This window comes from Erwinia sp. QL-Z3 (assembly GCF_004551645.1).
In the GTDB taxonomy this organism is placed as follows: Bacteria; Pseudomonadota; Gammaproteobacteria; order Enterobacterales; family Enterobacteriaceae; genus Erwinia; species Erwinia billingiae.
This window is the reverse complement of sequence record NZ_CP037950.1, coordinates 979,214-1,036,884: the sequence shown is the minus strand read 5'-3', so window position 1 is coordinate 1,036,884 and position 57,671 is coordinate 979,214. Positions and strand designations below refer to the sequence as shown.

Here is a 57,671-nt window from a genome sequence, read left to right as displayed (position 1 = left end):
AGAGCAGAGCATTCGTTGCCTTTTCGCGGTAACAAGAGATTGCCTGCCAACCATCAAGGGAAGAAAGTCATGTCCGAGCTTACGGATCGTCGGCTTATTAATGAATTAATTTCCGGCCACTATGCAGACCCATTTTCGTTCCTTGGTATGCATCAGACCGAGAGCGGCCTCGAAGTACGGGCAATGCTGCCTGATGCAACCGAAGTCTGGGTGATTGAAACCAATACCGGGCGCAAATGCGCTCAGCTTGAATGTCTGGACTCCCGTGGTTTCTTCCACGGTGTGGTTCCGCGACGTAAAAACCCCTTCCGCTACCAGCTGGCAGTCACCTGGCATGGTCAGCAAAACCTGATTGATGATGCCTACCGCTTTGGCCCCTTGCTGGCGGAGATGGATAGCTGGCTGTTGGCCGAAGGCACGCACCTTCGCCCGTACGAAACCATGGGCGCCCATGCGGACGTGATTGATGGCGTTATCGGCACGCGCTTCTCCGTCTGGGCGCCGAATGCCCAGCGCGTCTCGGTAGTGGGTGATTTCAACTTCTGGGATGGCCGTCGCCATCCGATGCGTTTTCGCCAGGAGATTGGCGTCTGGGAGCTGTTTGTTCCCGGTGCGATCCACGGGCAGCTGTATAAATTCGAAATTATCGATCTGCACGGTCAGCTGCGGCTGAAGGCCGATCCCTATGCATTTGAAGCGCAGATGCGGCCGGACAGTGCCTCGATGATTTGCGGGATACCCCCGAAAACCGAGATGCCGGAGGCCCGTCGTCGCGCCAATGATTTTGACCAACCGATCTCGATTTATGAGGTGCATCTGGGGTCATGGCGTCGGCACACCGATAACAATTTCTGGCTGAGCTACAAAGAGCTGGCCGAACAGCTGGTGCCCTATGCCAAAGAGATGGGCTTCACCCACCTTGAGCTGATGCCGATTAACGAACATCCGTTCGATGGCAGTTGGGGCTATCAGCCGACCGGCATGTACGCGCCAACCCGGCGTTTTGGTACCCGTGATGACTTCCGCAACTTCGTTGCCGCAGCGCATGAAGCCGGACTTAACGTGCTGCTCGACTGGGTGCCGGGCCATTTCCCTTCCGATGACTTTGCCCTGGCCAAGTTTGATGGCACCGAGCTGTACGAGCACGGCGATCCGCGCGAAGGCTACCATCAGGACTGGAACACGCTGATTTACAACTTCGGCCGCCGCGAGGTCAGCAATTATCTGGCGGGCAACGCCCTGTACTGGATTGAGCGCTTCGGCATTGACGGGCTGCGCGTCGATGCGGTGGCGTCAATGATCTACCGCGATTACAGCCGTGCCGAAGGGGAATGGGTGCCTAACCACCTGGGCGGCAGAGAGAATCTGGAAGCTATCGCCTTCCTGCGCTACACCAACCGCACGCTGGGCTCCGCCGCACCGGGTTCGGTGACGGTGGCCGAAGAGTCGACCGATTTCCCTGGCGTCTCACGTCCGCCGGAAATGGGCGGTCTGGGCTTCTGGTACAAGTGGAATCTGGGCTGGATGCACGACACGCTGGATTATATGAAGCTGGATCCGGTGCATCGCAAGCATCACCACAACAACCTGACCTTTGGCATGCTCTATAACTCCACCGAAAACTTTGTGCTGCCGCTGTCGCACGATGAGGTGGTTCACGGCAAGAAATCGATTCTGGACCGCATGCCGGGCGATGCCTGGCAAAAATTCGCCAACCTGCGTGCTTACTACGGCTGGATGTTCGGCTTCCCCGGCAAAAAGCTGCTGTTTATGGGCAACGAGTTTGCACAGGGCAAAGAGTGGAACCATGACGTCAGCCTCGACTGGCATCTGCTGGAAGGGCACGACAACTGGCATAACGGCGTGCAGCGGCTGGTACGCGATTTAAACCACACTTATCGCGCGCATCCCGCGCTCTATCAGCTCGACTTCGACCCGATGGGCTTCGAATGGCTGGTGGTGGATGATTTCGAAAACTCGGTGTTTGTCTTTGTGCGCCGCGATCGCGAGGGCAACGAGCTGATGGTTGTCAGCAACTTTACGCCGGTCACCCGTGAGAACTACCGCTTTGGCGTCACCGGCGCGGGCAGTTGGCGGGAAGTGCTCAACACCGACTCCAGCCATTATCACGGCAGCAATGCCGGTAATCAGGGCGCAATCCACAGCGATCCGCAGCCCAGCCACAATCGTGAACACTCGGTGAGCATGACCTTGCCGCCGCTGTCCACCGTCTGGCTGGCGAGGGAGGCGTGATGAGCCCCGTGCTTCCTGGCAAAGCCACGCCTTCCGGCGCTGATTACGACGGCAAAGGCGTGAACTTTACGCTGTTCTCACAGCATGCAGAGCGCGTGGTGCTCTGTCTGTTTGACGAGCAGGGCCAGGAAACACGCGTGGATTTACCGGGACATACCGGCGATATCTGGCATGGCTATCTGCCGGCGATAAAACCCGGCCAGCGCTATGGCTACCGGGTGTATGGCCCCTGGCAGCCCGACGCCGGACACCGCTTCAATCCCAACAAATTACTGGTCGATCCCTGTGCCCGCGAAGTGGAAGGCGAAGTCACCGACGACCCGCGTTTCCAGTGCGGTGAAACGGAGATGAATTGCGAAGACAGCGCGGCAGTGGCGCCAAAAAGCGTGGTGTTGGCCAATGATTTTGACTGGGAAGATGACCAGCCACCGCGCGTGCCCTGGGGCTCGACCGTCATTTATGAAGCACACGTTCGTGGGCTGACCAAGCGCCATCCGGATATTCCTGCGGAGATCCAGGGTACCTATGCGGCGCTGGGCCATCCGGTGATGATCAGCTATTTCAAGCGCCTCGGCATCACCAGCCTGGAGCTGTTACCGGTGGCGTATTTTGCTCACGAGCCGCGTTTGCTGCGCCTTGGGCTGACCAATTATTGGGGCTACAACCCGCTGGCGCCTTATGCACTGGATGCGCGTTATGCCTCCGGCGTTAACGGGGTGCATCCGCGCGATGAGTTCCAGCAGGCGGTGAAGGCGCTGCATGCGGCGGGCATCGAAGTGATCCTCGACGTGGTGTTTAACCACACCGCCGAGCTGGAAGAGACCGGCCCGACGCTGTCCAAACGCGGTGTCGATAATAAAAGCTATTACTGGCTCGACGATCAGGGTGGCTACCAGAACTGGACCGGCTGTGGCAACACGCTGAACATCAGCCATCCGAAAGTGATGAACTGGACGCTGGACTGCCTGCGTTACTGGGTGGAGGAGTGCCACGTCGATGGCTTCCGCTTCGATCTCGCCACCATCTTAGGCCGTACGCCGGAATACCAGCGCGATGCGGAGATGTTCCAGGCGATCCAGGCCGATCCCCTGTTATCGGCCTGCAAGCTGATTGCTGAGCCCTGGGATATCGGGCCTGGCGGTTACCAGGTGGGGAACTTCCCGCCGCCGTTTGCCGAATGGAATGACCATTTCCGCGACGTTGTGCGCCGTTACTGGCTGTATGGCGACATCTCCAATGGCGAGTTGGTGAAGCGTTTTGCTGCGTCCAGCGACGTGTTCCAACAGCCTGGGCGATTGCCGTCGGCCAGCATCAATCTGATCACCGCCCATGACGGTTTCACCCTGTGCGATGTGGTTTGCTACAACGACAAACATAACGAAGCCAACGGTGAAGATAACCGCGATGGCAACAACAGCAATTTCAGCCACAACCACGGTGTGGAAGGGCTGAACGCGCCGTTGCTGGTGGCTGAACATCGCCGCCGCAGCGTGCACGCCATGCTGACCACGCTGTTACTGGCGCAAGGCACACCGATGCTGTTAGCGGGTGACGAGCACAGCCACAGCCAGCACGGCAACAATAACGCCTACTGTCAGGATAACGAGTTGACCTGGCTTAACTGGGAAAACAATGACAGCGGGCTGTTTAACTTCACTGCCGCCTTAATCCATCTGCGCAGCAAGATCCCTGCGCTGCAGAGCGATAGCTGGTGGCAGGAAGGGGATGGAAACGTTGAGTGGCTGGGACCCACGGGTCAGCCGTTGAGCGTTGAGGAGTGGCGAAACGGGGCGCATCGTCTGCAAATTCGCCTGTCTCAGAACTGGTTAATTACGTTTAACGCCACCGAAGAAGTGTGCGATTTACAACTGCCTCAAGGGGAATGGCATGCCATACCACCCTTCGCCGGGGATGATAACCCGATCCTTATAACTGTCTGGCATGGACCAACCCACGGTGTGTGCGTGTTCCAAAAGCAATCATAACAGGAGTCAGACATGATCAAATTAGAGAAGAACGATCCCCTGATGCTGGCAAGACAATTGCCGACACAAACTGTAGCCCTCATCCTTGCCGGTGGACGCGGTACCCGGTTGAAAGATCTCACCGCGAAACGTGCAAAACCTGCTGTCCACTTCGGCGGCAAATTTCGCATTATCGACTTTGCGCTGTCGAACTGCCTGAACTCCGGGATCCGGCGGATCGCGGTGATCACCCAGTATCAATCCCACACGCTGGTGCAGCATATCCAGCGTGGCTGGTCTTTCCTCAACGAGGAGATGAACGAGTTTGTCGACCTGCTGCCTGCGCAGCAACGTCAGGCCACGGAACACTGGTATCGCGGGACGGCGGATGCGGTCACGCAGAACCTCGATATCATTCGCCGTTATCAGGCGAAGTACATCGTGATCCTCGCGGGTGATCATATCTACAAAATGGATTATTCGCGGATGCTGCTGGACCATGTGGAAAATGATGCCAAATGCACCATTGCCTGTCTGCCTGTGCCGATCGAAGAAGCCAGCGCGTTCGGCGTCATGGCGGTTAACGATGAAAGCCGGGTAGTGGAATTCCTCGAAAAACCGGCCGATCCGCCGCATATGCCGGGCGATAAAACGCAGGCGCTGGCCAGCATGGGGATCTATGCGTTTACCGCAGACTATCTCTATGAGTTGCTGGAAGAAGACCTTAAAAATCCCGAATCCAATCATGACTTTGGTAAAGACATTCTGCCGCAGATTGTCTCCACCGGTGAGGCGCTGGCGCACTCCTTCAGCATCTCCTGCGTGCAAAGTGATGAGACCGCGCCGCCTTACTGGCGCGATGTGGGAACTCTGGAAGCTTACTGGAAAGCCAACCTCGATCTGGCCTCGGTGACGCCAGAGTTAGATATGTATGACCGCGACTGGCCGATCCGCACCCATATGGAGCCGCTTCCCCCGGCGAAATTTGTGCAGGATCGCTCAGGCAGTCACGGTATGACCATGAATTCGCTGGTGTCGGGCGGGTGCATTATTTCCGGCTCGGTGGTGGTGAATTCGGTGCTGTTCTCCCGCGTTCGAATCAACTCTTTCTGCAATATCGAATCCTCAGTTCTCTCGCCGGATGTGGTCGTGGGGCGATCCTGTCGCCTGCGCCGCTGTGTGATTGACCGAGCCTGCGAGCTGCCGGAGGGTACGGTAATCGGTGAAAATCCCGATGACGATGCGCGGCGTTTTTACCGTTCCGAAGAGGGGATCGTACTGGTGACGCGATCCATGCTGGCCAAATTGGGCTGGCGCAGTTAACTAAGAAGCAGTTCAGTCTGGGCAAGGTTTTTGATGCGGAGGACCGCGTCAGCACACCGTAAAGGAGCCGATAATGCAGGTTTTACATGTCTGTTCAGAAATTTTCCCGCTGCTTAAAACCGGCGGGCTTGCTGATGTTGTTGGGGCATTACCGGCGGCGCAAATTGCAGAAGGCATTGATACCAGAGTCCTGCTTCCAGGCTTCCCTGATTTAAAGAAAGGGATCCCGGACACAGAGGTCGTGGCAAGGCTGCAAACGTTCGCGGGCTACGTGGAGCTGCTCTATGGGCAGTTTGATGGCGTAGGGATTTACCTGATAGATGCGCCGGGTTTGTATGACAGACCCGGCAGCCCTTATCACGACGAGTCACAGTTCGCGTATACGGATAACTATCTCCGCTTTGCGCTGCTGGGCTGGATTGGCTGTGAACTGGCCTGTGGGCTGGATCCTTACTGGCGACCTGAGGTGGTCCATGCGCATGACTGGCATGCCGGGCTAACCTGCGCCTATCTGGCGGCTCGTGGCCGTCCAGCAAAATCGGTATTTACTGTCCATAATCTGGCGTATCAGGGATTGTTTGCCGCCAAGCATATGGATGACATCCAGCTACCCTGGTCATTCTTTAACATGTTCGGGCTGGAGTTCTTCGGGCAGATTTCTTACCTGAAGGCCGGCCTGTTTTATGCTGACCATATTACCGCCGTCAGTCCTACGTACGCCCGGGAGATCACCCTGCCGGAGTATGGTTACGGCATGGAAGATCTGCTGAAGCAGCGACAGCTTGAGGGCCGGCTGACCGGGATCCTCAACGGGGTCGATCCGGCCATCTGGGACCCGGCGCAAGACCTGCTGCTCAACGCGCGCTATAACCGCGATGTGCTGGATGCCAAGGTCGAGAACAAACGCCAGCTGCAGATCACCATGGGCCTGAAGATTGATGACAAGGTCCCGGTCTTTGCGGTGGTCAGCCGGCTGACCAAACAGAAAGGATTGGATCTGGTGCTGGAAGCCTTGCCTGGCCTGCTGGAGCAGGGCGGACAGCTGGTATTACTGGGCGCCGGAGATGCCGTACTGCAACAAGGATTTCTTGCGGCGGCGGCCGAATATCCGGGCCAGGTGGGTGTACAGATTGGCTATCATGAAGCATTCTCCCACCGCATTATGGGCGGTGCCGACGTGATTATGGTCCCGAGCCGTTTTGAACCCTGTGGACTGACCCAGCTGTACGGCCTGAAATACGGCACCTTACCGCTGGTCCGGCGCACCGGTGGACTGGCGGATACGGTCAATGACAGTTCGCTGGAAAACCTCGCCGATGGCATGGCCAGCGGATTTGTTTTTGAGGACAGCAATGCCTGGTCTTTACTGAGGGCTATCCGCCGTGCTTTTGTACTGTGGTCCCGTCCTTCACTTTGGCGCTACGTGCAGCGTCAGGCGATGGGGATGGATTTTAGCTGGCAGGTGGCCGCTGTGGCCTACCGCGATCTCTATCAACGACTGTTGTAATGGCTATGGGAATTTTGATATGAACGCACCTTTCACCTATACCGCTCCCACGCTCAGCGTCGATGCGCTGAAGCACTCGATTGCCTATAAATTGATGTTTACCATCGGTAAAGATCCCTCGATTGCCAACAAGCATGAATGGCTGAATGCCACGCTGCTGGCGGTCAGGGATCGGATGGTTGAGCGTTGGCTGCGTTCCAACCGTGCGCAGCTTTCCCAGGATGTGCGGCAGGTGTATTACCTGTCGATGGAGTTTCTGGTAGGCAGAACCCTTTCCAACGCGCTGCTGGCGATGGGCATGTACGATGATGCTCAGGCCGCGCTGGAGGAGATGGGCTTCAATCTGGAAGACCTGATTGAAGAAGAGAGCGATCCGGGTTTGGGGAACGGTGGTTTAGGCCGACTGGCTGCGTGCTTCCTGGATTCCCTTGCCACGTTAGGATTGCCTGGCCGCGGCTATGGCATTCGCTACGACTACGGCATGTTCAAGCAAAATATCATTGATGGTCGCCAGGCCGAGTCCCCGGACTACTGGCTGGAATACGGTAATCCCTGGGAGTTCCAGCGCTTTAACACCCGCTACAAAGTGCGCTTCGGCGGACGTATCCAGCTGGAAGGCAGCCGATCGCGCTGGCTGGAAACCGAAGAAGTGCAGGCGATGGCCTACGACCAGATTATCCCGGGCTATGACACCGATGCCACTAACACCCTGCGCCTGTGGTCAGCGCAGGCCAGTAATGAAATCAATCTGGGGAAATTCAACCAGGGCGATTACTTTGCGGCGGTCGAAGATAAGAACCATTCGGAAAACGTGTCCCGCGTGCTCTATCCCGATGACTCGACCTATTCTGGCCGGGAACTGCGGCTGCGTCAGGAGTATTTCCTTGTCTCGGCCACGGTGCAGGATATCCTCAGCCGCCACTGGCGGATGCATCAAACCTTCGATAACCTCGCCGACAAGATTGCCATTCACCTGAATGACACTCACCCGGTGCTGGCGATCCCGGAACTGATGCGCCTGCTGATCGATGAGCATAAGTTCAGCTGGGATGATGCGTTTGAAGTCACCTGTCAGGTGTTCTCCTATACCAACCACACGCTGATGACCGAAGCGCTGGAGACCTGGCCGGTCGATATGATCGGCAAGATCCTGCCGCGCCATCTGCAAATCATCTTTGATATTAACGATTATTTCCTGAAAACCATTCAGGATTACTACCCGGACGACTGGGATCTGCAGTCACGCATTTCGATCATTGATGAGAACAACGGCCGAAAAATTCGTATGGCCTGGCTGGCGGTCGTGGTCAGCCACAAGGTGAACGGCGTTTCTGAGCTGCACTCCAATCTGATGGTGCAGTCGCTGTTTGCGGATTTTGCCGCGCTGTTCCCTGGCCGTTTCTGCAATAAAACCAACGGCGTGACCCCGCGTCGCTGGCTGGCGCTGGCGAATCCTGAACTTTCCGGGGTGCTGGATGAGGCGATTGGCCGCACCTGGCGTACCGAGCTGAGCCAGCTGGATGAGCTGAAGCAGCATATCGATTACCCCAGCTTCCTGGCGCAGATCAGCGATGCCAAGCTGCACAACAAAAAGCGGCTGGCCGACTATATTGCGCAGAAAATGGGGGTGGTTATCGATCCGCACGCGCTGTTTGACGTGCAGATCAAGCGCATCCACGAATATAAGCGTCAGCTGCTGAACGTACTGCATGTGATCACCCGCTATAACCGCATCAAAGAGGATCCTGATGCTGACTGGGTGCCGCGCGTTAATATCTTTGCCGGTAAGGCTGCCTCGGCTTACTACACCGCGAAGCATATCATCCACCTGATCAACGATGTGGCGAAGGTCATTAACAACGATCCGCTGGTGAGAAACCGGCTGAAGGTGGTTTTTGTGCCTAACTACAGCGTCAGTCTGGCGCAGATCATCATTCCGGCGGCAGATCTCTCGGAACAGATTTCACTGGCGGGGACCGAAGCGTCCGGCACCAGTAATATGAAATTTGCGCTGAACGGCGCGCTGACCATCGGCACGCTGGATGGTGCCAATGTCGAGATGCTGGAGCACGTGGGCGAGGAGAATATGTTTATCTTCGGTAACACTACGCCGCAGGTCGAAGCGCTGCGCAAGAATGGCTATAGCGCGCACAAGATTTACGAGCAGGATGCGGAACTGCATCAGGCGCTGACGCAAATCGCCACCGGCACCTTCAGTCCTCAGGAACCGGGCCGCTACCGTAATCTGTTCGATTCGCTGGTCAATCTGGGCGACCATTACCAGCTGCTGGCCGACTATCGCAGCTATGTTGATACCCAGGATAAGGTGGATGCGCTTTATCGTCACCCGGATGAGTGGACCCGCAAGGCGCTGCTGAACATCGCCAATATGGGCTACTTCTCTTCGGACCGGACGATCCAGGAATACGCTGACGAGATTTGGGGGATCAAACCGGTACGGTTATAATCCCGCGCGTTAAAAGCAGAAATGCAAAAGGGGCAGAATAATCATTCTGCCCCTTTTCTTTACGTCGACGGGATGAATCAGGAAGCCAGTGACAGCGCCGGTTTCTTCGCGTGCTGAGCCAGCCATTCGCCAACGCGGGCGCGTTGCTCATCGTTCAGCCACATACCGATTTTGGTCCTGCGCCACAGGGCATCATCCTGCTCACGCACCCACTCATTTTCCACCAGATAACGCAGTTCGGCTTCATAGAAGTGGTGACCAAACAGCTCGCCCAACTCTTCCAGGCTGGTCGCGCCGCTTAACAGCTTCTCGGTATTGCTACCGTAAGTCCGGGCGTAGTGACGGGCCATCCCTTCAGTAATGAACGGATAACGGCGACGCAGGCTGGCGGCGTAATCTTCACGCGTACCGGCAATATCTCCGCCTGGTAGCACGCAGGTTTTGGTCCAGGCTGGACCCGCTTTCGGATAGTACTTCGACAATTTCTCCATCGCGTGCTCAGCCAGCTTACGGTAAGTGGTGAGCTTGCCACCAAAGACAGAGAGCAACGGTGCCTGGCCGTTATCATCGCGCACGTCGAGCGTGTAATCGCGGGTGATCGCCTGCGGTGAATCAGATTCGTCATCGCACAGTGGACGCACGCCGGAGTAAGACCAGACGATATCCTCTTTGCTCAGCGACTTCTTAAAGTGGCCGTTGAACACTTTCAGCAGGTATTCGGTCTCGTTGTCGTCGATATGGACGTTTTTCGGATCGCCTTTGTATTCCACGTCGGTGGTGCCGATGATCGAGAATTCGTCCCTCCACGGGATCACAAACACGATACGGTTATCTTCGTTCTGCAGAATGTAAGCCTGTTTCTGCGTATGCACGCGTGGCACCACGATGTGGCTGCCCTTGATCAGGCGAATACCGTATGGCGATTTCAGCTTCAGGCCATCATCAAACAGCTGCTTAACCCATGGGCCAGCGGCATTGACCAGACCTTTGGCACGCCAGGTGAAGGTTTTGCCGCTGTCGATATCTTCGGCTTCAACCCTCCACAGGCCATTTTCACGCCATGCGCGGGTCACTTTGGTGCGGGTGCGGACTTCGCCACCGCGCTTCTCAACTTCCTGCGCATTCAGCACAACCAGGCGCGCATCGTCCACCCAGCAGTCGGAATATTCGAAACCGCGCACGATTTCAGGCTTCAGTACCGAATCTGAGCCAAAACGCAAGCTTTTGCTGCCCGGCAGGCTGGTGCGTTTGCCCAGATGGTCATACATAAACAGACCGATGCGGATCATCCACGCCGGACGCAGATGCGGACGGTGCGGCAGACGGAAACGCATTGGGAAAGCGATGTGCGGTGCCATCTTCAACAGCACTTCACGTTCTGCCAGCGCTTCGCTGACCAGACGGAATTCGTAATGCTCCAGGTAGCGCAGGCCACCGTGGATAAGTTTGGAGCTGGCGGAAGAGGTCGCGCAGGCCAAATCTTGCGCTTCCAGCATCAGCACAGACAGGCCGCGTCCTGCAGCATCAGCCGCAATGCCAGCGCCGTTGATGCCGCCGCCGATTACGATCAAATCTTTGGTTTCCACGTCATCTTCCCCCGATGTTCGGAATAGTTCTTAAATGTTCGTTTTCGAGCATTATAATAATCGTATTCGCACATTGATGCCAGCGTTAACCGAATAAAAACATTTATGCGTGATGCAGGTAACATAATTGAGCAAAGAAAAGCCGCTTAACCCTGCAACATATCGGGTTATTCCAGGCAACCTTCGCGTTACAATAAGGCTGATTTGTCTGACTTTGACGAGAACCCACCATGGAACAATTTGAGTGCATCAGCGTGCAGCAGGCACAGGCACAGATGACCGACAACAACGCGCTGCTGGTTGATATCCGCGATCCGCAGAGTTATGCCGCCGCGCATGCCAGCGGGGCCTTTCATCTGACCAATGAGTCGCTGCCCGGTTTTATCGCGCAGTCGGATGTCGACACGCCGGTGCTGGTGATGTGCTATCACGGCATCAGCAGTAAAAGTGCCGCGCAGTATCTGTTGAACCAGGGATTTAATCAGGTGTTCAGCGTTGATGGGGGTTTTGAAGCCTGGCGTGTGGTGTTCCCGCAGCAGGTGGAAGCCGTTGCGCTTTAACTGACCCTCTTCAAACAGTGCGGTATACTGTTCTTTCGTTTTAATTAACAGGGACTTTCGACGGCGATGATGCGCATCACTGAATTCTCCAACCCCCGCATGGCGCAAGCCTTTGTGGACTATATGGCAACCCGTGGCATCCAGCTGCGGGTGGAGCACGATAACCATTATACGGTTTGGCTGGATGATGATTCGAAAGTCAATCTGGTCGAAAACGAACTTAGCCAGTTTATTCGCGACCCGAACCACCCGCGCTATCAGGCGGCGAGCTGGCATTCAGGCAGCACCTCGTCCGGCATTCATTATCAGGGCTCCTCACTGTTGGCCAATATCCGTGAGCGCGCCGGACCGCTAACGCTGTCCGTGATGGTGATGTGCATCGTGGTCTTTGTCCTGATGCAGATTTTTGGCGACCAGACGGTCATGAGCCTGCTGGCCTGGCCTGATGCAGACCAGCACTTTGAGTTGTGGCGCTGGTTCACCCATGCGCTGCTGCACTTCTCGATCCTGCACATCACCTTTAACCTGATGTGGTGGTGGTATCTGGGCGGCGCGGTGGAAAAAAGGCTGGGCAGCGGCAAGCTGTTTGTCATCCTGCTGATCTCGGCGCTGCTCAGTGGCTGGATGCAGTCCAAATACAGTGGGGTGATGTTTGGTGGCCTGTCTGGCGCCGTCTATGCTCTGATGGGCTACGCGTGGCTGAGAGGCGAGCGCGACCCGCAAAGTGGCATCTACCTTGAACGTGGGCTGATGGCCTTCGCGGTCGTCTGGCTGGTGGTGGGCTACATGGGCTGGTTTGGCTTGTCTATTGCCAACGCCGCGCACGTTACCGGCCTGTTGGTCGGTCTGGCCATGGCATTTGTTGATACCCGACACGTTAAAAGATCCTAAAGCATTCATCAGCAGGGACGCCTGGACAGGAGAGTTTTGTGAAGCAAACGCAACGTCATGACGCCATTATCGAATTAGTGCGTCGTCAGGGATATGTCAGTACGGAAGAGCTGGGGGATCATTTTGCCGTCAGCCCACAAACCATCCGTCGCGACCTGAACGACCTGGCAGAACAGAATAAAATTCAACGTCATCACGGCGGGGCTGCCCTGCCATCCAGTTCGGAAAATACCGCCTGGCAGGATCGTAAGATGATGTGGTCGGCCGAAAAAGCGCGTATTGCCCAGCGCGTTGCCAGCCAGATCCCTGACGGCGCGTCGCTGTTCATTGATATCGGCACCACGCCGGAAGCGGTGGCGCACGCGTTGCTGAATCACAGCAATCTGCGGGTGGTAACCAACAACCTGAATGTCGCGATGCTGCTGATGTCGAAACCCGATTTCAGTCTGATCGTTGCCGGTGGCGAAGTGCGTACCCGTGATGGCGGCATTATGGGTGAGGCGACGCTCGACTATATCTCTCAGTTCCGCCTGGACTTCGGCATTCTGGGGATCAGCGGCATCGATATGGACGGTTCTCTGCTGGACTTCGACTATCACGAAGTGCGTACCAAGCGGGCGATTATTGAAAACTCTCGCTGCGTCATGCTGGTTGCTGACCACTCCAAGTTTGGCCGCAACGCGATGGTCAATCTGGGAAATATGAGCCTGATCGACTACCTGTTTACCGATGAGACGCCGCCACCGAGCGTGATGCAGACCATCGAGCAGCACGAAGTGCATCTGGAGCTGTGCTAACGCCCGGGCTCTGCACACTGTGGCAAGGATGCCGCGCGCTTTTCTCCTTTCTTCTTTTGTATCAAGTTTATCTTTCCCTCAACGAGCAATTTATTCTGTTCCGGTCTTAACTGTAAGAGTCGTAAGCCGGTTTGCACTTTGCCATTTTTCCCTTTTAATAAGGAAGCGGTATGTCGCAGCAGAAATTCAATCAGGCGCGTTTTGACGCGGCCCTTACCCGTCAGTGGCAACATCTTGGTTTAGCTTCAGCCAGTGAAATGACGCAGCATCAATGGTGGCAGGCCCTTAGCGGCGCACTGGCCGAGATGCTGGCGGCCTTGCCGGTGGCCAGACCGACCAGGAAACAGCGCCACGTTAACTACATTTCAATGGAATTCTTAATCGGCAGGCTGACCGGCAATAACCTGCTGAATCTCGGTTGGTATGATGAGGTCAAAGCCAGCCTGGCTAAGCACCAGTGCGATTTGAGCGAGCTGCTGGAAGAAGAGGTCGATCCGGCATTAGGCAACGGGGGGCTGGGGCGACTGGCGGCCTGCTATCTCGATTCGATGGCGACGGTGGGACAACCGGCAATCGGCTACGGGCTGAACTATCAGTACGGCTTGTTCCGCCAGTCCTTTGTTGACGGCCAGCAGTTTGAAGCGCCGGACGACTGGCAGCGCAACAGCTATCCGTGGTTCCGCCATAACGCGGCGCTGGATGTGAACGTTGGACTGGGCGGTAAAGTGGTTAAACAGGGCGGTATCTCCCGCTGGGAACCGGCGTTTACGCTGCGGGGTGAGGCCTGGGATCTGCCCGTCACCGGCTATCGCAACGGCATCACTCAGCCACTGCGACTGTGGCAGGCCACGCATGCGCATCCCTTTGATCTGACGTTATTTAATGACGGCAAGTTCCTCAAGGCTGAACAGCAGGGGATTGACGCAGCGAAGCTGACCAAAGTGCTGTATCCGAATGATAACCATCAGGAAGGCAAGCAGCTGCGCCTGATGCAGCAGTATTTCCAGTGTGCCTGCTCGGTGGCCGACATTCTGCGCCGCCATCATCTGGCCGGGCGCCATATCGCCGAGCTGCCGGATTATGAAGTCATCCAGCTAAACGATACCCATCCCACCATCGCCATTCCTGAAATGCTGCGCGTCTTGCTTGATGATCATCAGATGAGCTGGGACGACGCCTGGGCCATTACCAGCAGAACCTTCGCTTACACTAACCACACGCTGATGCCGGAGGCGCTGGAGCGCTGGGATCAACGGCTGTTCCGCACGCTGTTGCCACGCCATTTTATGATCGTCAACGAGATCAACAAACGCTTCAAAAAGGTCGTGGAGCAGCACTGGCCTGGCGAAGAGGCGGTGTGGGAGAAGCTGGCGGTGCTCTACGACCATCAGCTGCGGATGGCGAACCTCTGCGTGGTCGGTGGCTTTGCGGTTAACGGTGTGGCTGCACTGCATTCTGAGCTGGTGGTGAAAGATCTGTTCCCCGAGTATCACCAGCTGTGGCCGAACAAATTCCACAATGTCACCAACGGCATCACCCCGCGCCGCTGGCTAAAACAGTGTAACCCGGCGCTGGCCGGGCTGATCGACGAGACGTTGAAGGTCGAATGGGCCAATCAGCTGGATGTGCTGAAAGGGCTAGAACCCTTTGCCGATAATAAAGCCTTCCGTAAGCGTTATCGCCAGATCAAACACGATAACAAGGTGCGGCTGGCCGACTATATCAAGCGGGAGACCGGCATTGTGGTCAGCCCGGATGCGCTGTTCGATGTGCAAATCAAACGCCTGCACGAGTACAAACGCCAGCATCTGGGTCTGTTGCACATCCTGCATTGCTACAAAGCGCTGCGCGAAAACCCTGAGAAAGACGTTGTTCCGCGCGTATTCCTGTTTGGTGCCAAAGCGGCACCGGGTTACTACCTCGCCAAAAATATTATCTACGCCATCAATAAAGTGGCGGAGAAAATCAACAACGATCCGCTGGTAGGCGACAAGCTGAAAGTGGTGTTTATCCCTGACTACCGGATTACGGCGGCGGAATTGATGATCCCGGCGGCGGACCTTTCCGAACAGATCTCCACTGCCGGTTATGAAGCGTCCGGTACCGGCAATATGAAACTGGCGCTGAACGGCGCGTTAACTATCGGCACGCTGGATGGGGCAAACGTTGAGATTGCCGAACAGGTCGGTGAAGAGAATATCTTTATCTTCGGTAACTCGGTGTATGAAGTGAAGGCGCTGAAAGCGGGCGGCTATTCACCGAAAAAGCTGCGTAAGAAGGATAAGCATCTTGATGGCCTGCTGAAGGAGCTGGAAAAAGGCTTCTTCAGCGATGGTGATAAACATGCCTTCGACCTGATGCTGCACAGCCTGGATAAGGGCGGCGATCCCTGGCTGGTGCTGGCGGATTTCAACAGCTATATCGAGGCGCAAAAGCGGGTGGAAACCCTGTGGCGCGATCGGGAAGCCTGGACCCGCGCCACCATCCTGAACACTGCCCGTACCGGGATGTTCAGTTCCGATCGCTCAATCCGCGATTATCAGCAGCGTATCTGGCAGGCGAAGCGCTAAGGAGCCGCAATGGACAAAAAGAAATTTGAACAGGAAGCCGCCGCCGCCGGGATCGCCACAAAATACATCAACGCCCGTGGTGAGGCGGAAGAGGTCAGCGTGGCCATCCGTCAGCGTCTGCTGGCGGCGATGTCGGGGAAGCACAAAGAAAAACCCGGGCCGGTACCGGCCTGCAAAGTGTTTATTCGTAAGCGTTTGCTGCAACTGCCGGTCGGTGGAAAGGGCGAATATCAGTGGCAGCTGATGATGGAGAACGGGCGGGAACACAGCGGAACGGTGAACGGTGGGGAAGCGATCCGGCTGCCGGCCAATCTGGCCTTCGGCTACCATCAGCTGCATCTTCAGCAGGCTGGAAAGCAGTGGCAGTGCCGGATCATTGTGGCCCCTAAGCGCTGCTATGAACCTGAGCCGTTGCTGCAGGGCAAAAAACTGTGGGGATCCTGCGTTCAGCTGTATACCGTGCGTTCTGAACAGAACTGGGGAATGGGAGATTTCGGCGATTTAAAACGCCTGCTGGCGGAAGTGGCCGATCGGGGTGGCGCGTTTATCGGCCTGAATCCGATCCATTCGCTGTATCCCGCGAACCCGGAAAGCGCCAGCCCGTACAGTCCCTCGTCCCGGCGCTGGCTGAACGTGCTGTATATCGCTGTGGCTGAGGTGCCGGATTTCCAGCAGGGCAAAGCGGCGCAACGCTGGTGGCAACAAAAAGGCACGCAAAAGCAGCTGGCCAAAGCCCGTGAAAGTGACTGGGTGGATTATGCACGGGTTGGCGAGCTGAAAATCAGCGGGCTGCGTCATGCGTGGCAGCATTTTACCCAGCGCAAAAATAGCGATCCCGACGTGGTGCAATTTGAGGATTTTATCGCCGAAGGCGGTAGCAGCCTCTACTGGCAGGCGGCCTATGATGCGCTGCATGGCATTATGCTGGCGGACAACCCCGATCGTTGGGGCTGGCCCGTGTGGCCGAAGACCTTGCAGCAGGCCCACTCGAAAGAAGTGCAGCAGTTTTGCCAGCAGCAGGAGAGTGAAATCCGCTTCTGGCTGTGGTTACAGTGGCTGGCAAACCGGCAGTTTGATGCCTGCTGGCAGCTGAGCCAGCAGCGCAAGATGCCGATCGGCTTATACCGTGACCTGGCGGTTGGCGTGGCCGAAGGCGGTTCGGAAACCTGGTGCGATCCGGAGCTGTATTGCCTCGGCGCTTCCGTTGGGGCGCCGCCGGATATTCTGGGGCCGCTGGGGCAAAACTGGGGGCTGCCACCGATGGATCCACACGTTATGGCAGCCAGAGGCTATCAGCCATTTATCGACCTGGTTCGGGCGAATATGGCCAGCTGCGGTGCGCTGCGCATCGATCATGTGATGTCGATGCTGCGGCTATGGTGGATCCCCTACGGTGAAACCGCCAACTTCGGTGCCTATGTTTACTATCCGGTGGAAGAATTGCTGGCAATCCTCGCACTGGAGAGCCAGCGCAATCAGTGCATGGTGATTGGCGAAGATTTGGGCACGGTGCCGAAGGAGATCGTCTCACTGCTGCGAGATGGCGGTATCTACTCCTGGAAGGTGCTGTACTTCGAGCAGCAGAATATGGACCAGTACCGTTCACCCGCCGCCTGGCCCCGTCAGTCGATGGCGAGTGCCACCACCCACGATTTGCCAACGCTGCGCGGCTTCTGGAATGCCGGCGATCTGGTATTAGGGGAACGGCTTGGGCTCTACCCGGACAAAGTGGTGCTGCACCGGCTGTATCAGGATCGCGCCAGACAGAAGCAGGCTCTGCTGACGGCCTTGCATCAATATGGCTGCCTGTCTAAAAGCAACGGCAAGAAAGCCAGCGTGATGAAAATGACTCCGGAGTTGAATCGCGGGATGCAGCGATTTATTGCCGACAGCAACAGTGCGCTTCTGGGTCTGCAACCGGAGGACTGGCTGGATATGGATAAGCCGGTCAATGTGCCCGGAACCACCGATCAATACCCAAACTGGCGCAGAAAGCTCAGCATGACGCTGGAAGAGATGTTTGCCGATGTGCGGGTTAACCGGCTGATTAAGGATATTAATCGCAGGCGCAAGGCGGGTGAGCTAAGCGGGAAATCCATTAAGAAAGCGGGGGAGTAAAACCGGAAATGAAAACGGGCGGAAGGATCCGCCCGTTAATGCCACTCAGTAGAAAGAGTGCTCGCCGCGCTGGTGTTCAGTCAGATCGCGTACGCCTTTCAGCTCAGGGAAAGCCACCAGCAGTTCTTTTTCGATGCCTTCCTTCAGGGTCACATCGACCATAGAACAACCGTTACAGCCGCCACCAAATTGCAGGATAGCGTAACCGTCATCGGTGATTTCCATCAGCGAAACTTTACCGCCGTGGCTGGCCAGCTGTGGGTTGATGGTCGCCTGGAGCTGGTACTCAACGCGTTCAATCAGCGGGGCATTATCGTCAACCTTACGCATTTTGGCGTTAGGCGCTTTCAGCGTCAGCTGAGAGCCGAGGTTATCGGTAACGAAATCGATTTCCGCCTCTTCCAGATAAGGGGCGCTGAGTTCATCAATATAGGCCGACAGCTTTTCAAACTTCAGTTCGGTGTCGGTGGCTTCTACTGCATCGGGTGGGCAGTAAGAGACGCCGCATTCGGCTGTTGGCGTACCTGGATTGATTACGAATACACGGATTTGTGTGCCATCTTCCTGTTTCGACAGCAGTTTTGCGAAGTGCTCTTGCGCAGAATCAGTAATTAGGATCATGGCGATTGCTCAATAGTTTATACAATTAATTAACGATATTACGCCCATCGCCGACGCTCTACAAGGTTCGGCACAGGCTCCATACCTGCACGCTGGCCGCGCCTGCGGCCAACAAAATGCGGCTAATCTCTCCCACGGTGCTGCCGGTGGTGACCACATCATCTGTTAATGCGATATGCAGGCCTTTCACCGCAATTTCAACCCTGAACGCCCCACGCAGATTTCGTCTTCGGGCGGTGGCCAGCAGCTGGTGCTGGATCCGCGTTTTCCTGTGCCGGGAAATTCCCGCCAGGGCATAACGGCATTTAAGCCAACGGGCGAGATGGCGGGTCACGTCATCCATCTGATTATAGCCCCGTCGCCAGGCGCGTGATGGGTGTAAGGGTACACAGAGCAGCAGGTCAGGTCTGCGCAGCTTGTGCTTCCGGCGCGCATCTAACCAGCTTAGCAAAAGCAGCCTCGCCAGCATGGCTGAGAGTGCGGTGGCCTGGTAAAATTTTAACCGCTTCACCCAGTCACTGAGCGGTGGTCGCCAGTCGCTGACCATAATCATCTGGTGCCAGTAAGGGGGTTTCAGCAGGCAGGCGCCGCATTCCTTTCTGGCACTGGCAGACGGCAGGCCACAGCGCGGACAGCAGGTGGGCAACGGCGGAAGGTGGCGCAGACAAACGCTGCAAATGCCGTGATGGGCAAACGTCAGCGGCATCTGGCATAGCCAACATGTGGTGGGCATTGGTAGCATAGCGGCCTCCATGGCAAAAACAGGACAATAACGGATGACACAGCTTTACTGGCAGACAATCGGCACCGGCGATCGCAATCTTGTGATGCTGCACGGATGGGGGCTGAATGCCGATGTCTGGCAAAACGTGGTTGAGCGACTGAGTCCGCATTTTTGTCTGCACCTGGTCGACCTGCCGGGCTACGGTCGCAGCCGGGATTTTTCGCCAATGAGCGTTGAGCAGATGGTCGCCACCCTGTTGCCGCAGGCGCCGGAAAAAGCGCTGTGGCTGGGCTGGTCTTTAGGCGGGCTGGTCGCCAGCAAGCTGGCCTTATTGCATCCTGAACGCGTCAGCGGATTGATCACCGTCGCCTCCTCGCCGGCGTTTTCTGCCGCAGATGGCTGGCCGGGCATCAAACCTGAGACGCTGGCGGGTTTCCAGCAGCAGCTCAGTGAAAACTTTCAGCGCACCGTCGAGCGTTTCCTTGCCTTGCAAACGCTGGGCACCGAAAGCGCCAGGCAGGATGCCCGCTTGCTGAAAAGCGTGGTGCTGGACCTGCCGGCTCCCGACAGTGCCGTGCTGGATGCCGGACTGGAGATATTACGCACGGTCGACCTGCGTGAAGAGATGAAAGCGCTGACGGTACCGCTGTTACGTATCTATGGCGCGCTGGATGGATTGGTGCCGCGTAAAATTGTGCCGTTGCTCGATGCCGCGTGGCCTGCCAGCCAGTCCACTATTGTTGAAAAAGCCGCGCACGCGCCATTTATTTCCCATCCTGAGGTTTTCTGCCAGCAACTGATTGATTTCGGCTCGAAAAATAGCGCATAAACTTTGGCCAAAAACTGGCGAATTATTTATTACGGGTAATAATTACCTCTGTAAGCAGGATCGCTTACTGATTACCTCTGAGCTGTCAGGGAGTTGGCTCTTTTTTCCCTCCCTGAATTCTCATCAAGCGATTGCTTATTCCTAACAACTATACAGGAGTGTCTTTGATGAAAATCTTTAAAACTGTTGCGATTAGCCTGCTGGTAGGCTCGGTTTCTTTTACGGCCATGGCGGCTAAAGAAGTGACCAAAGAAGAAGTTAAAACAATGAATCTCGAAAAAATTGGTACTGTGACCACTACCGCGGAAGCGACTTCTCCGATGGATGCTAAAAAAGATCTGTCTCAAAAAGCGGATGAAAAAGGTGGGAAATACTATCTGGTGATCGCCGGACGTGAGCACGGTAAATTCAGTGCTGCTGCCGACGTGTATAAGTAATTACCGGTATTAAAGGCCGCTGTAGCACGGTTTAACAGGGGTCTGAATTTCTCTCAACAGGCAGGGTTTCCCTGCCTGTTGTTATTTCCGCATTCCCATCAGCTCTTCAGCCACATATAAGAGAGCGGCGTTAACGTCAGTGGTTTCTCACCGTCGAAAATCCTGTCGGTAATAATATCGCGATAGCGTCGGGCGTCCGGCAGCGTATATGCGATCTCCCGGTTGCTGAGGTTATATATGCACAGCAACGTCTGATGATCTTTCTCGGACCAGCGATACATAACGAACAGCGCGTTATCACCTTCCAGTACCTGCATGGGATTATCCGGATGAAAGGCGGTTTGCCGGGTTCTGAGTTGCACCAGGCTGGCGAGTGCGTGATAAACCCGATATCGCAGCGAATGGGTATCGCTTAATTCCGCTTCAATCTGGCTGAGGCTGTACTTCTGCCGGTTAATCGCCCGGTTATGTCCGGCGGCTTTCACCCCATCCATATCGTTGCGCGAGCCCAGTATGCTCTGGATATAGAGCGCAGGCACGCCAGGAAACGCCAGCAACAGGGCGTGGGCCAACATAAATCGTTGCAGCCGGGTGCTGTCGTCATCGTCTTTTTTGTTCAGGGCATCCATATACGTGACGTTGATTTCGTAAGGGCTGGTGCTGCCATCCGGATTGTTTTTATACGAAACCAACGCCCCTTCCATCGCCAAATCCCTGACCAGCGAGACGATTTCGGTTTCCGGCAAAATGCCCCGGAGCGGATTCAGGCCGATGCCATCGTGGGACGCGAGGAAATTAAACCAGGTCGTCGTGCCGCCAGAGCCATCAAGTGAGGCTGCCCACTGTTTCAGTGCGCGTGCCGATCCGTTGTGAATGGCGTGTAGCACCAGCGGCGGCAGTGAAAACTGATACACCATCTGCGCTTCATCCTGGCCGTTGCCCAAATAGCTGATGTTGTCTTTGTGCGGCACGTTGGTTTCGGTGATGATCACCGTGCCTGGCGCCACGGCATTGGCGATGGCGCGAAACAGTTTGACCAGCAGGTGGGTCTTTTCCAGATGGATGCAGGAGGTTCCGGGCGTTTTCCACATATAGCCAACGGCATCCAGCCGGACATAATCGGCCCCTTTTGCCAGATAAGCCAACAGCACGTTGACCATGCTCAGCAGCACTTCAGGATTGGCAAAATTGAGATCGATCTGGTCGGCGCTGAAGGTGGTCCAGATAAAGCGGGTTTCACCGTCCGCCATCTGAAACGGCGTCAGTAACGGCGAGGTTCTTGGACGCGTGACCGCACTCAAATCGGTGGACGGTGGCATGCTGATAAAGAAATCATCCCAGCCCGGATCCTGCGCCAGAAAATGCCTGAACCATCCGCTGTGGGCGGACATATGGTTGCAGACAAAATCAAACATCAATCGCGTCTGGCCGTGCAGTTCGGCGATATCTGACCAGTCCCCGCAAATCTCGTTGACCTGATGGTAATCAATCACCGAAAAGCCATCATCCGATGAATAAGGGAAAAAGGGCAGCAGGTGAACCAACGTAAAGCTGGACTGCAAATGTTGCTGATAGAAGCGTGAGAGGGTGCGCAGCGTGGGCGTATCGGCCTCGCGGAACTGATCGGCGTAGGTGATCAGCACCACGTCTTTTTCATCCCAATGCGCTTTACGCTGATGATTCAGTTCGTTGCGGGTGCGCAGAATAGCATCCGCCAGCTTTTCCCTGCAGACGAGGGGAAAGGTGCCGTCGTAAATTTTGTCGAGTAAGGGAGTAATGTTATCCATTGAGATGCAGTGAGCCGCCGCATTTATCCACAGCACGATAGTTTTCACTGTAGACCGTTGAAGCAGAATCGCAACTTCAACGGCCAGACGCTCAGCGTCTCGTCAGGGAAATCAGTGGCAGCGCCCACTTTTGGTACAGCCCGCACACGGTGAGTGGCTGACGACGCTCAATGACAGACGTTCCGGCGGTAAGGTCAGGGTTTTCAGCCGCAGCCACAGCAGCAGATTGAAAGCGGCAACGGCCAGTAAAATCAGGCTGCTGGATTGAGGATGATCGCTAAAGGTGGCCAACTGATAAAACGCGGTTGCCAGCGAGTAAGCCAGATTCAGCCCCCAGCCAATCGAGAAAAACATCCAGCGGCGACTGCTTTCCCGCGCAATGGCACCCATCACGGACACACAGGGCACGTAAAGCAGCACGAAGATCAGATAGCTGTAAGCGGCGGCGGCACTGCCGAATTTGCTGTGCATCACCCCCATCGCGCCGGTCGCCATTTCGCCGTCGCCCTTACTGGCTTCAACCGGATTCAGCAGCACGCTCAGGCTGAAGGTCTCTTTAACCCCGTCCCAGGTTTCTGTCAGCGCGTCTTTCAGCTCACTGGTCAGGCTGAAGCTGGCAGCGTCAAACGGCTGCTCGTGCAGGGCTTCAGCGGTGTACAGCGTGTTCAGCGTCCCGACCACCACTTCTTTCGCCATCGCGCCGGTTACCAGGCCGACCGTGGCCTGCCAGTTATCCGGCTGCACACCCATCGGCGACAGCAGTGGCGTCAGGGTGCGGCTGACGGTAGCCAGCGCCGAATCGTTGATGCTGTCCACCGGCTGACCACTGAACGAGAAACTGTTCAGCGCACCAATCAGCACGCTAACCACCACGATGACTTTGCCGGCCCGCAGCACAAAACTTTGCAGCCGCTGCCAGGTTTGCAGCAGCAGACTTTTCAGATGGGGCACGTGCCAGGTCGGCAGCTCCATCACAAACGGCGACGCTTCCCCACGCAGTAAGGTTTTTTTCAACAGCAGCCCGGTCACAATGGCAGCGACAATGCCCAACAGATAAAGACTGAACACCACCAGCGAGCCGCTTTTGCCGAAGAAGGCGGCAGCAAATACGGCGAAGATCGCCAGCCTGGCACCGCAGGACATAAACGGTGCCATCAGCACGGTCATCAGGCGCTCGCGCGGCGCATCCAGCGTGCGGGCGCCCATCACCGACGGCACATTGCAGCCAAAACCGACAATCAATGGCACGAAGGATTTGCCGGGCAGACCCAGCGCCTGCATCAGACGATCCATCACAAACGCCGCGCGCGCCATATAGCCGGAGTCTTCCATCAGCGAGAGGAACAGATACATCAGGCCGATTTGCGGCACCAGCGGCATCACGGTATTGATACCGCCGCCAATGCCCTGTGCCAGGAACAACGTGAGCGGCAGCGGGAAGTGCGCCATGGCCCCAAGCCACTGCGTGCCGTGAATAAATATCGCTGCCGATCCGATCTCAAACAGCGGTTGCAGCGCGCCGCCAAGGTTGATGGCAAAGAAGAACATCAGGTACATCACGCCAAAGAAAATCGGCAGGCCGAGCCAGCGGTTGAGAACCAGGCTGTCGAGCCGGGTTGAAAGCCGGTGCGCGGTTGCCCGATGCGGCACGGTCACCGCGTCACACACCGCATCAATGGCCTGATAGCGGGCTGCCGCAATCTTCAGCGGCGCTTCCGCCAGGTCAGGGAACGTTTGCAGCAAGGCTGCGGCTTCGCTGGCCTGGGAGCGGCTGTAGATATCGCCTTCAAGCAGCTGTAACGCCAGCCATCGGCGTTGTACCGGCGATCGCTCGCCGTGCATCGCGTCACTCAGCGTGGCCACCTGTGCAAGGATTTCGGCGGGATAGCTGACCGCAAACTGGCCGACACGCCGTGAATGGTCATCAATTGCCTGCTTAAGCTGTTCAATGCCCTGCGCGCGAGTGGAAACAAGCGGAATAACCGGGCAGCCGAGCTGCTTTTCAAGGGAAGGAATATCAATATCAATCTGCTGGCTGGCGGCGATATCCAGCATATTCAGAGCGATGATGCAGGGCACGCCCAATGCCTGCAGCTGCTGAGTCAGCCATAGGTTACGGGCCAGATTGCTGGCGTCGACCACGTTGATCACCAGATCGGCTTCGCCGCTTAACATGTAGTGACAGGCAATCTGCTCGTCGAGTGAGCTGTCGGCAGAAAGGGTGGTGAGGGAATAGGTGCCGGGCAGATCGACCAGTTGCACAGCATAGCGTTGCGTCGCGAACTGCCCCTGTTTGCGCTCGACCGTCACCCCAGCCCAGTTGCCTACTCGCTGCCGCGCGCCGGTTAACTGATTAAACAGGGTGGTTTTACCCGAGTTCGGGTTGCCAATCAGGCCAATGGTGCAGGTTTTCATCTTCATCGTCCCCTCAGCGCTGAGGCTCCAGTTGCAGGAAAGCCAGGTCTTTTTTCCGCAGCATCAGGCTGACGCGGCGAACTTCGATCTGCACCGGATCGCCCAGCGGGGCAATGCGCTTGACCTGAAAATGGGCGCCGGGCAACAGCCCAAGCGCCAGCAGTTTCTGTCGGAACGCGGCGCTGACGGAGGGAGAGAAGCTGACGATTTTATAGTACTGCTGCGGGACGATCTGCATAGTTCCACCTGGCGGCGGGAGGCGCCGTGATATTCAACGGTGGCAATTATAATGAGAACGATTCACGCTCTTATTGATGCAGAACAAGCTTGAGGGGAGCGAAACTAAACACAGGTGAAATGACGCGCGGACCGGCAGATCCGCGCGTGTTGCTTAGCGTTTCTTGCCGAACGCCGCGGCCAGCGCATCACCCATCGCGCTGTTGTTGCTGACTGCGGGCTGAGCCGCCTGCCGTGGACGCGGTTTGCCCTGAGCGGGTTTCGCGTTGTCACGGCCGGCATTGCCGCCGCCGCCACGGCGAGCGTTGCCTTCGCCTGGCTGCTCATCAAGACGCATAGTCAGCGCAACGCGCTTACGCTGCAAATCGACTTCCATCACCTTCACCTTAACGATATCACCCGCCTTGACCACCTTGTGTGGGTCATCGATGAACTTATCTGACAGTGAAGAGATATGCACCAGACCATCCTGATGCACGCCGATATCGACGAAGGCGCCAAAGCCGGTGACGTTCGTGACCGCGCCTTCCAGCACCATGCCGGGCAGCAGATCGTTCATGGTCTCGATACCTTCTGCGAACTGGGCCGTTTTAAACTCAGGACGCGGATCGCGGCCCGGTTTTTCCAGTTCTTTGATGATATCGGTGACGGTCGGCACACCGAACTTCTCATCGGTAAAGTCGACGGCACGCAGGTTGCGCAGCTCGGTAGGGTTGCCCATCACGTCATTCAACGCCTGCTGAGTGGCGGCCAGAATGCGCTGCACCACCGGGTAGGCTTCCGGGTGAACCGTTGAGGCATCCAGCGGGTTATCGCCATGATTAATGCGCAGGAAGCCCGCGCACTGCTCAAAGGCTTTCGGTCCCAGACGGCTGACTTTCAGCAATTGCTGACGATCCTGGAAACGGCCGTTCTCGTCGCGCCAGCTGACAATGTTCTGCGCCATCATCTTGCTCAGGCCCGCCACGCGGGTCAGCAGCGGCACGGAAGCGGTGTTCAAATCAACGCCAACGCCGTTCACGCAGTCTTCGACCACCGCATCCAGCTTCTTCGCCAACTGGCTCTGGCTGACGTCGTGCTGATACTGGCCAACCCCGATGGATTTCGGGTCGATTTTCACCAGCTCAGACAGCGGATCCTGCAAGCGGCGGGCAATCGACACCGCACCACGGATGGACACGTCGAGGTCAGGGAATTCCAGCGCGGCCAGTTCAGAGGCGGAATAGACCGATGCGCCGGCTTCACTGACGATCACTTTCTGCGCCTTGACCTGCGGATACTGCTGTTGAATATCCAGGTAGAAGCGCTCGGTTTCACGGGACGCGGTGCCGTTGCCGATGGCAACCAGCTCAACGTTGTGTTTTGTGCACAGCGCCGCCACGGCCGCCGCGGCTTTTGCCGTCTGGCCGGTATGCGGATAAATGGTATCGGTCGCGACCAGCTTGCCGGTGGCATCAACGATCGCCACCTTCACGCCGGTACGCAGACCCGGATCGAGGCCCATGGTGGCGCGCATGCCTGCCGGTGCCGCCATCAGCAAATCGTGCAGGTTACGGGCAAAGACGTTGATCGCTTCATCTTCGGCGCGTTCGCGCACGGTGCCCATCAGCTCGGTTTCGAGGTGCAGCAGCACCTTGATGCGCCAGGTCCAGCTGACCACCGCTTTACGCCAGCCATCAGCCGGTGCGTTGTTCAGGCGCAGCTGCAGGTGATCGATAATGATCTGCTCGCCGTGGCTTTCACGTGGCGGCTCATCGAACTGCGGATCGGGATTCAGTGACAGCTGCAGGATGCCTTCATTGCGGCCGCGGAACATCGCCAGCGCACGGTGGGATGGTGCGGTGGCCAGCGCTTCGTGGTGATCGAAGTAGTCGCGGAACTTCGCGCCTTCCTCCTGTTTGCCGTCGACGACGCGCGACACCAGGTGGGCATGTTTCCACAGGTAGTCACGCACTTTGGCCAGCAACGAGGCGTCTTCAGCGAAGCGTTCCATCAGGATATAGCGCGCGCCATCAAGGGCGGCTTTGGTGTCCGCAACGCCTTTATCGGCATCGACAAAGGTCGCGGCCAGCTGCTCAGGGTCGTGTGAAGGATCCTGCCACAGCGTGTCGGCCAGCGGTTCCAGACCGGCTTCAAGCGCAATCATTCCGCGCGTGCGGCGCTTTTGCTTATAAGGCAGGTAAAGGTCTTCGAGTTCGGTTTTGCTCAGGGTGTTGCTGATGGCGGTGCTCAGCTCATCGGTTAACTTGCCCTGGTCGCCGATGGATTTCAGAATCGACTGGCGTCGCTCTTCCAGCTCCCTGAGGTAGCTCAGGCGGGTTTCCAGCATACGCAGCTGGGTATCATCCAGCCCGCCGGTCACTTCCTTACGATAACGTGCGATAAACGGCACGGTATTCCCTTCATCCAACAGACGGACAGCGGCATCAACCTGTTCTGCTCGCGCCTGCAGCTCACTTGCAATAATGCGGCTCAGCGAATCTTTCATCATCGGTTACTTTATGGCTTATAGACAGCGGACAGTTATACGGATTGCAGGCGGAAATTGCCAGTCGCCGGGCGACACTCAGCGCCCACATCCGTGTGATTAGGATTGTTTAACGTAGTCGATCGCCACTACATACCAGTGCGCATCGCCAACCGGCGTAGGCACCACCGCTAAATCGCCGACCTCTTTCTTCAGCAGCGCGCGGGCCATCGGTGAATCGATTGAGATGTAGTCATTGCGGCCAAAAATCTCGTCGTAGCCGGCGATGCGAAAACGCTTCACGTCGCCCGCGTCGTTTTCAATCTCGACCCAGGCGCCAAAGAACACTTTGCCATCCTGCTGCGGCGAGTATTCCACGATGCGCAGCTGCTCGAGGCATTTGGTGAGATAGCGCACGCGGCGGTCAATCTCGCGCAGCCGTTTCTTGTTGTACTGGTAATCGGCATTTTCACTGCGGTCACCGAGGCTGGCCGCCCAGGTCACCTTTTTGGTCACTTCAGGCCGATCTTCCCGCCAGAGAAAGTCGAGTTCCTGCTTCAGCTTGTCGTAACCTTCGCGGGTAATCAGTTGGGTTTTCATCGTAATCCATTTCTTTCACGGGAATGCTGCGACTATTTTGTTGTGCGGCGCGCACTGATGCAAATCCCTTCTGCATTTTTCTGCCCGCGCTTACTGTTTGTTTGTTCTGACTATTCGGCATTGAAAAGCTGTGCATTAGCGCAGGTTTTTCCGCCAAAATTAAAGATAAGCTGCTGTTTAATATGCTTTGTAACAATTTCGGCTAGAATATAAACCATTATTGACTGTTACATTCAGGCATCTTTTTTGAAAATAATAGCTCGGGCAATTGCGCCTTTGGGAGTATCGACATGCAAGAGAACTACAAAATTCTGGTCGTGGATGACGACATGCGTTTACGTGCGTTGCTGGAACGCTATCTGACCGAACAGGGTTTCCAGGTGCGTAGCGTGGCGAACGCTGAGCAGATGGATCGTCTGCTGACGCGTGAATCCTTCCACCTGATGGTGCTGGACCTGATGCTGCCTGGCGAAGATGGCCTGTCTATCTGCCGCCGTCTGCGCAGCCAGAGCAACCCAATGCCGATCATTATGGTGACGGCGAAAGGCGAAGAAGTGGATCGTATCGTTGGCCTGGAAATCGGCGCTGATGACTACATTCCAAAACCGTTTAACCCGCGTGAGCTGTTGGCCCGTATCCGTGCCGTTCTGCGTCGTCAGGCGAATGAACTGCCGGGCGCGCCGTCGCAGGAAGAAGCGGTGATCGCTTTCGGTAAGTTCAAACTGAACCTCGGCACGCGTGAAATGTTCCGTGAAGACGAGCCTATGCCACTCACCAGCGGCGAGTTCGCCGTGCTGAAGGCGCTGGTCAGCCACCCGCGTGAACCGCTGTCCCGCGATAAGCTGATGAACCTGGCGCGTGGCCGTGAATACAGTGCGATGGAACGTTCGATTGACGTGCAGATCTCCCGCCTGCGTCGCATGGTGGAAGAAGATCCGGCGCACCCACGCTATATCCAGACCGTTTGGGGCCTGGGCTACGTCTTCGTGCCGGACGGCAGTAAGGCATGAGGCGGATCCGCTTCTCTCCCCGCAGTTCCTTTGCCCGTACGCTGCTGTTGATCGTGACCCTGCTGTTTGTCAGTCTGGTCACGACCTATCTGGTGGTGCTGAACTTTGCCATCCTGCCAAGCCTGCAGCAGTTCAACAAAGTGCTGGCGTATGAAGTGCGAATGCTGATGACCGATCGGTTACAGCTGGAGGATGGCACGCAGCTTGAGGTGCCACCTGCATTCCGCCGTGAGATATACCGCGAGTTAGGCATTTCGCTGTATACCAATGCGGCGGCGGAAGAGAGCGGATTGCGCTGGGCGCAGCATTACGAATTCCTCAGCCAACAGATGGCGCAGCAACTGGGTGGGCCGACCGACGTTCGCGTCGAGGTGAATAAAAACTCCCCGGTGGTGTGGCTGAAAACCTGGCTGTCGCCGGATATCTGGGTCAGGGTGCCGCTGACGGAAATTCATCAGGGGGACTTCTCGCCGCTGTTCCGCTACACGCTGGCGATCATGCTGTTAGCGATTGGCGGTGCCTGGCTGTTTATCCGCATCCAGAATCGACCCCTTGTGGAGCTGGAGCACGCCGCAATCCAGGTGGGTAAAGGCATTATTCCGCCGCCGCTGAGAGAGTACGGAGCGTCAGAAGTGCGCTCGGTTACCCGGGCGTTTAATCAGATGGCGTCTGGCGTTAAACAGCTGGCCGATGACCGCACGCTGTTAATGGCGGGTGTCAGTCATGACCTGCGAACGCCGCTGACGCGTATCCGTCTGGCAACCGAGATGATGTCTCAGGAAGATGGCTATCTTGCTGAGTCGATCAATAAAGACATCGAAGAGTGCAACGCCATCATCGAGCAGTTTATTGATTATCTGCGTACCGGCCAGGAGATGCAGTTTGAGCGTGCGGACCTGAATGGCGTACTCGGCGAAGTGGTCGCGGCGGAAAGCGGCTATGAGCGTGAGATTGAGAACGAGGTGATGACCAGCGAACTGATGGTCGATATCAACCCGCTATCCATTAAACGTGCGGTGGCCAATATGGTGGTGAACGCCGCCCGCTATGGTAACGGTTGGATAAAGGTCAGCAGCGGCAGCGAGTTGCAGCGCGCCTGGTTCCAGGTTGAAGATGATGGTCCGGGCATCCGGCCCGATCAGCTGAAGCACCTGTTCCAGCCGTTTGTGCGCGGAGACAGCGCCCGCAGCACCAGCGGAACGGGATTAGGTCTGGCGATTGTGCAGCGTATTATCGACGCGCATCAGGGATCGCTGGAGATTGGTGACAGCGATCGCGGTGGGTTGCGCATTCGTGCCTATCTGCCTTTGCCACCGGCCAACAGCCTGCCGGCACCGCCCGTCGCGTAACGGTTAAATCTGTCTGTAAAAAAAGGGCTTAGTCGATGACTAAGCCCTTTTTGAATTACAGCTGCGGACCGGCTTTGATTAACGCCTCACCGGCCGGCGTATCGGTGTATTTATCGAAGTTATCAATAAACCGTTGGGCCAGATCGTTGGCTTTCCCTTGCCACTCGGCTTCATCACTCCAGGTGTTTCGCGGATCGAGAATATGGCTATCCACACCCGGCAGCGCGACAGGCATCTGCAGATTAAACACCGGCAGCGTCACGGTTTCGGCTGTCGACAGCTCACCGCCCAGAATGGCGTTGATAATCGCCCGCGTATCCTTAATGGAGATGCGCTTGCCGCTGCCGTTCCAGCCGGTATTGACCAGATAGGCTTCCGCACCGGCCGCTTCCATCCGCTTCACCAGCACTTCGGCATACTGCGTTGGAGGCAGCGTCAGGAAGGCCGCACCGAAACAGGCGGAGAAGGTCGGCGTAGGTTCGGTCACGCCGCGTTCGGTGCCCGCCAGTTTGGCGGTGAAACCCGACAGGAAGTGATACTGGGTCTGATCGGGGCTGAGCCGTGAAACCGGCGGCAGCACGCCAAACGCATCGGCAGTCAGGAAGATCACTTTACTGGCGTGGCCCGCCTTAGAGACCGGCTTCACGATGTTATCGATGTGCTCAATCGGGTAGGAGACGCGGGTGTTTTCGGTCTTGCTGCCATCATCGTAATCCACGGTGCCATCGGCACGGATCACCACATTTTCCAGCAGGGCGTCGCGTCGAATCGCCTGATAAATTTCCGGTTCAGCCTGTTCAGACAGCTTGATGGTCTTGGCATAACAGCCGCCTTCAAAGTTAAACACGCCGTCATCGTCCCAGCCATGTTCATCATCGCCGATCAGCTGGCGCAGCGGATCGGTTGAAAGCGTGGTTTTACCGGTGCCGGAGAGGCCAAAGAACACCGCCACATCGCCTTTTTCGCCGACGTTCGCCGAGCAGTGCATCGAAGCAATGCCCTTCAACGGCAGCAGATAGTTCATGATGGCGAACAGGCCTTTCTTCATTTCGCCGCCGTACCAGGTGCCGCCAATCAGCTGAATACGTTCCGTCAGGTTGAAGGCAACAAAATTCTCGGAGTGCAGCCCCTGTTTTTGCCAGTGTGGATTGGTGCATTTAGCGCCGTTCATCACCACGAAGTCCGGCTCAAAGGTGGCCAGCGCGGCGTCATCCGGGCGGATAAACATGTTTTTCACAAAGTGCGCCTGCCAGGCCACTTCAGTGATAAAACGCACGCAAAGACGGCTATCGGGATTGGCGCCGCACCAGGCATCCACCACAAACAGGCGTTTGTGTGACAGTTGCTTCGTGACGAGGGATTTCAGGGCCTGCCAGTTTTCCTCAGAGAGCGGCTGGTTGTCGTTCTTACCTTCGCCCCGATCGTTCCACCACAGGGTGTCGCGGGTGGTGTCATCGCGGACGATATATTTATCTTTGGGTGAGCGGCCGGTAAAAATGCCGGTATCGACGGCAATGGCGCCAGATTGTGTCTGAATGCCTCGTTCACAACCGGACAGTCCTGGACGGGTTTCTTCGTGAAAAAGCGTTTCATAATCGGGGTTATGGACGATTTCAACCGTGTCCGTGATGCCATAAGCGACGAGGTCCTGCGGGGTCAGATCACGCATGTTACTGCTCCTTTATCGGCTCTGTGCTGCAACGTAGTGTAGGGTAATGGAAGACCATTAACCGTGATGTCCCGCATATCCATCCTCATGCGGAAAACACGATCGCGCGCAGTCTACACGTGTGAAGATGCAGTGAAAGGCAAAAGCAGCAGAAATGAGAAGCAGCGCGTGAAGAGAGGAAGGGGCAGGGCCAGGCCGGTTAAGGCCTGACCATTTCGTGCATATTAACGCATCAGTTTGCGACGCGAGTCGCATCAATGAAGCTGATCGTTACTCGCGGAAGAACCGTTACGAATCGCCGCAATATCAACCGCGTCGTAGGTATAGTGGCTGCCGCAGTAGTCACAGTGCATGTCGATTTTGCCATCTTCGGCAAGGATTTCGTCCACTTCGGCTTCTGGCAGCGTCGCCAGCACTTCGCCACAGCGCTCGTGCGAGCAGGTGCAGCGGAAGCAAACGTCTTGCGGATCGAAAATCGTTACTTCTTCCTGGTGATACAGGCGCCACAACACATCATTCGCCGGCAGGCCGAGCAGCTCGTCGGTTTTGATGGTTTCGGTCAGCGTGGCCAGATGGGTGAAGTCATCCGGGTTAGCATCCTGCGCCGGCAGCACCTGCAACAGGATCCCGCCCGCGCCCTGCTGGCCTTCGATTTCGCCGGTACGGATAAACAGGCGCGTTGGCAGCTGTTCAGAGCGCATAAAGTAATCTTCCAGGCACTCCGCCAGCGTCTCGCCTTCCAGCCCTACCACGCCCTGATAACGCTCACCTTCCGCCGGGGAAATGGTGATCACCAGGTAGCCGTTGCCGACCATCTCTTTCAGCGTGCTTTCTGCCGCAATCTCACCCTGCATACGGGCAACACCGCGCATTTCCTGGCGGTTATTGCCGTTGATGACCGCCAGATTCAGCGGGCCATCGCCCTGCAGCTGGACGGTGATATCGCCGTCAAACTTCAGCGTGGCGGTCAGCAGGCTGGTGGCAACAAGCAGTTCGCCCAGTACTTTCTGCACCGGTAACGGATAGTCGTGGCCTTTGATGATTTCACGCCAGGTGTCGGAAACGGTAACCAGTTCGCCACGCACGGCATGGTTTTCGAACAGGTAACGGTGCATTTGATCTTGATGAGCCATGATTCTCTCTCGTTTGGGCGGATTACTCGTCGCCAGAATTTTTAAATTTCATTAAGTCCCGTCGCTCTTTTTTATCCGGGCGGCGGTCGGGATGCGGCATGGTCAGCGCGTTCATTTTTCGCGCCAGCGCTATCTTTTCCCGTTTCTCAATACTTTGAGCCGTCTCTTCGTACATCAGCTGAGCTTCCACCGCCGGGCGGCGCTGTTCGCTGATGGCCAGCACGATCACGGTACGTTCATCATTTCCCTGCCGGAGCGTCAGTTCAGCATTCAGCTCAACGATTTTACTCGGCTTGCTGCGCTGACCGTTGTAGTGGACTTTGCCACCCTCAATCATCTGGCGCGCTGCAGAACGGGTTTTGTAGAAGCGAGCGGCCCACAGCCACTTATCCAGCCGAATCGCCTCTGCGGATTTCTCTTTCATCGCTGCTCCTTGATGGGAATACCCCTATGTATGGGTGAATCGCTGGAATTCAAGGCGCTTCATCGCAGGATAATCAGGGGAGTCAGAAGGGGAGGCCATTCGCCTTGTCAGCCTTAAAAATAGCATAAAACTGACCGGCTCAGAATAACGGGCGAATGCTCTGGCTGGTGCTCAGCGAGGGGCTGAAGCACTTGTCGTAATAGGTTTGGATGGCAATCAGGCGCTGGCGATTACCGGGGATGCGCTTCAACGCCAACAGGCCATTGATGACAAAACTGAGGGTAACCACCAGCAGCAGCAGGCTGGTGCCCAGATAACGCCACAGCGTCAGTTTGTCCGGCGCGCTGTGCAGCGCGATATGACGCGTGCCGTTAGCATCGGTGGTGATATTGGTGACGATGCCGCTGGCGTAAAACTGGGTGTGCAGCAGCATGCCGGCCAGACGTTGCAGCTCGGGCCACTGGTCGGGTGCATTGAAATCAAACAGTGAAACGCTCGGTGCCGGCTGGTTTACTAGCTGCCGGCCTTCATCGCTGAGGATCAGGAAGCCGCCTGGCGGTGGGCTGTTCAGCGCTTCCGCCGCACGGCGCGTCTCGCGGTAGAAGAACGAAGAGGTGGCGGTATTCACCAGATTTTCCAGCGCTTCAGCACTGACCGGGCGCAGCAGCACATTCATGCCGTTCAGCGAGCCGGAATCCGCCCGGCGCACCAGCGTATCCCAGTCTTTGGCATTACCAAGGTTAACCAGCGCATTCTTCAGCCGCACGCAATCCTGATCCTGACTGCATAACTCCTGGGTTCTTAGCACGATGTCTGAGAAATCATCCAGCAGGATCATGCCGGATTTCTGAATAGCCGTTGCCAGCTGGGGGTTGAGCTTCGGATCGGTATTGCTTTGCGGGTGGAGCTGCATGCTGGTGGTGCTGAGCAGCGCGGTGGCTTTATCAATAATGTCGGACTGCGGCTGGGGCAGGGGAGCGGCGTTATTCCAGTAAACCGCCGAGCAGTCGAACGGCATAAAGGCGTAAGTGCGGTTGCCCTGATAGGTTGCCGGGATGGAACACATGCCTTCACCGTTGACCTTCAGGCTGTCACCGATATGCAGCGGCATTTTTTCCAGATCGTTGACCGTCTGAACCTGAACGCTTTCGGTGCCCTTTAACCACGCCAGGCTCAGCTTGAGCGGCATACTGAGCGGGATCCACGCAACCAGCAGCACCATTACCAGTAACGATCCTGCCGCCAGCACCAGATTCTTTTTCCAGCGCTGAATCGGGAAGTTGCGCACTTCATCCTGCAGCGAGAGGAAACGCCCCTGGCGGACAACCTGGCGGTTCAGGTAAATATCTATTTCAGTCGACTGGCCCAAATCAGTGGAGACGTAGGGCTGCCAGTGTGGCGGGTAAATCAGGTCAATGATGCCCAGTGAAATATTGCTGACCTGTCCCTGGTTCGATTCGCCGAACAATCCCCAGCGCTTAGGCGCGCCGCGCAGGCAGTGAATTTCGCGGAGATCTTTTTCGCCAGGTCGACGGTAGAGGAACCAGCAGCTGACCGCAATCATCGCGGCGCCAGCCAGCACCAGCCACGGCATCAGCAGTTCAGGGCCGACCAGACTGACAAAGAACAGCAGGAAGGCGATGCAGATTGCGGACGCTTCACGCGTCCCGTCCGGGCGGCTCAGGGCATACTCTTCGGCGGTTTCCTTGCGCACGCTCACCAGCTCAATGTTTTCGCTCTCTTCTTTCCTGATCGAGGCGTTTTGCGACACCGGGCGAATAGCCGGGGCCAGCGCGGGCTGTTCATAAACGTAATTCACCAGCGAATGGCCATTTAACGAAATGACCAGCGGAATGGATTGCGTTTTGATTAGCTCAACGTAGTTCTCTTCAGCAATATACTGTTCCCACAACGGCGGCAAATGCACTTCTACCGCATCCAGGTAGTAACGCCATTTGTTGGGATCATCAGTGGAGAGGCCGTAGCGGGTAATCGAGCGGGTGACAGGGTAGACGTTGCTGCTTTGCGAGGTGAGGACCAGCGGTTCAGCCGTCCTGCTGGTACCACCGGGTAAGGTGTTATCACGATGTTTTTCAAGCAGGCTGATATAGCGCTCAACGGCTTTGCGCTCGTCGTCGCTCAGTTTACGAAATGGAGGACTGATGAATGGCAGTGGTTTCGCCAACGGCGGGCGATGCCGCATAGCGTACCAAAAGAAACATCCCGCTCCCATCGAGCAGGCCAGCATTACAGCCAATATAATGACTATTGTGCTCATGCTTCCCTCATTCCTGCCACGATGCTCCCGTCGTCATTATGATGATACCCGGCTTTGATCATATCGTTACCGACATTGTGGCGGGTTTAGACGGCTCTGGCAATCCGCTGTGTATACAAAAATAGCGCGCAAAATCATAAAATTAGATTATTAGTATAAGATTCCCTGTTGAGATGGTATCAACCCATTTGCCGCATCAGTATCGGCATAATCCTATTTTTACTGGTCCTGATTGACTTTTTTTAAAACTTTTCATGCTAGCCGACGCGCATTTGTTATAACTACGTAAAATAATCCATGCGATGATTGGCATCCCCACTCCGGTGCCGCACAATGGGGGTACGACGGTCAATATGCCGTGACTTACGGGCTATGACGCTCATTTTTTGGCTTTTTTCCTGGGGCCACTATGACCAGACAACTGCAGAAACCCAAAATCCTTAATGTGGAAGCCGTGGCACGCTCGCGCCTGTTCACCGTTGAGGCCGTAGACCTGGCATTCAGTAACGGTGCCCGTAGAGTCTATGAGCGGATGAAACCCACTGACCGCGAAGCGGTAATGATCGTGCCGATTATCGACGACCACATTATCCTGATCCAGGAGTATGCGGTGGGGCTGGAATGCTATGAACTCGGCTTTCCAAAAGGGTTGATTGACCCAGGCGAAACCCCGTTTGAAGCGGCAAACCGTGAGCTGAAAGAGGAAGCGGGTTTCGGCGCGGAAACGCTGGAAACGCTGGGTAAACTGACGCTGGCACCGTCCTATTTCTCCAGCAAAATGAACATCGTGGTGGCGGAAAAGCTCTATGAAGAGAAGCTGGAGGGAGATGAACCTGAACCCCTTCCGCAGCTGCGCTGGCCGCTGGATAACCTGCTGGGATTGTTACAAGAACCGGACTTCTGCGAGGCGCGTAACGTCAGTGCGCTGTTCCTGGTCCGTGAATGGCTGGTGAAGCAGGGCCGCATTCGCTATTAAAAAAGCGGGCACCAGGCCCGCTTTCGTTGATTCAGAGGGACGCGCCGGATAACGGCGCGTCCCTTTTTGTTGGCTTAACGATCAGAACAGTTCATGACTCTGGCCGTTATCCATCAGCGTGGTGCCGACATCATGCACGGAGTACTCGGTAGGCTGGGTGCCATCGATGAAGTATTCCTGACGGGTGTTGCCACCGCCATTCGCCAGCTTGCCGGTGCCACGGTCAATGGTCACCGTCACCACGCCTTCCGGCGGAGTCAGGGGCTGAACCGGCACGCCATCCAGCGCAGCTTTCATATACTGATCCCAGGCAGGCTGAGCGCTTTTCGCGCCGCCTTCATACCCTGAAATCTGATCCTTGATCGCACCCGACGCCGTGGTGCGACCCAGATCGCGACGGTGGTCATCAAAGCCAATCCACACCGAGGTCACCACGCCAGGGCCATAACCAGAGAACCAGGCATCTTTCGAGCTGTTGGTTGTCCCGGTTTTGCCGCCGATATCGTTGCGACCTAAATCACGACCTGCGCGCCAGCCGGTTCCCATCCAGCCTGGCTCGCCGAAGATGTTCGAGTTCATTGCACTCTTAATCAGGAACGACAGCGGCGTGTTGATCACGTGAGGCGCGTATTGCTGCTCGCCATCCTGCTCGGCCTGCTTCTGCGAAACCTGCTCAAGCTGCGGCTGAGGAACGGCGGTCTTTTCACCTTCTTTCGAGACGGCAACGTTTTCCACGCTGTCTTCACTCAGAGCGACCGCTTTCTTGGTTTCGCCGTAAATGACCGGAAGATTGCACTCCGGGCAGGCGACCTTCGGTTTCTCTTCAAACAGGGTGTTGCCTTGCTCATCTTCGATCTTGCTGATGAAGTAAGGGTCAACCAGGAAACCGCCGTTAGCCATAACGGAGTAACCGCGCACCATCTGCAGCGGGGTAAAGGACGCGGAACCCAGCGCTAACGATTCGGTGTGAACGATGTTTTGTGCCGGGAAGCCAAAACGCTGCAGATATTGTGCCGCGTAATCGACGCCCATTGCGCGCATAGCCCGCACCATCACCACGTTTTTCGACTGTCCCAGACCCTGACGCAAGCGGATTGGACCATCGTAGGTTGGCGGTGAGTTCTTCGGACGCCAGTCAGAGCCGGCACCCGCATCCCAACGTGAAATCGGCACGTCGTTAAGGATAGAGGCCAGCGTCAGCCCACGGTCCATCGCGGCGGTGTACAGGAACGGCTTGATGTTCGAGCCCACCTGGCGCAGTGCCTGAGTGGCACGGTTGAATTTGCTCTGATTAAAGTCGAAGCCACCCACCAGCGCACGAACCGCACCGTTATGGGGATCCAGCGAAACCAGTGAGGAGTTCACATCCGGCACCTGACCCAGCGCCCAGCCGGAATCCACTTTGTAGACCCAAATTTGCTGACCGGCCTGAACCACTTCCGTCACCGATTTTGGCGTGCGGCCTTGTGCCGTGTCGGATTTGTATGGACGTGCCCAGCGCATACCCGCCAGATTCAGCGCGATGCTGCTGCCGTCACGCATGGTGACCGTGGCTTCATCACTGTTCGCCTCGGTAACCACTGCCGGGAACAGCGGACCATATACCGGCAATGCCTTGAGGGACTTGACGATTGCCGTGTGGTCCCATGGGTTCTGGCCCACTTTCCACAGCACATTCGACGGGCCACGGTAGCCGTGACGCATATCGTAGTTCATCACGTTGTCCTGCACCGACTTCTGTGCAGCCAACTGTAATTTACGGGTGATGGTGGTGGTGACTTTGAAGCCGTCGTTATAGGCGTTGTCGCCATAACGCTTAACCATCTCCTGACGAACCATCTCGGTCAGGTAAGGGGCAGAGAACGCAATTTCCGGCGCGTGGTAGTTGGCTTCCAGCGGGGTGTTGCGCGCTTCGTCATACTGCGCCTGAGTGATGTAATTCTGGTCCAGCATGCGACCCAGCACTACATTGCGGCGCTGTAACGCGCGCTCGTGTGAATACAGTGGGTTGAACGTTGAAGGGGCTTTAGGCAAGCCGGCAATCATCGCCATTTCGCTCAACGACAGCTGATCAACGGTTTTGCCGAAGTAAACCTGCGCTGCGGCGCCCACGCCATACGCACGGTAGCCGAGGTAGATCTTGTTCAGATAGAGCTCAAGGATTTCGTCTTTATTCATCATCTGCTCAATGCGGATGGCGAGGAAAGCCTCCTTGATCTTACGCATCAGCGTACGCTCAGGGCTGAGGAAGAAGTTACGCGCCAGCTGCTGGGTGATGGTACTCGCCCCTTGTGACGCATGCCCGGACACCAGCGCCACGCTTGCCGCACGGAAGATGCCGATAGGATCGACTCCGTGGTGCTCGTAGAAGCGGCTGTCTTCGGTAGCGATAAAGGCTTTCACCATCACCGGCGGGATTTGCTGCAGTTTCAGCGGAATACGGCGCTTCTCGCCATACTGAGCAATCAGCTCATTGTCGGCGCTGTAAACCTGCATAGGCGTCTGCAAACGCACATCTTTCAGTGTGGCAACGTCGGGCAGCTGGGGCTCTATGTATTTGTACAAACCATAGACCGAGCCTGCTCCAAGCAAAATGCAACACACTGCAAGGATCAATAAATACTTTACGAACTTCACCTGATATTTTCCATTCTGAGTCGATTGGGCAGTTTATAAACAATCGCGCGGTAGTATAAAGGCAAGCCAGAAGCTTGGATACGTCCTTTTAGATACTGACGATATGGAGATCGCGCGAATGGCATTTCAGACATGGCAAGTCGGCCTGGATATTCAAAACGGGCAACTCTGTGCCCTCGGCATCCAGCGCCGTCGGAACGGCTGGCAACTTCGCCACTGGTGGCAACATGCGTTGCCGCAAGATACGTTAGTTAACGGGCTGCTGCAACGTCCTGAGCCGGTGATCGCCGTGCTGCAAAACTGGCGCAGGCGGCTCCCTTACCGCATCTCGCTACGGGTGGGGTTTCCTCCGCAACTGGTGCTGCAGCGGCAGATCGAGCTGCCTGGCAGCCAATTGCGTGAACCAGAGCGTAGCAGGTACATCACCGCAGCGGCGAGGCGATTTTTCCCAATTGAACCGGAGACGCTGGCGCTGGATTACCGTGTGGAGGCCGACGCCGGCAAAGCGCTCTATCTGACCGCAGCCCGTCAGGATGCGCTGCAGAGCTGGCTGCACTGCCTTCATCAGGCCAGACTCAACCCCCAAGTGCTGGAGCTGTCGCCCGCGGCACTGCACGCCCTTTCAACCACGTTACCGCTCAACCCGTCGGCCGCGCTGGTTCACCGTTTGCAGGATCACTGGCTGTGGTATTGCCCATTTGCGGGCAGGCCTCGCTGGGGCTGGAGTTCAGTGCAGGATGCGCCAGATTTTGCCGCGTTACAGCAGAAGCAGCTAGCGGACGTTGACGCATTTTATTACAGCTCGTACCAAAAGGAACCGCTGCCGGAGCGCGCGCAGGGGTTGGCTCCTTTTGCCGCATTTGCCCTGAAGCAGCCGCCGTTACCCGCGCTCAGTGGCGCTTTTTCGCTGGCTGCCGGACTGGCGCTTCGTCCAGGAGATGCCTGATGGTTTGGGTCAATCTGTTGCCCTGGCGGGCACTCAAACTGAAAAGGGCGCGTCAGCGTTGGGCATGGGTGCTGGGTGTGCTGGTGCTGACACTGATCGCCGCCGGAATGCCAACGGTCGGGACGCGGGCGCTTAACCAGCAATACCAACGTCTGGACAGCTTTATGCAGGGTGCCAGCCAGCGGCTGGAAGAGCAGACCCGGCAGATGTCGGCACTCACGCTGGAAAAAGAGGGCCTGCAACGCCAGCTTGCGGCGCGCCAGCAGCGTCAACATCGCCTTGATCGCTGGCGAAGCTTTGCCCTGAGTCTGCCCGAGGTGATGCCAGACACGCTGTGGCTGAGCGCCATGGCTAAAAACGCCACCAGCCTGACGCTCTCAGGAGTCTGCCAGGGAATAAGCGATCTGGAGACGTTTCGCCTGCAGCTGCAAACGCTGGCATTGGCCGCGCAGGTAAAAACCGGGCAGCTGAGTCGAGGCCCACAAGGCAGGCTGGCCTTTAATCTGTTGGTGACGCTTGCAGGAGAAGAAGATGAATAGCGCCTGGTCTCGCTGGCTGAGTTTACCGGTCTGGGGGCAGGGCTCGCTGCTGTGCATGGCCGTCTGTGCTTCTGCACTGTGCGTTTGGCATCTTTGGGCCGCACCGGCCGACCAGCAGGCGATAAAGCTGCTGGCTCAGCATCGGCTGCAAAGCAGTCGGTATCAGCTTCTTGTGCAACGTCTGATGGCGTCGGGATCCTTTGTCAGTGCCAGGGAGGAAATCGCGCAACTTCAGCAGGCGCTGCAGCCTGAGCAGAAAACAGCCTTCTCTTTACTGACGTTGACCCAGATTTCTGGTGGCGAGTTGGCAGACTGGCAACCCAGCCGCCAGGGAGGAAGCCTGACGTTGGATGTTAGCTGGCCGCAGGTGGAAAGCCTGTTCGGCTATCTGAGCACGCTGCCCGCCGGCGTGACGCTATCACGCTTCACCCTCAAGCCTGAACACGCGCAGCTGCGTTTCCATCTGACGCTGGCCCTGAATCATGAAGACTGAACGCGGAAACCTCTGTAGGGCCATCGTTAGCCTGTTGTTGCTGGTGGCTGCGGACAGTCAGGCCGGTCGCGATCCCTTTCAGCCGTTGGTGAGTGAATGCGAGCAACATCCGATGCCTTTTCACTGGCAGCTGAAAGGCATCATTGGCCAGGCTGACGATTTCCATGCCTGGCTGATGGCGAAAAAAGGCAAGTGGATCCAGCTTACTCAGGGCCAACAGCTTAACCAGCGCTGGCAGTTGCAGGAGATCACCGCGTTGAGCATTACCGTGGCGGATCTGAACGGGTGTGAGCCAGCGTTTAAAAGGAACCTAAAAGGGAGCATTTATGAAAAGGATAGTTTGTCTGCTGATGTTGATGCTGATGGGCGTACTGACGCCGTTAAAGGCCAATGAACGACCGGTCTCGCTGGCCTTTGACGATGCGCCGGTGGGGCAGGTGCTGCAAGCGCTGGCTGACTGGCAGAACCTGAATTTGATGGTGGCGCCAGACGTGCAGGGTACGCTTTCTCTCAGGCTGACGAACGTTCCCTGGCAACAGGCGCTTCAGCTGGTGGCCCGCATGGCTCAGCTCAGTGTCGAAACCGAAGACAGTATTTTACTGGTGTGGCCGGAAAGCCGGGCGCTGGAACAGCAACGCAAGGAGGCGCTGGAACAGGAAAATCAGCGTGAGAAGGCCGAGAAAGAACAGCTGCTGATAACTGAAGTGCTGACGTTGGCCCACGCGGATGCCAGCATCGTTAACAGCAGTTTGCAGTCGGAGCGTGCACGACTGATGAGTGAGCGCGGCAGTGTTACCGTCGATGCCCGAACCAACAGTTTACTGCTGCGTGACACGCGCCCAGCGTTGGATGCCACCCGACGTTGGGTACAGGCGCTGGATGTGCCGTTGGAACAAATCGAGCTGGCGGCCCATATCGTCACCATCAACGAGGAGAGCCTGAGAGAGTTGGGCGTTCGTTGGGGCACCACCAGCGATGAGCAAATCACACAGGCGTTGCGCACCAGTCAGTTTACCGTCTCCCTGCCTGTTGCGGATGCCGCCCTGACGGCGGGCTTTACGCTGGCCCGACTGGACGGAAAATTGCTCGATCTGGAGCTTAGCGCGCTGGAACAGGAAAATAAGCTGGAAATTATCGCCAGCCCGCGTCTGTTTACTTCCCATCAGCAACCCGCCAGCATCAAACAGGGCACCGAAATCCCCTATGAAGTGTCCAGCGGCACCAGCGGCACCACCACGGTGGAGTTTAAGGAGGCGGTGCTGGGCATGGAGGTGACGCCAGTGGTTCAGGCTAACGGCCGGATTTTATTGAAGTTACAGCTGACGCAAAATGTGCCTGGCCGAACCATGCGCAGTGGCGAGGGCGAATATCTGGCCATCGACAAACAGGAAATCCAGACGCAGGTGACGTTAAAAGACGGCCAGACGCTGGCCCTGGGCGGCATCTTTCAGCGTTCCACCGCCAGCGGCCAACGCAAAGTTCCGCTGATTGGCGATATTCCGATACTGGGGTCGCTGTTTCGCTATGATATTAATGAACAAAAAAGGCGAGAATTGGTGATCTTCATCACGCCACGACTGATTCGTGATGAGTAATGCTTTTTTTAGTCCAAACTGAGTAACCGGGTGCTTTTTTCCGGCCTTGAAGGCATATGGGTTTGACGCAAGGGCGGAATTAGCTTACAAGGTTTAGCGATTTTGATTTATGGGCCACAGTTTGGCTCCGAAGAATACACAGAACCCGTTTTTTATCGTGCGCAACCGGCGTAGCCGATGCAATGACATCGGGGTGATAAATGAAGCGGACTGAAACGCGCCAGATAGCGCGCAATGGGCAAGGTCAATTTAAACGGTTGCCAAAACACCTTCAGTGTTGAGATAATTTTGTTCTGACTCTCGCACAACGCTCATGAGGTTTCAGTTCATGTCCTGTCCGGTTGGACGGGGTATCATTAACGAATTGTCGTAGTAATACCGAAAAAATGGCAGAGAAACGCAATATCTTTCTGGTTGGGCCTATGGGTGCCGGCAAAAGCACTATTGGGCGTCAGTTAGCTCAGCAACTCAATATGGAATTTTTCGATTCCGATCAAGAAATTGAGCGACGTACCGGAGCGGATGTGGGTTGGGTGTTCGACGTCGAAGGCGAAGAAGGCTTCCGCGATCGCGAAGAAAAAATCATCAACGAACTCACTGAGAAGCAAGGCATTGTGCTGGCTACCGGTGGCGGTTCCGTTAAATCACGTGAAACCCGTAACCGTCTTTCGGCTCGCGGCGTAGTGGTGTATCTGGAAACTACCATTGAGAAGCAGCTTGCCCGCACTCAGCGCGATAAAAAGCGTCCTCTGCTGCAGGTGGAATCTCCACCGCGCGAGGTGCTGGAAGCGCTGGCCGCAGAACGCAATCCGCTCTATGAAGAGATCGCTGACGTGACGATCCGTACCGACGACCAGAGTGCGAAAGTGGTCGCGAATCAGATCATCAACATGTTGGAAAAGAGCTGAGTCCAGCTCTGACCGCCTGCGGGCCAAAGTAATAAAAAGGTGATAACGCTTCATGGAGAAGATTACCGTCACTTTGGGGGAGAGAAGTTACCCCATTACCATCGCTGCCGGACTGTTTACCGATCCGGCTTCTTTTTGGCCGCTTAAGGCGGGCGATCGGGCCATGCTGGTGACAAACCAGACGCTGGCCCCTCTCTATCTCACGCCTGTGCGCCAGCTGCTGGAAGGCGCTGGTGTGGAGGTTGACCAGGTGATCCTTCCCGACGGCGAGCAGTATAAAACGCTGGCGGTCATGGATCAGGTCTTTACCGCTCTTCTCGAAAAACCTCACGGTCGTGACACTACCCTTATCGCGTTAGGCGGTGGGGTTATTGGCGATCTGACCGGGTTTGCCGCCGCCAGCTATCAACGTGGCGTGCGCTTTATTCAGGTTCCTACCACATTGCTGTCGCAGGTTGACTCCTCTGTGGGAGGCAAAACGGCGGTTAACCATCCGCTGGGCAAGAACATGATCGGCGCGTTCTATCAGCCCGCTTCGGTGGTGATTGATATTGACTGCCTGAACAGCCTGCCGCCACGCGAGTTAGCGTCTGGCCTGGCTGAAGTGATCAAATACGGCATTATTCTCGACGCTGAGTTTTTCGACTGGCTGGAAGCGAATATCGATGCCCTGCTGGCCCTTGATGGCAACGCGCTGGCGTACTGTATCCGCCGCTGTTGCGAGCTGAAAGCCGACGTGGTGGCCGCAGATGAACATGAATTAGGGCAACGCGCGCTGTTGAATCTCGGCCATACCTACGGCCACGCGATCGAAGCCCATATGGGCTACGGTAACTGGCTGCACGGTGAAGCCGTCGCTGCCGGCATGGTCATGGCTGCCCGCACGGCCGAGCGTCTGGGGCAATTCTCTGCTGACGATACCGACCGGATCATCCGGTTGCTCAAACGTGCAGGTCTGCCGGTCACCGGCCCGGAATCGATGGCGGCTGAAGCGTATTTGCCGCATATGATGCGTGACAAGAAAGTATTGGCTGGAAAACTTCGTCTGGTGTTACCTCTCGCTATCGGCCAGTCCGAAGTGCGCAGCGGCGTGGCCCATGATACGGTGCTGGCTGCGATCAACGACTGCCTGCCAGTCTGAAGCTGTTACATCGGGCTTGTGCCCAACGATCAAGTTATCCGCCGCTCAGAGGATGTTGAGTGGCGTCGCTGCTCTACTGTAGGAGGTTGAATGGACGAGTTTAAACCGGAAGACGAGTTAAAACCTGACACCAGTGATCGCCGCCCGCAGCGATCCCGCAAGACGTCTTCTGCCCCTAAAGTCCCGGTATCCCGCCAGCATATGATGATGGGCGTCGGTATTCTGGTGCTGCTGCTTTTGGTGATTGGTATCGGCTCCGCGCTGAACTCGCCGGGTGACAGCAACGGAAGCCAGACGGCTGAGAAGCCAGCTGCGCCAACCGGTACTGCGGCTACAACACCTGCACAGTCCGGCAGCGATAAAAATATCGATCTTTCTGGTTCCTCATCAATGAGCGGCCAGTCTGGATCCCAGCCTGCGCCTGATACCACCGCGGCAAACCCGCCGGCGACCAGCAATGGCCCGCAGGAACTCAGCGCACCGCCAATTTCTTCCACGCCAACTCAGGCTGCACCGGTTCAAACCCCGGCTAATCAGCAGCGCGTTGAGCTGCCGGGCGATCTGAATAATGCCCTGAGCAATCAGCAAGGTCAGGTCGATGCCGCCGCACAGGGTGCGCAGGATTCCGGCAGCTCATTGCCTACCGCACCGGCAACCGTTGCGCCGGGTGGCAATACGCCGCCTGCAACCGCAGCTAAGCCCGCCGCCAGCCAGCCACGTCATCCGACTCAGCATCAGGCTCCGGCAACTGCCCACAAGCCAGCCACGGCTAAACCTGCTGCAAAAGAGACTAAGCACGCTGCCACCACGCCAGCCGCGCGTAGCGCCTCTGAGCCGTCAAAAGCCTCTAGCTCAACGCCGGGTGGCAGCTATACGCTGCAGCTGAGCAGCGCCTCGCGTTCAGATACCCTGAATGCCTGGGCGAAGAAACAAAACCTGAGCAGCTACCACGTGTATAAAACCGCACGTAACGGTCAGCCATGGTATGTGCTGGTCAGCGGCTCGTATGCCACGCCAGCAGATGCGAAGCGCGCCGTAGCCTCGCTGCCTGCTGAGGTTCGTGCACAAAACCCATGGGTGAAGCCAGTCAGCCAGGTGAAGAAAGAGTCCACTGAATAGAGGTCAGGCGAGCCTGATTTACTGATGAAACTGTTAGCCCTCTTCGGAGGGCTAACTATTCAAAGCGCAGATAGGTTGTTGTTGTCATCGCAGCCAGAAAAATAAGTGTAATAAAAACGACGGCATGAAAAAAAATCGCGCTTTTTTAAAATGGGCGGGTGGCAAATACCCGCTGCTTGAAGATATCCATCGTCATCTGCCGGAAGGCGACTGTCTGATTGAGCCTTTTGTCGGGGCCGGATCGGTGTTTCTTAACACTGAATTTCCGAGCTACCTGCTGGCGGATATCAACAGCGACCTGATTAACCTCTACAACATCGTTAAAACCCGCGTCAGCGAGTTCACCACCGATGCCCGCGAGCTGTTTACCAGTGAAACCAACGACGCCGAGTTCTACTACGCTCGCCGTGCTGAGTTTAATCGCTGTGAGGATCCTTACCGCCGTGGCCTGCTGTTTTTGTATCTCAACCGCCATTGCTACAATGGGTTGTGTCGCTACAACCTGAGCGGTGAGTTCAACGTGCCTTTTGGCCGTTATCGCAAACCCTATTTCCCGGAGGACGAGCTGTACTGGTTCTCTGAACGTTCACAAAACGCCACCTTTGTCTGTGAATCGTACGATGTTACCCTGAGCCGTGCACATAAAGGGGCGGTGGTCTATTGCGATCCCCCGTATGCACCGCTGTCAGCGACGGCGAACTTTACCGCTTATCACACCAACAGTTTCAGCCTGCTGCAACAACAGCATCTGGCGCAACTGGCGGAGAAGCTGTCGATGGAGAGCCACATTCCGGTGCTGATCTCCAATCACGATACCCCGCTAACCCGCGAATGGTATCAGGCGGCAAAGCTGCATCAAATCAAAGCGCGGCGTTCGATCAGTCGCAACAGTAACGGACGTAATCAGGTGGATGAACTGCTGGCGTTGTTCGCCGGGAGTTAGCCCTCAACTGCGGTACGTGCCTGTCGTCAGGCGCGCTAATTGGGAGAAATGGATGAAACAGTTTTTACTTGCCCCATCAATTCTGTCTGCGGATTTTGCCCGTCTGGGTGAAGACACAGCAAAAGCGCTGGCCGCCGGTGGCGATGTCGTGCATTTCGATGTGATGGACAATCACTACGTTCCCAATCTGACCATGGGGCCAATGGTACTGAAAGCGCTGCGCGACTACGGTATTACCGCGCCGATTGATGTGCACCTGATGGTGAAGCCGGTCGATCGTCTGATCCCGGACTTTGCTAAAGCCGGTGCCAGCTACATCACTTTCCATCCGGAAGCCTCCGAGCATGTTGACCGCTCGCTGCAGCTGATTAAAGAGCACGGCTGTAAAGCCGGTCTGGTGTTTAACCCGGCCACCTCGCTCAGCTACCTGGATTACGTGATGGACAAGGTGGATGTCATTCTGCTGATGTCAGTCAATCCGGGCTTCGGCGGTCAATCCTTTATTCCCGGCACCCTCGATAAGCTGCGTCAGGTTCGCAAGCTGATCGACCAGAGCGGTTATGACATTCGCCTGGAAGTGGATGGCGGCGTGAAGGTTGAAAACATCGCTGAGATTGCCGATGCGGGCGCAGATATGTTTGTTGCCGGTTCAGCGATCTTTGGCAAAGCGGATTACAAAAAAGTGATCGACGATATGCGCACCGAACTGGAGAAATCACGCCATGGCTCATTTCACTAAGGTTCGTGCATTGGCTTTCGACCTGGACGGCACGCTGATTGACAGTGCGCCAGGTCTGGCCAGCGCGGTCGATGCGGCATTAACGGCACTCAGCTTACCGGCCGCAGGCGTTGAACGCGTCTCCACCTGGATCGGCAACGGTGCGGATATCCTGATTGAACGCGCGCTGACCTGGGCGTTAGGCCACCAGCCGGAAGACGATTTGATCCGCGATGCGCGCGTGCTGCTGGATACCCATTACGCCACCACCATCGAAAGCGGCAGCAAGCTGTTTCCGGGCGTGAAGGAAGGGCTGGCGGCACTGGCAGCGAAAGGCCTGCCAATGGCGGTGGTGACCAACAAACCAACGCCTTTCGTCGCGCCGTTGTTATCTTCTCTGGGCATTGCGGACTACTTCTCGCTGATTATCGGCGGTGATGATGTGGTGGCGAAAAAACCGCATCCGGCACCGCTGTTTCTGGTGTTAGGCACGTTCGGCCTGTTGCAGGAGGAGCTGGTGTTTGTCGGTGATTCCCGCAATGATATTCTGGCGGCTCAGGCTGCCGGTTGTCCCTCAATCGGGATGACGTTTGGCTATAACTACGGTGAGCCGATTGCCACCAGCCAGCCTACCGTTGTACTGGACCATTTTAACGATTTGTTGCCCGCACTCGGGCTGTAATTATCAGGACGAAAAACATGAGCAAACCCATCGTATTTAGCGGCGCACAGCCTTCCGGCGAACTGACCATCGGTAACTATATGGGTGCGCTGCGTCAGTGGGTCAGCATGCAGGATAGCCATGACTGCATCTACTGTATCGTCGACTTACATGCGATCACCGTGCGCCAGGATCCGACCGCACTGCGTAAAGCGACGCTGGATACGCTGGCCCTTTACCTTGCATGTGGCATCGACCCTGAAAAGAGCACCATCTTTGTTCAGTCGCATGTGCCTGAGCATACTCAGCTGAGCTGGATCCTTAACTGCTACACCTATTTCGGCGAACTGAGCCGCATGACGCAGTTCAAGGACAAGTCCACACGCTACGAAGAGAACATCAACGCCGGTCTGTTTGACTATCCGGTGCTGATGGCGGCCGATATCCTGCTGTACCAGACCACGCAGGTGCCGGTAGGCGAAGACCAGAAGCAGCATCTGGAACTGAGCCGTGACGTGGCGTCACGCTTTAACGCGCTGTATGGCGATATCTTTAAGGTGCCAGAGCCGTTTATCCCGAAATCAGGCGCGCGCGTGATGTCGCTGCTTGAGCCGACTAAGAAGATGTCCAAATCTGACGATAACCGTAATAACGTCATCGGCCTGCTGGAAGATCCAAAAGCGGTAGTGAAGAAGATCAAGCGCGCGATGACCGATGGCGATGAGCCGCCGGTGGTACGTTATGACGTGAAGAATAAGGCGGGCGTGTCTAACCTGCTGGATATTCTGTCTGGCGTGACCGGCACCAGCATTCCTGAGCTGGAGCAGCAGTTTGAAGGCCAGATGTATGGTCATTTGAAAGGCGCGGTGGCCGAAGCCGTTTCCGGCATGCTGACCGATCTGCAAGAGCGTTATTACCGCTTCCGTAATGATGAAGCGCTGCTGGATCAGATCATGCGTGATGGCGCGGCTAAAGCCCGTTCACAGGCGCAGGTGACGCTGAAAAAAGTCTACGAAGCCATCGGCTTTGTTGCGCAGCCGTAACGGCCGTTGAATAAACCAGAAGCGGACATTTTCGCTTCTGGTTTACCTTTTCATCCCTCAGAACCAACGCAATTTTTCCCGCAAGGCCACCACCCGGCCGACAATAATCAATGACGGGCTGCTGACGTCTGCTGCCAGGCTTGCCAGCTGCTGTAACGTGCCGCTGACCACCCGTTGCTGGGGCGAGGTACCTCTTTCTACCAGCGCTACCGGCATATCGGCCGCCATGCCGTGAGCCAGCAGCTGCGTCTGGATCTCTCCCGCCTGCGACAGTCCCATATAGAACACCAGCGTTTGCTGCTCCGCCGCCAGGTTTTGCCAGTCGAGCGTGCCATTCGCCTGCAGATGCCCGGTGACCAGTCTGACGCTTTGCGCATGATCGCGGTGCGTCAGCGGAATGCCGCTGTACGCTGAACAGCCCGATGCGGCGGTGATGCCGGGCACCACTGAGAAGGGGATCTTCGCGTCCAGCAGCGCCTCCAGTTCTTCCGCGCCGCGGCCAAAAATAAAGGGATCGCCGCCTTTCAGACGCACCACCCGTTTGCCCTGTTGCGCCTGTTCCAGCAGAAGCTGATTAATGTTTTCCTGCGGTACGCAGTGGAAACCGGCCCGCTTGCCAACAAAGATGCGCTCCGCATCGCGGCGCACCAGTTCGAGGACCGCATCGGACACCAGACGATCGTACACCACCACGTCAGCCTGCTGGATCTGCTGCAGGCCTTTCAGCGTCAGCAGCCCGGCATCGCCAGGTCCTGCGCCAACCAGCACCACTTCACCGCGGTTCTCCAGCGGTTCCGCAAACAGCGCTTCGGTCAGCTGCGCAACCTGGTCGGTTTGTTGATTGGCCAGCGACTGCGCCAGCCGATCGTGATGAAACACTTTTTCCCAAAACCGTCTGCGTTGACCCATCTCGACGAACTGATTTTTAACCCGCTGGCGTAGAGAACCGGCATAGGCGGCGATTTTCCCCAGATGCTGAGGCAACAGCGCCTCTATTTTTTCCCGCAGCAGTCGGGCCATCACCGGCGCACGGCCGCCGCTGGAGATGGCGACAATCAACGGCGAGCGGTCAACGATGGACGGCATAATGACGCTGGCCTGTTGCGGGGCATCGACGAGGTTACAGAACACCTGTCGTGCCTCGGCGCAGTCGCCCACCTGCTGATTCGCCGCATCGTCGTCGGTGGCGGCGATCGCCAGCCAGCAACCGTCGAGCATCTCCGCGCGGAAGGTGCCCTCAATCAAGGTGACCTTGCCTTCCTGCTGCCAGAGCCGGAACTGCGGGGAGAAATGGGTTGCACAGACTGTCAGGTCGGCTCCGGTTTTCAGCAGCATTCGCGCTTTACGTTCGGCAATGTCACCGCCGCCGACTAACAGACAGGCTCTGTTACGCAGCTGACAAAACAGGGGAAGATAGTCCATACAACGCTCACCAGTCAGAAAGAAAAGGGCCGCCAGAACGCGGCCGGTGCGGGATTTTTACATATCAGTCGGGGATCAAACAGCAATCTCTACCTGACCGTCACGGACGCGGGCAGGGTAGCAGGTGATGGAACGGCTTTCGTCTTCCATACAGAGGCCATCATGCAGACGGAAACGCTGCTTTTTCAACGGGCTGGCAACCCAAAGCGCCTGCTGATGTTCGCCGATCAAGCCGCGCGACAGGACGCTGGCCCCGGCAAAGGGATCGATATTGCTCAGCGCATACACCGTTTCATCGGCGCGGGGGCGGAAAATCGCCAGCTGTTGATTGTTCACCCACGCACACACGCCGGTGGCGGGCAGGATGCTGTCCAGAGAACAGACCGGATGCCAGTGACTCATGATTGCTCGTCCATCAGAACAACAGGGATGCGCTCCTCCGGCCGTGCCGGGCGATGCTGCTCGCGTTCGCCGATGACCTGTACCAGCGGGTCGCGCCGTGAATCGTTGATAAAGTGGGCGAAGCGCGCGTGCTGACGTGGCTCGTCCACGGTCTCTTTCCACTCGCAGACAAATCGCGCGCGCAGCCTGGCGAGTTCGGTTTCCAGCTGCGCATTGAGCGCCAGCGTGTCGTCAATGATCACCCGTTTCAGGTAGTCGATGCCGCCTTCCAGACTCTCCAGCCACAGCGAGGTGCGCTGCAACTTATCGGCCGTGCGGATGTAAAATATCATCAGGCGGTCGAGATAACGGATTAGCGTTTCCTTATCCAGGTCGGCTGCCAGTAAATCCGCATGGCGCGGCTTCATGCCGCCGTTCCCGGCGACATACAGATTCCAGCCTTTCTCGGTGGCGATAATCCCGACGTCTTTGCCCTGGGCTTCGGCACATTCGCGGGTGCAGCCTGAGACACCGAACTTCATCTTGTGTGGCGTGCGGATGCCCTTGTAGCGGTTTTCCAGCTCGACGCCCAGGCTGACGCTGTCGCCGACGCCAAAGCGGCACCAGCTGCTGCCCACGCAGGTTTTGGCCATGCGCAGCGCTTTGGCATAGGCGTGACCGGTTTCGAAGCCGGCGGCGATCAGCTGTGACCAGATCGCCGGCAGGTCATCCTTCTGCGCGCCAAACAGGCCAATGCGCTGGGAGCCGGTGATTTTGGTGTAGAGGTTGTAGCGGCGGCCAATGTCGCCAATGGCCATCAGCCCTTCCGGGGTGATCTCTCCGCCGGCGGATCGTGGGATCACCGAGTAGGTGCCATCTTTCTGAATATTGCCGAGGAAGATATCGTTACTGTCCTGCAGTGAGGTGTGCGCAGGCTTTAATACGTATTCATTCCAGCAGGAAGCCAGCAGCGAGCCGACGGTCGGTTTACAGACCTCGCAGCCGTAGCCTTTACCGTATTTCGCCAGCAGCGCATCGAAGGTTTTGATCTCTTCAATGCGGATCAGGTGATACAGCTCCTGGCGCGAATAGCTGAAATGCTCGCAAAGGTGATGATTCACCTCGATGCCCTGACGGCTCAGTTCGGCATTCAGCACCTGGGTCATTAACGGCACGCAGCCGCCGCAGCCCGTTCCGGCTTTAGTTTCTGCTTTGAGGGCAGCCACGGTATGGCAGCCGCCCTGAATGGCGCTGACCAGATCGCCTTTGGTGACATCGAAACAGGAGCAAATCTGCGCGCTGTCCGGCAGCGAGTCGACGCCGATTGAGGGTTTGCTCCCGGCATGGGCCGGCAGGATCAGGGCATCCGGGTTCTCAGGCAGTTCGATGGCATTGAGCATCAGCTGTAGCAGGTTGCCGTAATCGCTGGTGTCGCCCACCAGCACCGCACCGAGCAGCCGCCTGTTATCCTCGCTGACCACCAGCCGCTTATAGATTTCCTTGCTCTCATCCAGATAAACATAGCTTCGTGAACCCGGCGTACGGCCATGCGCATCGCCAATGCCGCCCACATCCACACCCAGCAGTTTGAGCTTTGCACTCATATCCGCGCCAGCGAACAGGTTATCGTTGCCCAACAGATGATCGCAGGTGACCTGCGCCATTTTGTAGCCCGGTGCAACCAGACCATACACGCGGCCCTGCCAGGCGGCACATTCGCCGATGGCATAGATATCGCCATCAGAGCTGAGGCAGTGGTCATCAATCAGCACGCCGCCACGCGGGCCGAGGGCAAGCTCGCTCTGTCTGGCGAGGGTATCCTGCGGGCGAATACCGGTAGAGAAGACGATAAAGTCGATGTCCAGCGCGCTGCCGTCGGCAAACTGCATGCGTTTGCCGCCTTCCGGGCGGTCGGTGATGCGTTGGGTGTTTTTACCGGTGTGAACCTTCACCCCCATCCGTTCGATTTTCTGCTGCAGCTGCGCGCCACCAAGGGGATCCAGCTGTTCCGCCATCAGCACCGGGGCAAACTCCACAACATGGGTTTCAATGCCGAGGTTTTTCAGCGCGCCAGCCGCTTCCAGCCCCAGCAATCCGCCGCCGACCACCGCACCGCGCGTGCTGCGGCGCGCGCAGGCTTCAATCGCGTTGAGGTCTTCAATGGTGCGGTAAACAAAGCAGTCCTGACCGTCCGCGCCGTTGATCGGCGGTACCCACGGATAGGAGCCGGTGGCGATCACCAGCTTGTCATAGTGTACGGCGCGACCGCTGCTGGAAATGATTACCTTCTCCTGCCGGTTCAGGGTGATGGCCCGTTCGCCAATCAGCACCTCGACGTTATTTTTCAGGTACAGGTCGTTGCGGACCAGCGATAATTCTTCCGCGGTATGATGGGAAAAATAGGCGGAAAGGTGTACGCGGTCGTAGGCCACGCGAGGCTCTTCGCAAAAAACGGTGATGGCAAACTGGCCGGGCGTCGCCTTTTCCAGCAGTTCTTCAATCAAGCGGTGGCCTACCATGCCGTTGCCAATGATGACGAGTCGGGTGCTCATATTTGCCTCACAATGCAATGTAATGCCGCTACAATAGCGCGCCCGACCTCCGGCTTATTGATGTACATCAAAGCGCTTTTTAAATACTCCTTTATGGGTATGCTGCTGATTTTCTGAGTTTTATTGTAAGTTTTGGAATTTGCAGAACTTCAGCTGAAACGCATCAGCCGCTGACTGACAATCTGCGGTGCAGCCCGCGTAAACAATGTTATGGTTAAAGAAGAGATCACTGACCCTCAGGAGCGTTTATGCAGGCAGTTAATTTGAAATGGATTACGCATGTTCGTTTGCCGGCGCGGGAAGGCCTTTGGCAAATTGAGATCGACGCCGGCAGGATCGTTCAGATTTCCCCGCAGACGCAGGATCCTCCCACGGGGGATGCGCTGGATGCGGAAGGAGGATTAGCCTTTCCGCCATTTATCGAGCCGCATATTCACCTGGATACCACGCAGACCGCGGGCGAACCGGCCTGGAATGCGTCGGGAACGCTGTTCGAGGGCATTGAGCGCTGGGCGGAACGCAAGGCGCTGCTGAGCCACGACGATGTTAAGCAGCGGGCGAAGCAGACGCTGAAATGGCAAATTGCCAACGGCATTCAGCACGTACGCACCCATGTGGACGTGTCCGACCCCACGCTGACCGCGCTGAAGGCGATGCTGGAAGTGAAGGCCGAGATGGCGCCGTGGGTCGATATTCAGCTGGTGGCGTTCCCCCAGGAAGGCATTCTCTCTTATCCAAATGGCGAAGCGTTATTGGAAGAGGCGCTGAAGCTCGGAGCGGATGTGGTTGGCGCTATTCCGCATTTCGAATTCACCCGTGAATATGGCGTGGAGTCGCTGCATAAAACCTTCGCGCTGGCGCAGAAGTATCAGCGAATGGTCGATGTGCATTGCGATGAAATCGATGATGAACAATCCCGTTTCGTCGAGACGGTCGCCGCGCTGGCGCTGCGCGAGAAAATGGGCGAGCGCGTCACTGCCAGCCACACCACGGCGATGCACTCCTATAACGGTGCCTATACCTCGCGGCTGTTCCGCCTGCTGAAGCTCTCCGGCATCAACTTTGTCGCCAATCCGCTGGTCAATATTCACCTGCAGGGGCGGTTTGATACTTACCCTAAACGCCGGGGCATTACGCGGGTGAAAGAGATGCTCGACGCGGAGATCAACGTCTGCTTTGGCCACGATGATGTGTTCGATCCCTGGTATCCGTTAGGCACGGCAAATATGCTGCAGGTGCTGCATATGGGGCTGCACGTCTGCCAGCTGATGGGTTACGGCCAGATTGATGCCGGCATTAATCTGATCACCCATCACAGCGCCAAAACCATGAACCTGACGGATTACGGACTCGAGGCAGGTAACAGCGCCAACCTGATTATTTTGCCGGCGGAGAATGGTTTTGATGCCGTGCGTCGTCAGGTGCCGGTGCGCTACTCGATTCGTCAGGGAAGGGTGATTGCAGAGACCCGGCCTGCCGAAACCACCATTCATCTGCAGGAAAGCGAGCCGGTGGATTTCAGGCGCTGAGCCTTTCCCGCAGGCAATAAAAAAGGCCGGTTTCCCGGCCTTTCGTTGATCTGTGTGGTGCTTAGTGCGCGGACATATGGCCAGGCAGCTTATGCTTGCTGACGAAGCCCAGCAGCAGACACATCACGAACACCACGGCATACAGACCGTTTGCTGTTAACAGCGCCGCATGTGCGCCGCCTTTCTCAACAATCGGCCCGGTCACCACGAAGGTCAGCATGGTGCCGACGGTGCCGCAGGTCAGGATAAAGTTGACCAGCTTCGGCGAGGAGACTTTGGTCTGCAGCGAGCCGAGGGTGATGATGGTGGTGTAAATCGCGCTGGAGCAGAAGCCCAGGCTGATCATGATCCACTTCAGCATCGACGCGTCGGTCGAGGTGACAAACCAGTACATCAGTGCGGTCGCCAGCAGGGCCAGCACGGTGACAATGCGCTGCGGATCGAAGAAGCGCAGAATGGCGCTGAATGCCCACATGCCGATCATGTACGAGGTCCAGAAGTTACCGACCAGACCGCCGGCCTGACTGATATCCATGCCCATGGTTTTGGTGGCGTACAGCGGTACCCAGCCGATAAAGCCAAGCTGGCCCAGGATATAACAGAGGGCAGCAACGGCGAGCAACAGCACGCCAACACCCCATTTCTCTTTCTCACCCTGCGGCTGGTTTGGGGCTTTCTTGCCGAGCACCGGGAACTCAAAGCACAGCGCCAGCACAAAGATAGCCACGTAGATCACGCCGATACAGGCATACACCCAGTACCACGGCAGCGATCGTGCGAGGATGGCGGCGGCAATAATCGGGAAAATCGTTCCGGCCATGCTGAAGAAGGAGTCAGTAAACAGCAGGCGCGAACCGCGCTGACGGCCTTCGTACAGATGGGTGATCAGGAAGGTGCCGATCGACATGGTAATGCCGCTGACCACACCCAACACAAACATGCACAGAGAGAAGACGCTCAGACTGTGGCTGTTCATCAGCCCCAGCACCGCCAACACCATCAGCACAAAACCAAAGATCAGCTGGCGCTTCAGCGGAATAATTTCCATCAGCCAGGCATTCAGAAACACCGCAGCGAGGATACCGGCATTCAGGAAGGTAAAGGTATTACTCATCTGGGCAACAGGTAACTGGAAATAGTCAGCAATATTTTCCAGCACCATCCCGGTCACAATAACCACTGCGCCGGTAAGCGCATAAGAGAAGAAGCTGATCCAGGTAAGCCCGATGCGATCGCGATTAGTCATAATTGGAAACCTGTGAGTCAAAGGGAGTGTGGAGCAGGACGCCCACGGTAAGCGTCGGAAGTGTAACGATAATCGTGATCAGCTTAAATAATTAATGAAACATTTGTTTTCATATTCATGAATAACGTGAGCAAGCTCACGCTTTATCGGCTCTCGCAAGCGATTGCCCGGACAGGTTTCGACGTAAATATAGGTAAAACGCTGGCGCACGGGTAAGCGCCTCTTTACAATCAGTTTTCTTGCCTGTAGCCCTTTGTAAGGAATCTTTCATGTTAAAACGTACTTTGACAGCGGTTGCGACCGTTCTCGCGCTGTCCTCGATCTCCGTATCTGCTCTGGCAGCCAAGGGAGACACGCATGTGATGTTGACCACCTCCGCTGGCAACATTGAGCTGGAACTCAACAATCAGAAAGCCCCGATCTCCACCAAGAACTTCGTTGATTACGTCAACAGTGGTTTTTATAACAACACCACTTTCCACCGCGTGATCCCCGGCTTTATGGTGCAGGGCGGCGGCTTTACTGCGGATATGCAGCAGAAGCCGACCAACGCGCCGATTAAAAACGAAGCCGACAATGGCCTGCTGAACAAGCGCGGCACCATTTCAATGGCCCGTACCGCGGACAAGGACAGTGCCACCAGCCAGTTCTTCCTCAACGTCGCGGACAACGCTTTCCTCGACCATGGCCAGCGTGATTTTGGCTATGCGGTGTTCGGTAAGATTGTGAAAGGCCAGGACGTGGCGGATAAAATCTCTCAGGTTCAGTCGCAGAACGTCGGTCCTTACCAGAATGTTCCGGTGAAA

General features: G+C 56.6%; 46 protein-coding genes (1 of these 46 cut by a window edge). 29 read left to right on the top strand and 17 right to left on the bottom strand.

What is annotated here, in order from left to right; all coding sequences use genetic code 11:
* Positions 1-69: 69 nt before the first annotated feature.
* The 5 genes from glgB to glgP all read left to right on the top strand — a co-directional run bounded on the left by glgB (position 70) and on the right by glgP (position 9,514).
* On the top strand, positions 70-2,253 hold the full coding sequence (gene glgB / locus E2F51_RS05450) for a 1,4-alpha-glucan branching enzyme (protein WP_013204225.1): 2,184 nt from the start codon (positions 70-72) through the stop codon (positions 2,251-2,253).
* A complete protein-coding gene (glgX, locus tag E2F51_RS23940) occupies positions 2,253-4,238 on the top strand; it encodes a glycogen debranching protein GlgX (protein WP_209215480.1) in 1,986 nt (661 codons plus the stop codon). The genes glgB and glgX overlap by 1 nt, the downstream gene beginning before the upstream one ends.
* A gap of 12 nt (positions 4,239-4,250) precedes the next feature.
* Positions 4,251-5,540, top strand: coding sequence for a glucose-1-phosphate adenylyltransferase (glgC, locus tag E2F51_RS23935; RefSeq protein ID WP_013204223.1), 1,290 nt, complete (start codon positions 4,251-4,253; stop codon positions 5,538-5,540).
* A 73-nt stretch (positions 5,541-5,613) separates the two neighbouring features.
* Entirely contained in the window at positions 5,614-7,047 is a 1,434-nt protein-coding gene (glgA, locus tag E2F51_RS05440) for a glycogen synthase GlgA (RefSeq protein WP_013204222.1), read from the top strand.
* Between the two features lie 19 nt (positions 7,048-7,066).
* The gene (gene glgP / locus E2F51_RS05435) at positions 7,067-9,514 is read left to right on the top strand and encodes a glycogen phosphorylase (protein WP_013204221.1); all 2,448 of its coding nucleotides are present in this window, start codon (positions 7,067-7,069) and stop codon (positions 9,512-9,514) included.
* Positions 9,515-9,591: 77 nt separating this feature from the next.
* Here glgP and glpD read toward each other — a convergent pair whose 3' ends face one another.
* Positions 9,592-11,100 (bottom strand): glycerol-3-phosphate dehydrogenase, encoded by a 1,509-nt coding sequence (glpD, locus tag E2F51_RS05430; protein ID WP_134822921.1) that lies wholly within the window; start codon positions 11,098-11,100, stop codon positions 9,592-9,594.
* A gap of 230 nt (positions 11,101-11,330) precedes the next feature.
* Here glpD and glpE point away from each other — a divergent pair, with 230 nt between their 5' ends.
* The 5 genes from glpE to malQ all read left to right on the top strand — a co-directional run bounded on the left by glpE (position 11,331) and on the right by malQ (position 18,036).
* Complete coding sequence (gene glpE, locus E2F51_RS05425) at positions 11,331-11,660, top strand: thiosulfate sulfurtransferase GlpE (RefSeq protein WP_013204219.1); 330 nt, start codon at positions 11,331-11,333, stop codon at positions 11,658-11,660.
* 69 nt (positions 11,661-11,729) lie between these two features.
* Positions 11,730-12,551: a rhomboid family intramembrane serine protease GlpG gene (gene glpG, locus E2F51_RS05420; RefSeq protein WP_041692446.1), complete on the top strand. Its 822-nt coding sequence runs from the start codon at positions 11,730-11,732 to the stop codon at positions 12,549-12,551.
* A gap of 38 nt (positions 12,552-12,589) precedes the next feature.
* Positions 12,590-13,348: a DeoR/GlpR family transcriptional regulator gene (locus tag E2F51_RS05415; RefSeq protein ID WP_134822920.1), complete on the top strand. Its 759-nt coding sequence runs from the start codon at positions 12,590-12,592 to the stop codon at positions 13,346-13,348.
* A 170-nt stretch (positions 13,349-13,518) separates the two neighbouring features.
* Entirely contained in the window at positions 13,519-15,918 is a 2,400-nt protein-coding gene (malP, locus tag E2F51_RS05410; RefSeq protein WP_134822919.1) for a maltodextrin phosphorylase, read from the top strand.
* 9 nt (positions 15,919-15,927) lie between these two features.
* Positions 15,928-18,036, top strand: a complete 2,109-nt coding sequence (gene malQ, locus E2F51_RS05405; RefSeq protein WP_134822918.1) for a 4-alpha-glucanotransferase — start codon at positions 15,928-15,930, stop codon at positions 18,034-18,036.
* 45 nt (positions 18,037-18,081) lie between these two features.
* Here the strand turns inward: malQ and nfuA are convergent, their stop codons facing one another.
* Both nfuA and gntX read right to left on the bottom strand, forming a co-directional pair.
* Positions 18,082-18,657 carry a Fe-S biogenesis protein NfuA gene (nfuA, locus tag E2F51_RS05400; RefSeq protein WP_013204214.1) on the bottom strand — a complete coding sequence of 192 codons (576 nt, stop codon included), beginning with the start codon at positions 18,655-18,657 and terminating at the stop codon, positions 18,082-18,084.
* Between the two features lie 58 nt (positions 18,658-18,715).
* Positions 18,716-19,399 (bottom strand): DNA utilization protein GntX, encoded by a 684-nt coding sequence (gene gntX, locus E2F51_RS05395; RefSeq protein WP_041692147.1) that lies wholly within the window; start codon positions 19,397-19,399, stop codon positions 18,716-18,718.
* A 34-nt stretch (positions 19,400-19,433) separates the two neighbouring features.
* Between gntX and bioH the strand changes: the two genes are divergently transcribed.
* Both bioH and E2F51_RS05385 read left to right on the top strand, forming a co-directional pair.
* The gene (gene bioH / locus E2F51_RS05390) at positions 19,434-20,210 is read left to right on the top strand and encodes a pimeloyl-ACP methyl ester esterase BioH (RefSeq protein ID WP_013204212.1); all 777 of its coding nucleotides are present in this window, start codon (positions 19,434-19,436) and stop codon (positions 20,208-20,210) included.
* A gap of 167 nt (positions 20,211-20,377) precedes the next feature.
* A complete protein-coding gene (locus tag E2F51_RS05385; protein ID WP_013204211.1) occupies positions 20,378-20,647 on the top strand; it encodes a DUF1471 domain-containing protein in 270 nt (89 codons plus the stop codon).
* 98 nt (positions 20,648-20,745) lie between these two features.
* Here the strand turns inward: E2F51_RS05385 and E2F51_RS05380 are convergent, their stop codons facing one another.
* From E2F51_RS05380 to greB, 5 genes are all read right to left on the bottom strand, one after another.
* Positions 20,746-22,434 carry a sugar phosphorylase gene (locus E2F51_RS05380; protein WP_134824816.1) on the bottom strand — a complete coding sequence of 563 codons (1,689 nt, stop codon included), beginning with the start codon at positions 22,432-22,434 and terminating at the stop codon, positions 20,746-20,748.
* A 111-nt stretch (positions 22,435-22,545) separates the two neighbouring features.
* Positions 22,546-24,849, bottom strand: coding sequence for a Fe(2+) transporter permease subunit FeoB (feoB, locus tag E2F51_RS05375; RefSeq protein ID WP_134824815.1), 2,304 nt, complete (start codon positions 24,847-24,849; stop codon positions 22,546-22,548).
* Positions 24,850-24,862: 13 nt separating this feature from the next.
* Complete coding sequence (feoA, locus tag E2F51_RS05370) at positions 24,863-25,087, bottom strand: ferrous iron transporter A (protein WP_013204208.1); 225 nt, start codon at positions 25,085-25,087, stop codon at positions 24,863-24,865.
* A 153-nt stretch (positions 25,088-25,240) separates the two neighbouring features.
* Entirely contained in the window at positions 25,241-27,577 is a 2,337-nt protein-coding gene (locus E2F51_RS05365; protein ID WP_134822917.1) for a Tex family protein, read from the bottom strand.
* Positions 27,578-27,673: 96 nt separating this feature from the next.
* The gene (greB, locus tag E2F51_RS05360) at positions 27,674-28,153 is read right to left on the bottom strand and encodes a transcription elongation factor GreB (protein WP_013204206.1); all 480 of its coding nucleotides are present in this window, start codon (positions 28,151-28,153) and stop codon (positions 27,674-27,676) included.
* 290 nt (positions 28,154-28,443) lie between these two features.
* Here greB and ompR point away from each other — a divergent pair, with 290 nt between their 5' ends.
* Both ompR and envZ read left to right on the top strand, forming a co-directional pair.
* Positions 28,444-29,163 (top strand): two-component system response regulator OmpR, encoded by a 720-nt coding sequence (gene ompR / locus E2F51_RS05355; RefSeq protein ID WP_001157751.1) that lies wholly within the window; start codon positions 28,444-28,446, stop codon positions 29,161-29,163.
* Complete coding sequence (gene envZ, locus E2F51_RS05350; protein ID WP_013204205.1) at positions 29,160-30,512, top strand: two-component system sensor histidine kinase EnvZ; 1,353 nt, start codon at positions 29,160-29,162, stop codon at positions 30,510-30,512. Before ompR ends, envZ begins: the two co-directional genes overlap by 4 nt.
* A gap of 55 nt (positions 30,513-30,567) precedes the next feature.
* Here envZ and pckA read toward each other — a convergent pair whose 3' ends face one another.
* From pckA to E2F51_RS05330, 4 genes are all read right to left on the bottom strand, one after another.
* Positions 30,568-32,181 (bottom strand): phosphoenolpyruvate carboxykinase (ATP), encoded by a 1,614-nt coding sequence (pckA, locus tag E2F51_RS05345; RefSeq protein ID WP_134822916.1) that lies wholly within the window; start codon positions 32,179-32,181, stop codon positions 30,568-30,570.
* A 254-nt stretch (positions 32,182-32,435) separates the two neighbouring features.
* Positions 32,436-33,314: an Hsp33 family molecular chaperone HslO gene (hslO, locus tag E2F51_RS05340; RefSeq protein WP_013204203.1), complete on the bottom strand. Its 879-nt coding sequence runs from the start codon at positions 33,312-33,314 to the stop codon at positions 32,436-32,438.
* 22 nt (positions 33,315-33,336) lie between these two features.
* Positions 33,337-33,738: a ribosome-associated heat shock protein Hsp15 gene (hslR, locus tag E2F51_RS05335; protein ID WP_013204202.1), complete on the bottom strand. Its 402-nt coding sequence runs from the start codon at positions 33,736-33,738 to the stop codon at positions 33,337-33,339.
* Positions 33,739-33,877: 139 nt separating this feature from the next.
* Positions 33,878-36,016, bottom strand: a complete 2,139-nt coding sequence (locus tag E2F51_RS05330; RefSeq protein WP_134822915.1) for an intracellular growth attenuator family protein — start codon at positions 36,014-36,016, stop codon at positions 33,878-33,880.
* A 409-nt stretch (positions 36,017-36,425) separates the two neighbouring features.
* Between E2F51_RS05330 and nudE the strand changes: the two genes are divergently transcribed.
* Positions 36,426-36,992, top strand: coding sequence for an ADP compounds hydrolase NudE (gene nudE, locus E2F51_RS05325; RefSeq protein ID WP_013204200.1), 567 nt, complete (start codon positions 36,426-36,428; stop codon positions 36,990-36,992).
* An 81-nt stretch (positions 36,993-37,073) separates the two neighbouring features.
* On the opposite strand, the gene mrcA is transcribed toward nudE, so the two are convergent.
* The gene (gene mrcA, locus E2F51_RS05320; RefSeq protein ID WP_013204199.1) at positions 37,074-39,629 is read right to left on the bottom strand and encodes a peptidoglycan glycosyltransferase/peptidoglycan DD-transpeptidase MrcA; all 2,556 of its coding nucleotides are present in this window, start codon (positions 39,627-39,629) and stop codon (positions 37,074-37,076) included.
* Between the two features lie 118 nt (positions 39,630-39,747).
* Between mrcA and pilM the strand changes: the two genes are divergently transcribed.
* The 12 genes from pilM (at position 39,748) to trpS (ending at position 49,735) form a co-directional block, all read left to right on the top strand.
* Positions 39,748-40,575, top strand: a complete 828-nt coding sequence (gene pilM, locus E2F51_RS05315; protein WP_134822914.1) for a type IV pilus biogenesis protein PilM — start codon at positions 39,748-39,750, stop codon at positions 40,573-40,575.
* Positions 40,575-41,114 (top strand): PilN domain-containing protein, encoded by a 540-nt coding sequence (locus E2F51_RS05310; protein WP_134822913.1) that lies wholly within the window; start codon positions 40,575-40,577, stop codon positions 41,112-41,114. Before pilM ends, E2F51_RS05310 begins: the two co-directional genes overlap by 1 nt.
* Complete coding sequence (locus E2F51_RS05305; RefSeq protein ID WP_134822912.1) at positions 41,107-41,607, top strand: hypothetical protein; 501 nt, start codon at positions 41,107-41,109, stop codon at positions 41,605-41,607. The genes E2F51_RS05310 and E2F51_RS05305 overlap by 8 nt, the downstream gene beginning before the upstream one ends.
* Positions 41,597-42,001, top strand: a complete 405-nt coding sequence (locus E2F51_RS05300) for a HofP DNA utilization family protein (protein WP_134822911.1) — start codon at positions 41,597-41,599, stop codon at positions 41,999-42,001. The genes E2F51_RS05305 and E2F51_RS05300 overlap by 11 nt, the downstream gene beginning before the upstream one ends.
* Positions 41,934-43,202 carry a DNA uptake porin HofQ gene (gene hofQ / locus E2F51_RS05295; RefSeq protein WP_134822910.1) on the top strand — a complete coding sequence of 423 codons (1,269 nt, stop codon included), beginning with the start codon at positions 41,934-41,936 and terminating at the stop codon, positions 43,200-43,202. The genes E2F51_RS05300 and hofQ overlap by 68 nt, the downstream gene beginning before the upstream one ends.
* Before the next feature lie 386 nt (positions 43,203-43,588).
* Positions 43,589-44,110: a shikimate kinase AroK gene (aroK, locus tag E2F51_RS05290; protein ID WP_041692146.1), complete on the top strand. Its 522-nt coding sequence runs from the start codon at positions 43,589-43,591 to the stop codon at positions 44,108-44,110.
* A gap of 52 nt (positions 44,111-44,162) precedes the next feature.
* On the top strand, positions 44,163-45,251 hold the full coding sequence (gene aroB, locus E2F51_RS05285) for a 3-dehydroquinate synthase (RefSeq protein ID WP_134822909.1): 1,089 nt from the start codon (positions 44,163-44,165) through the stop codon (positions 45,249-45,251).
* A 90-nt stretch (positions 45,252-45,341) separates the two neighbouring features.
* Entirely contained in the window at positions 45,342-46,370 is a 1,029-nt protein-coding gene (locus E2F51_RS05280) for an SPOR domain-containing protein (protein ID WP_134822908.1), read from the top strand.
* 124 nt (positions 46,371-46,494) lie between these two features.
* Complete coding sequence (gene dam, locus E2F51_RS05275; RefSeq protein ID WP_013204190.1) at positions 46,495-47,313, top strand: adenine-specific DNA-methyltransferase; 819 nt, start codon at positions 46,495-46,497, stop codon at positions 47,311-47,313.
* A 52-nt stretch (positions 47,314-47,365) separates the two neighbouring features.
* Entirely contained in the window at positions 47,366-48,052 is a 687-nt protein-coding gene (gene rpe / locus E2F51_RS05270; RefSeq protein ID WP_013204189.1) for a ribulose-phosphate 3-epimerase, read from the top strand.
* Positions 48,036-48,713 (top strand): phosphoglycolate phosphatase, encoded by a 678-nt coding sequence (locus tag E2F51_RS05265; RefSeq protein ID WP_105760344.1) that lies wholly within the window; start codon positions 48,036-48,038, stop codon positions 48,711-48,713. Before rpe ends, E2F51_RS05265 begins: the two co-directional genes overlap by 17 nt.
* 17 nt (positions 48,714-48,730) lie before the next feature.
* The gene (gene trpS, locus E2F51_RS05260; RefSeq protein ID WP_013204187.1) at positions 48,731-49,735 is read left to right on the top strand and encodes a tryptophan--tRNA ligase; all 1,005 of its coding nucleotides are present in this window, start codon (positions 48,731-48,733) and stop codon (positions 49,733-49,735) included.
* 57 nt (positions 49,736-49,792) lie between these two features.
* On the opposite strand, the gene cysG is transcribed toward trpS, so the two are convergent.
* From cysG to nirB, 3 genes are all read right to left on the bottom strand, one after another.
* Complete coding sequence (gene cysG, locus E2F51_RS05255) at positions 49,793-51,157, bottom strand: siroheme synthase CysG (RefSeq protein WP_134822907.1); 1,365 nt, start codon at positions 51,155-51,157, stop codon at positions 49,793-49,795.
* Positions 51,158-51,232: 75 nt separating this feature from the next.
* Entirely contained in the window at positions 51,233-51,559 is a 327-nt protein-coding gene (gene nirD / locus E2F51_RS05250) for a nitrite reductase small subunit NirD (RefSeq protein ID WP_134822906.1), read from the bottom strand.
* On the bottom strand, positions 51,556-54,090 hold the full coding sequence (nirB, locus tag E2F51_RS05245; RefSeq protein ID WP_134822905.1) for a nitrite reductase large subunit NirB: 2,535 nt from the start codon (positions 54,088-54,090) through the stop codon (positions 51,556-51,558). Before nirB ends, nirD begins: the two co-directional genes overlap by 4 nt.
* Before the next feature lie 248 nt (positions 54,091-54,338).
* Here nirB and E2F51_RS05240 point away from each other — a divergent pair, with 248 nt between their 5' ends.
* Positions 54,339-55,619 carry a cytosine deaminase gene (locus tag E2F51_RS05240; RefSeq protein WP_134822904.1) on the top strand — a complete coding sequence of 427 codons (1,281 nt, stop codon included), beginning with the start codon at positions 54,339-54,341 and terminating at the stop codon, positions 55,617-55,619.
* A 61-nt stretch (positions 55,620-55,680) separates the two neighbouring features.
* Here the strand turns inward: E2F51_RS05240 and tsgA are convergent, their stop codons facing one another.
* Positions 55,681-56,865: an MFS transporter TsgA gene (tsgA, locus tag E2F51_RS05235; protein WP_134822903.1), complete on the bottom strand. Its 1,185-nt coding sequence runs from the start codon at positions 56,863-56,865 to the stop codon at positions 55,681-55,683.
* A gap of 269 nt (positions 56,866-57,134) precedes the next feature.
* Here tsgA and ppiA point away from each other — a divergent pair, with 269 nt between their 5' ends.
* Positions 57,135-57,671, top strand: partial view of a peptidylprolyl isomerase A gene (gene ppiA, locus E2F51_RS05230; RefSeq protein WP_013204179.1) — the 5' portion only. Its footprint extends 36 nt past the window's final position; 537 of the gene's 573 nt are visible here — the first part of the coding sequence; the start codon lies at positions 57,135-57,137; its stop codon lies beyond the right edge, outside the window.

What these genes read in the sequence shown, in the direction of transcription:
- E2F51_RS05365 (WP_134822917.1), bottom strand. Translation starts at nt 27,577, where the DNA reads ATGATGAAAGATTCGCTGAGCCGCATTATTGCAAGTGAGCTGCAGGCG.
- malP (WP_134822919.1), top strand. Translation starts at nt 13,519, where the DNA reads ATGTCGCAGCAGAAATTCAATCAGGCGCGTTTTGACGCGGCCCTTACC.
- ompR (WP_001157751.1), top strand. Translation starts at nt 28,444, where the DNA reads ATGCAAGAGAACTACAAAATTCTGGTCGTGGATGACGACATGCGTTTA.
- malQ (WP_134822918.1), top strand. Translation starts at nt 15,928, where the DNA reads ATGGACAAAAAGAAATTTGAACAGGAAGCCGCCGCCGCCGGGATCGCC.
- hslO (WP_013204203.1), bottom strand. Translation starts at nt 33,314, where the DNA reads ATGGCTCATCAAGATCAAATGCACCGTTACCTGTTCGAAAACCATGCC.
- E2F51_RS05305 (WP_134822912.1), top strand. Translation starts at nt 41,107, where the DNA reads ATGAATAGCGCCTGGTCTCGCTGGCTGAGTTTACCGGTCTGGGGGCAG.
- glpG (WP_041692446.1), top strand. Translation starts at nt 11,730, where the DNA reads ATGCGCATCACTGAATTCTCCAACCCCCGCATGGCGCAAGCCTTTGTG.
- bioH (WP_013204212.1), top strand. Translation starts at nt 19,434, where the DNA reads ATGACACAGCTTTACTGGCAGACAATCGGCACCGGCGATCGCAATCTT.
- pckA (WP_134822916.1), bottom strand. Translation starts at nt 32,181, where the DNA reads ATGCGTGATCTGACCCCGCAGGACCTCGTCGCTTATGGCATCACGGAC.
- feoB (WP_134824815.1), bottom strand. Translation starts at nt 24,849, where the DNA reads ATGAAAACCTGCACCATTGGCCTGATTGGCAACCCGAACTCGGGTAAA.
- aroB (WP_134822909.1), top strand. Translation starts at nt 44,163, where the DNA reads ATGGAGAAGATTACCGTCACTTTGGGGGAGAGAAGTTACCCCATTACC.
- nudE (WP_013204200.1), top strand. Translation starts at nt 36,426, where the DNA reads ATGACCAGACAACTGCAGAAACCCAAAATCCTTAATGTGGAAGCCGTG.
- tsgA (WP_134822903.1), bottom strand. Translation starts at nt 56,865, where the DNA reads ATGACTAATCGCGATCGCATCGGGCTTACCTGGATCAGCTTCTTCTCT.
- E2F51_RS05310 (WP_134822913.1), top strand. Translation starts at nt 40,575, where the DNA reads ATGGTTTGGGTCAATCTGTTGCCCTGGCGGGCACTCAAACTGAAAAGG.
- glgA (WP_013204222.1), top strand. Translation starts at nt 5,614, where the DNA reads ATGCAGGTTTTACATGTCTGTTCAGAAATTTTCCCGCTGCTTAAAACC.
- hslR (WP_013204202.1), bottom strand. Translation starts at nt 33,738, where the DNA reads ATGAAAGAGAAATCCGCAGAGGCGATTCGGCTGGATAAGTGGCTGTGG.
- aroK (WP_041692146.1), top strand. Translation starts at nt 43,589, where the DNA reads ATGGCAGAGAAACGCAATATCTTTCTGGTTGGGCCTATGGGTGCCGGC.
- feoA (WP_013204208.1), bottom strand. Translation starts at nt 25,087, where the DNA reads ATGCAGATCGTCCCGCAGCAGTACTATAAAATCGTCAGCTTCTCTCCC.
- E2F51_RS05240 (WP_134822904.1), top strand. Translation starts at nt 54,339, where the DNA reads ATGCAGGCAGTTAATTTGAAATGGATTACGCATGTTCGTTTGCCGGCG.
- E2F51_RS05280 (WP_134822908.1), top strand. Translation starts at nt 45,342, where the DNA reads ATGGACGAGTTTAAACCGGAAGACGAGTTAAAACCTGACACCAGTGAT.
- nirD (WP_134822906.1), bottom strand. Translation starts at nt 51,559, where the DNA reads ATGAGTCACTGGCATCCGGTCTGTTCTCTGGACAGCATCCTGCCCGCC.
- E2F51_RS05385 (WP_013204211.1), top strand. Translation starts at nt 20,378, where the DNA reads ATGAAAATCTTTAAAACTGTTGCGATTAGCCTGCTGGTAGGCTCGGTT.
- E2F51_RS05380 (WP_134824816.1), bottom strand. Translation starts at nt 22,434, where the DNA reads ATGGATAACATTACTCCCTTACTCGACAAAATTTACGACGGCACCTTT.
- trpS (WP_013204187.1), top strand. Translation starts at nt 48,731, where the DNA reads ATGAGCAAACCCATCGTATTTAGCGGCGCACAGCCTTCCGGCGAACTG.
- E2F51_RS05265 (WP_105760344.1), top strand. Translation starts at nt 48,036, where the DNA reads ATGGCTCATTTCACTAAGGTTCGTGCATTGGCTTTCGACCTGGACGGC.
- rpe (WP_013204189.1), top strand. Translation starts at nt 47,366, where the DNA reads ATGAAACAGTTTTTACTTGCCCCATCAATTCTGTCTGCGGATTTTGCC.
- glgP (WP_013204221.1), top strand. Translation starts at nt 7,067, where the DNA reads ATGAACGCACCTTTCACCTATACCGCTCCCACGCTCAGCGTCGATGCG.
- pilM (WP_134822914.1), top strand. Translation starts at nt 39,748, where the DNA reads ATGGCATTTCAGACATGGCAAGTCGGCCTGGATATTCAAAACGGGCAA.
- glgB (WP_013204225.1), top strand. Translation starts at nt 70, where the DNA reads ATGTCCGAGCTTACGGATCGTCGGCTTATTAATGAATTAATTTCCGGC.
- hofQ (WP_134822910.1), top strand. Translation starts at nt 41,934, where the DNA reads ATGAAAAGGATAGTTTGTCTGCTGATGTTGATGCTGATGGGCGTACTG.
- E2F51_RS05330 (WP_134822915.1), bottom strand. Translation starts at nt 36,016, where the DNA reads ATGAGCACAATAGTCATTATATTGGCTGTAATGCTGGCCTGCTCGATG.
- cysG (WP_134822907.1), bottom strand. Translation starts at nt 51,157, where the DNA reads ATGGACTATCTTCCCCTGTTTTGTCAGCTGCGTAACAGAGCCTGTCTG.
- glgC (WP_013204223.1), top strand. Translation starts at nt 4,251, where the DNA reads ATGATCAAATTAGAGAAGAACGATCCCCTGATGCTGGCAAGACAATTG.
- envZ (WP_013204205.1), top strand. Translation starts at nt 29,160, where the DNA reads ATGAGGCGGATCCGCTTCTCTCCCCGCAGTTCCTTTGCCCGTACGCTG.
- E2F51_RS05300 (WP_134822911.1), top strand. Translation starts at nt 41,597, where the DNA reads ATGAAGACTGAACGCGGAAACCTCTGTAGGGCCATCGTTAGCCTGTTG.
- nfuA (WP_013204214.1), bottom strand. Translation starts at nt 18,657, where the DNA reads ATGATCCTAATTACTGATTCTGCGCAAGAGCACTTCGCAAAACTGCTG.
- nirB (WP_134822905.1), bottom strand. Translation starts at nt 54,090, where the DNA reads ATGAGCACCCGACTCGTCATCATTGGCAACGGCATGGTAGGCCACCGC.
- glgX (WP_209215480.1), top strand. Translation starts at nt 2,253, where the DNA reads ATGAGCCCCGTGCTTCCTGGCAAAGCCACGCCTTCCGGCGCTGATTAC.
- glpE (WP_013204219.1), top strand. Translation starts at nt 11,331, where the DNA reads ATGGAACAATTTGAGTGCATCAGCGTGCAGCAGGCACAGGCACAGATG.
- dam (WP_013204190.1), top strand. Translation starts at nt 46,495, where the DNA reads ATGAAAAAAAATCGCGCTTTTTTAAAATGGGCGGGTGGCAAATACCCG.
- greB (WP_013204206.1), bottom strand. Translation starts at nt 28,153, where the DNA reads ATGAAAACCCAACTGATTACCCGCGAAGGTTACGACAAGCTGAAGCAG.
- gntX (WP_041692147.1), bottom strand. Translation starts at nt 19,399, where the DNA reads ATGCTACCAATGCCCACCACATGTTGGCTATGCCAGATGCCGCTGACG.